Genomic DNA, 57,671 nt, shown 5'->3' on the forward strand with positions numbered 1-57,671 from the left:
ATGAGCTGGGTTTTTTGGTTTATATCTGTACTGATTTGTTTTCTTCAGTATCCATTTTATCGAGCTTTCTGCTTTACAGGTTTTCTAATACTTTTAATACCAATACAATCCCCAGCATGATCAACATGAGAGTTGTAAATAACCAAAATGCAGTATGTATGAGAATTCATCTAGACGCCATCCAACTGCGATTGGCGGGATAGAACCGCCTAATCCGTTGGCAGCTAGCAGTATGCTTGTCGTTTGTTCTGTTTTTCCAAGGTAGAATTGATTGGTGATAATTAAAGCAATGGTAAACATGCCAGCCATAAATAAGCCTAAAAAGAAACAAAGAACAAACCCTGCAAAAACGGTTTTACTGATTGCTAAAATACAAAGTGAAATGAGGCCGCCGATATCAATCAGCCTGAGATAACGATGATAGGTTAGTTTTTCGGAAACCGGTCCGGTCAGTAAACGGCCTATGATCATACCGATCCAGTATATTGTTACCGTTATGGTTGCTAAGGGGTTAGAAATCTCCCATTTCTCAGCGAAGATAGAAGGGATAAAGTGAACAATCGATACTTCACTGGCTCCATAAAAAAGAAGTACGCAGCTGCTAAAGAAATAAACAGTAAGCCAAGTCTTCGAAAAACTTATAGGTGTTTGTTTTCCATTGCCCGAAGTGTCTGTTTGACGAATGAGCAAATCGTCTAAACTGCCAAAGCTCATTCGGCTCCAAACAAGCATCAGAAGAAATGAAATTAGCCCCAATACCAGAAATGCCAATGCCCATACCTTATTGCTAATTAAAAAACCAGACAGCAACGGCATGAAAAGGGCTCCTAAACCGTACGCTACTTCCATCTTACTCATGACGATTGCTTGTTTTTCTATAATTGCTGTTAAGATAATTGTTCCTACACAAGATTCTACCAGTCCGGGTATCATTTGCCGTGGATATGCCTCAGCTTGCTGAACTGATGATGTAGAAAACGCCGCTTGATAACTATGGGATGCCATTCAGGAATTGATGGGAATAGCTCCGTTGTCAAATGAGAGAAAAGATATTGCTGTTGTTAAAACGATTCTTGTTTCTCATCCGGATATGATATAATTCAAAGATGGCTTAAACCTAGTTTTAGCCATTTTTTTCTTCAGTATTCATCTTGCATATTTGATTAAAATTTAATATGATACTCTTTGTATAATAACTCCTTGCCTCTATACAACATACTCAACGTTTCCCCTTTTTCTTCGTTCGTTTGGCCTTTCCTTTTCTCCCGTAAAATAAAGAAAGCTCCCAGCACAATAGATACGGTGCGGATTTATTTTTTAAAAAAGGAGTCGTTATATTTGAATAATAGTTTTACATTAAAACAGCAATGGTTCGGTAATATCCGAAAAGACATTCTTGCTGGCATTTTAGTTGCATTAGCATTAATACCTGAAGCGATTGGCTTCTCGATTATAGCGGGTGTTGACCCGATGGTCGGTCTTTATGCGTCATTTTGTATAGCCATTATCATTTCTATTTTTGGCGGCAGACCTGGCATGATTTCAGCAGCTACCGGCTCAATGGCGGTCGTTATGGTGTCGCTGGTTGCTGATCATGGGCTTCAGTATTTATTTGCGGCTACGATTTTGACAGGAATCATTCAGATGATTTTAGGTATCAGTAAAATTGCGAGATTAATGAAATTTATCCCGCGTTCTGTGATGATTGGGTTTGTGAATGCGCTGGCGATCCTTATTTTTTCCGCGCAGCTTCCTCAGTTTGAAGGTGCTTCTTGGAGCATGTATGCGATGCTTGCCGGGTCGTTGGTTATTATTTATGTATTGCCGAGGTTTACAACTGCGATTCCGTCTCCGCTTGTGGCGATTATTGTGATGACGATTATTGCGGTCATTTTCCATGTAGATGTGCGGACGGTAGGAGATATGGGGAATATATCTAGTTCGTTGCCTCACTTCTTAATCCCTGATGTTCCGTTTACCTTTGAAACACTGCAAATCATTTTTCCTTATTCGATTGCTTTAGCATTTGTCGGATTACTTGAGTCTTTGCTGACTGCACAAATTATTGATGAAATGACGGATACGGACAGTGATAAAAATAAAGAGAGCCGCGGACAGGGAATTGCGAATATCGTGACTGGTTTCTTTGGCGGTATGGCAGGCTGCGCTATGATTGGACAATCTGTCATTAATACAAAAGCGGGCGGACGCGGACGCTTATCTGCATTTGTTGCTGGTGCTTTTCTGATGTTTTTAATTGCAGTCTTGAGTACTGTCGTCGTGAAAATTCCAATGGCTGCGTTAGTGGCTGTTATGGTTATGGTTTCTGTCGGCACATTTGATTGGTCTTCTTTAAAAGGCCTCAAAAAAGCGCCGCTCACAGACTCTATTGTCATGGTTGTGACTGTGATTACGGTTGTTGTGACGGATGACTTGTCTAAAGGCGTATTCGTCGGCGTTCTCTTAAGTGCGGTATTCTTTGTGGCAAAAATTTCGAAGCTGAAAATTGTTTCGCATGCAGGGGATCAAAAGCTGAGAACGTATCAAGTAAAGGGACAGATCTTTTTTGCGTCAGTGACTGATCTTACGAATGCGTTTATTTATCAAGAGGATATTGAGCGAGTCGTGATTGACTTAACTGAGGCCCATGTTTGGGATGATTCAGGAGCGGCTGCGCTTGATAAGATTGTTGCGAAGTTTAAGGAACAAGAAATTGAAGTTGAAGTAAAGGGTTTGAACAATGCTAGTAAAGCTCTTATGAAGCAAATGACATAAAGTGTGAAAGCCCAGATTGATGAGATCTGGGCTTTTTTATATCACATATGGCTGAACGGCATTGATATAATAGAGTGAGAAAGAAATATTTAATAGGAGACTTGTATATGACGCTTCAGAAGCTGAACCATGTATTGGGGAAAGTCATGCCGCTTTTAACGCCTGCTAGTGTTGTGCTGGGCGTGCTGCTGTCTCAATTTTTAAATGGGTATGAAAGTGCTGTGCCTTGGATCTTTGCTTTTATTACGTTTGCAGGCAGTTTGAGCGCTAACTTTCAATCTTTGAGACATGCGTTGTCTCATCCTCTTCCCATGATTCTTGCACTATTTGTTCTTCATATTTTCATGCCGCTTTTTGCTTGGGGCAGCGGCCATCTTATATTTAAAGGCGATCCTTTGACAATCACAGGTTTAACATTGGCTGTTGTGATTCCTACCGGGATTACAAGCTTGATTTGGGCAGCGATGTATAAAGGGAATGTCGGTTTGACGCTTTCGATTATCTTGGTTGATACGGTGCTGTCACCATTGATCGTACCGCTGAGCCTTTCATTGCTGGCCGGCGCTCAGGTTCATATGGATGTGTGGGGAATGATGAGAGGGCTGATTGTGATGGTTGTGATTCCTTCTTTTCTGGGCATGCTGTTTAATCAGATGTCATCTCCAGATAGAACCGCATCTGTTAGCAGTGCGCTGTCACCTTTTTCAAAGCTTTGTCTGATGGCTGTGATTGCGATTAACAGTTCAGCGATTGCCCCTTATTTCAAAGCAGTTGATTTGAGATTTGTAGGAATAGCTGTGACGGTCTTCTTTATTGCGTTAACAGGCTATGCCGCTGCTTGGCTGATCGGGAAAATAATGAAAAGACGCCAAGAGGAAATTGTATCTCTTATTTTTACGGGAGGCATGAGAAATATCAGTGCCGGCGCAGTTCTTGCCGTTACATTTTTCCCGTCTCAGGTTGCTGTTCCGGTGGTGATCGGCATGCTGTTTCAGCAGATACTTGCCGCGTTGTTTGGCTATATGGTGAATCGTTTTGAATTAAAACCTGTATTGCAGAAAGCATGAAAAAACCGCTCAATCTTATGAGCGGTTTTTTCCGTATAGCCACTCGAGCGCAGTGATGAACTGTTGGCAGAAGTACTTACGGTGGTGCACCGCCCCTTGTTCAATTGAAAGACATAGCTGATTTTCAGTGAAGCCTTTTTCTTTTAAACTTTGATGCACTTGCTTTGTATTCTGCAGCATATTTCGCTGTATAGATTGTTTTTCACAGCCTTCTTCACTGCCGACAGACATAAAGACACGTGCAGTGCCGGGCTTTAAAGAAGATAAATGAATGGCTTCGGCTGCGTTCTCGTACCAGTAGGAGCCTGAGATAGAGCCTATGTTTGCGAACACTGATGGATACTTTATTAAGGCGAACATTGAGATGAGTCCGCCTAATGAGGCACCGATCATTCCTCTTGACTGCGGTTCCCTGGTGACGTTCCAATTTTCTTCGATAAACGGAATGAATCGGTTTGTTATGTTAGACAGATAGTGATATCCCATGCCTCCGAAGTCCGGGAACCGATCACTGAGTGATGCAGCCGGCCAAGGGGTGTATTCATCCAGCCGACTTGCGGGTTCGATACCGATCAACACGAGCTCAGGCAGCCTTTGCTGCTGAAATGTACTTTCTAATAATTTGATTTGGTCTTGAAACAACGAACTTCCATCCTGCACGTAAACAGCAGGAAATCTCCTGCTGTCTGGGCTGTAGGAAGGAGGGAGGTACAGCGTAAATCTCCTTTCGCCGGCTTTGTGCTCTGAAAGAGATCCGTTCAAGCATTTTCCCCCTTTTTTTGCTTGAAAAGCAGGTATAAGAAATAAGGAACACCGAGGATCGCCAAAATGATGCCTGCGGGCACTTCCGCTGGCTGGAAAAACAGTTTTCCGGCAAAGTCTGCGCTTATTACAAGCAACATGCCGATTAAACCGCTCAGCGGCAGGATATTGCGGTGTTCGACACCAGCCAGTCTCCGTGAAATGTGGGGAGCGATTAAGCCGACAAACGCCATGCTGCCCGCTACGGAGACACAGGCGCTGATGATTGCTACGCAGGCGACGAGCAGGATGGTTTTTTCTTTATTTGATGAAATACCGAGGCTTCTGACTGTGTCTTCATCAAAACGAATGGTGTCCAGCAAGCGGGACTTGGCGATAAGAATAGGTATAAACAGCAGCATCCATGGGAGAACGGCTGTGATGTAAGTCCAATTGGCAGACCAGATGCTTCCGTTTTTCCACACCATGGCCATTTGATAGTCTTGCGGGTCCATTTTTAATGATAAAAACAAAGACAGGGCGCTGAATCCAGAATTGATCGCGATGCCTACTAGAATAATTCTTCCTGAATCTAAATTGCCTCTGTGCCATGCAAATATGTAAATCAGGAGCGCCGCAATCAGTCCGCCTATCAACCCGAAAAATGGCATTCCTATCGCCGCAACTATAGATGTCACTTCCTTCTGGCCTTGAAACAAGAGCATAAACGCCACAATCCCGGCTCCCGCCCCCGCGTTAATTCCGAGTATTCCTGGGTCTGCAAGGCCGTTTCTTGTGATGGCTTGGATGACGGCGCCCGCAATGCCAAGACCGAGTCCGATAATGGCCGCCATGACAATTCGCGGCAGTCTTAAATCGAACAGCAAAATTTTATACTGCGGATTCGGATCGATCTGAAAAAGAGTGGAGAGCAGCTCAGCCGGCTGAACGGAAAATGATCCGCTCGTTAAGCTGAAATAGCTGACAACGAGAATCAAAGCGATGAACACTGCATATTTTTTAGCCATTTTGCTCCCCTCCTTTTCGTTTAATCAAATAAAGGAAGAAAGGCACACCGATTATGGATGTCACGACTTCAATCGGTGTTTCAAACGGATAATTGATAAATCTGCTTGCGAGATCACACAAGGTTAAAAAGACTCCGCCCAAAATGCATGAACACGGAATCAGCCTGTTATAATCTGAGCCGACAAGAAATCTTGTGATATGCGGAACAACCAATCCGACAAACGCAATTTTGCCGGCGAGCGCTACGGCACTGCCGGTTAAAATGATGACTGAAAGCATCGCCATGATTTTAATGGTTTTTTTCTTTTGTCCCAGACTTTTAGAAATGTCGTCGCCTAATGATACAGCAGTCACCTTTTTGCTGAGGGAAACAGCTATCACGATGCCGACCAGAAAAAACGGTGCGGCAAGCTTCAGAAAATCAGGACTCATTTGATGAAGTCTGGCGCTGTACCAAAAACTGAGATCCTGCGATATTTGAAAATAAATCGACATGGCTGCTGATAAACTGCTAAGCAGCATGCTTGTAACTGTGCCGATAATGGCAAGCTGCACGGGGGAAAACCCGTTAGGCATCATGGCGGCAAGGCTGAATACTAGAACGGCTCCTAATGTCGAGCCGATAAAAGAGTAAATGATCATCTCAATGGAAGACGATTGCGGGAGCAGAACCATACAAAGCGTGATAATAAACGCGGAACCATCTGAAACGCCCATAATCGATGGCGAAGCTAAATAATTGCGCGTAATGCCTTGCATAAGCGCTCCAGAAACAGCAAGGGCTGCCCCTATGAGCAGAGCGCCGGCAGCCCTTGGAATCCGGGAATGCCATATAATTTGATGGTCTGTGTTTCCCGGATCGAAATGAATAAGAGATGTAAAAACAATATCTGTGCTTAGATGCTTTGCGCCATATAGGATCGAAAGCAGCAGCGACAGTGCAATAGCAAATGGAGAAGTAATCAATATGATACGTGTCCACTGTTTTGAATACATACAAAAACCTACTCTGAATTAGTTTTGTGTCAATTTTTCAGCAGCCGCTTTCAGGAAGCGGACTTTGCTCCAAGCTGTGCCGCCTTGTGCGAGAGGATCGACTGAGTTAACGTACACATGATCTTCTTTGACTGCTTTAAGGCTTTTCCAGATTGGATTTTTCTCTAAATCTTTTAATGCATCAGGTTTATCTGCATTTTCATCATCAGAAAATTGAACGAAGATATGGTCTGGATTCATTTCGCTTAATTTTTCTAATGAAATCAGTTCTTGCGCTTTTGCAGCTTTTACTTCGTCCGGCGCTTTAAGACCTAAATCACCATAAAGTGTGGAGTTGAAGTACACCTGTTCAGGGTAAATGTAAATGTTGCCTTGTCTGATTCTAATGACAAGCGCTTTTGAATCTTTTGCTTTTTCGTTGATTTTTGTTTTTGTTTCTTTTAAATCCTGTTCATAGTCTGCAATGATTTTTTTCGCCTTTTTCTCTTTACCAGTCAGCTGGGCAAGGAGCATCATATTTTCCTTCCAGTTTGAAGAGATGTGAGAAACCGGGATTGTTGTGCCGGCTGTACTTATTTTTTGCAGTGTTTTTTCTGGGAACTTTGTTGAAGCAAGGATGACATCTGGCTTCATCTCAAGAATCTTTTCAATGTTTGGCTCCATTTTTTCTCCGGTTGGTTGGGCTTTGTCTGTGATGTCTTTGAACATTTCAGGGAATTTGCCGGAGAATGAAATCGCGCCTTGCGGATGAACGTCAAGCAGTTTCGCGTCTTCCATCGACTCAACACTTCCCGTTATGGCAATTTTGTCTGTTGGTACAGTTACTTCATATGTGTTATCCAGGTATTCAATTTTCTTCTTCTCGGATGCTGTGCTGCTTGCCTTGCTGGCAGTTGATTCATTTTTGTTGCCGCAAGCTGCCGCTGTCAGCGCGAGAAGCAAGATTAATAAGGTAAGAGATATTTTTTTCATTTATAGAGCCTCCTGTTCAATTGATAACTATTATCAATTGGAATTATAGAGAATGAACGGATATAACACCATGGACAAATTCCATATTTATCATGGACAATCACCGGATAGTAAAGAAATGGTTTGCTGAACAATCCGTTCATGGCCGCAAGCCGAGTATTCATTCCAAGGGTCAAAGGATAGAAGGTATACACGGTTATTCCGCACTGCGCTTAGGTTTTGCCATGCTTCTGTCTGCTGCAATTGCTGGTAATAAGCAATGGTTTCAGGCTCTTTAAATAGAAAAAGCATTAAGCAGTCAGCTTGGTAATTTGCGATATTTTCTACCGAAATCGTTTGCTCTGAAGGCGTGTCTTCCGTTTTTGCGGAGCAGAATTCTAAATCTCCAAAAAAGACTTCGCGGACGCTTCGATGATGTGCCAGATAAAAATTTTGCTTATGCAGCCTCAGAAAGAGAAAACGCTGCCCTTGGGTGTGCTGAAGTGTTTTTTTGGCGACCGCCGTCTGCTGGTCATAGGCCGCGAGCCACTTTTCTGCTTCGGACTCTTCCTTTAAGAATGAGGCGGTTTGCAGAAAGTGAGTTCTCCAGCTTTCTTCTGAAGCAAAATAAATGACTTCTGCGATGCGATTCAGATGATTTTTTTCTTCTTGAGAAATAGAATCCATGCTGAAAATCACATCTGGTTCGGCTTGAGATAACGTATTCAGGTTTTCTTCCCATTTTTCATTAAACCGGTATGCGCTGAGCTGGACGGGTATATCTGTCGAATAATGCTGATAGTAGTAAGACGTCCATTTTGGATGGAGCGCGGCCGCAAACGGTATGTGATGAAGAGGGATGAGGTGGCCCATTGTGCCCCTTCCGTACGCGGCAATTTTTTTTCGTCGTTTTTTCATATAGCTTGTAGGTGAGCAGCCTGTATGCTTTTTAAAGATTCTGCTGAAATAAAATTCATCTTGATAGCCGGTTTGATGAGCGATTTCTTTCAATTTGCAGTTTGATCTTGCCATGAGCCGTTTTGCTCTGGTGATTCGCGTTTTTGTGATAAATTCTGTTACGCTTTGACCTGTCCATTTTTTAAAGGTTTCGCTGTAGTGTTTGGCGCTGATCCCTGCCATTTGCGACAACTGGGCAAGTGTCATTTTTGTTTCTGCATGAGTTTCGATGTATTGTTTTGTTTTCTCGATTGCTGAGTGTGTATCCGTTTGATCAGATACACTGGCAGTCATGAGGTCATAAATCAGGCTTTGTACTTCAATCATACATTTTAGGTGAGAAAGCTGAGACGATTCATTCCATAGCGCAGCAAGCTCTTGAAGCCGGGCTGCAAGGTTTTCGATATGTGATATATTCACAAGCTTCAGTTTGGCTAATTCCGTTTCTGTACATGGCGTTAAGATATCTCGTCCAGATTCCTTGATATAGCTTTGAATCCTGATCAGACAGGTATCTATATGTCCTTCGGCTGCAGGCGTAAAGCCGAAGGTTTCGTTAGGCGGACAAACATAAAGCGTCTTTTTTTGCAGAGGACTGATGCTTGTTCCGATCGAAATATGGCCGTTTCCTTTGACATGAAAGATCAGTACGAATGAATCGGCTAATTGCTGTTCTGAGAAGAGATCACTTGTATTTTTAAGATATTCAATTTGTATGGGATAATAAATCACTGTATTTTGCAAGAGTAGACCACCTTTTCAGAAACGTTCAATTGATAATCATTTTCAATAAGATTGTACCAAATAAATGAAAGTTTTCCTATATAAAGTGGGTGGGTTTTTGTCATAAAAAAACCCTTACTCCCGTTTGAAAGTAAGGGTCTTTTGTTCGGTAAGAACATGTTACACGTGTAACATACGAAACTTACGTCTAATAGATGAGATGCTTTTTTCTTGTTTTACTGAATTGTTTGAGTGGTTTTTCATAGCGATCTATGATGTCTTCTATAGAAGTGCCATTTTTAATTTCTGTTTTGATCCAACCGTTGCCTGCCAGTTTATCAAATGAACCTGTTGCCAGGAACTCAAAATCCTCAGGATAGAGGTCGTGTATTGTTTTAATGAGTGAAAGGCCTGTTCTAACCGCTTCAAACTTTTTTCGGTCTGTCACATAGAGCTGAACACCATGGCAAAGCATTCCCTGATGTTTAGAAAATGTCGGCGTAAAGGAAGCTGCCCTGAATGTGACGCCTGGCAGATGGAGTCTGTTTAATGTTTCTGCAAGTTCTGTGCTTTTGATAAAGGGAGCCCCAATCAATTCGAATGGCTTTGTTGTCCCCCGCCCTTCGGATATATTTGTTCCTTCAATCAGTCCGGTTGCAGAATATACAAATGTGCTCTCTATCGTCGGCATGTTAGGTGATGGGAGGACGAAAGGCAGTCTGGTGTCGTCAAAATCCATTTTCCGTTTCCAGTGTTTCATTTTTACCACTGTCAGTTCGGCATCAATGTCAAATTCCTTGTTGAACAGCAAAGCCAATTCGCCTATTGTCATTCCGTGCTTTAGCGGAATGGGATACAGTCCGACAAATGAGGCGTACTCAGGCTCTAAGACTGGTCCTTCAGTATGATCCCCGCCTTGAGGATTCGGTCGGTCCAGCACCATAAAAGGAATGCCGTTTTCTTTAGCGGCTTCCATAGCGTATGCCATTGTATAAATGTACGTGTAGTAACGGGTCCCGACATCCTGAATGTCAAACATAAGAACATCGACATTTTTCAGCATCTCTGGAGTCGGTTTCCTCGTTTTTCCGTAGAGGCTGTATACGGGAATCCCGGTTTTTTCGTCAATGTAAGAGCCGACTTTGTCTCCCGCCTGAGCATCGCCGCGGACGCCGTGCTCAGGGCCGAATAAAGCTGTCAGTTTAATATCAGGGTTTTCGTGAAGAATATCGACACTGCTTTTCAGAGATGCGTTTACGCCGGTTGGATTGGTGATTAATCCGATTCGTTTTCCTTTGAGATGTTTTTTATAAACTGGCAAAAGCGTGTCTATGCCGGTCTGGACTTTAGGTTTTTTAGCCGTTTGATTCTTGGAATCGGGTGATGCCGAGGCGGCTGTTATCGTTCCAAACATGATGAGCCCTGTGAGAAAAGCAAATATTGTTTTTCTCATGAGTCCCTCCTTATGAAAACGGTTTTCCCGTTTTGATATTTAATCCGTAGCCATATGGATAAAGGATGTCTCCCGGTTTCGTGACTGACGGAATGTCAACTGGGAGTGTGCCTTTAGGTTTTGCCTGACCGAATATCGCCATAACTCCAGCCGGAATATTGGGTTGAAGATAACGGCCATTCGCGTGTCCTTTAAAGCCATAGACAGCAATGAGTGCCTTAGCTTCCTCAAAATTGGCGGCATCATATGGATTGCGTATGCTCATTAAGACAAATGGCTTGTTGTGCTGCAGTGCGGCTTTCATGACAACCCTCGGAAATACAGTGGCCCATTTGCTTGAATCTGATATGGTGTCGTCGATGACACCGTCGTTGACGACAGGGTCATTTTTCACGACGTAGGAGCCGGTAATGATATAATCAGCCTCTTTTACTTGTTTTTCATGCTTGGCACTAAATACTTGGTTGGCAAAATTGATTTTGCTGAGGGACACGGGTTTGATTTTCTTTCGCTTGATGAGATCACGAATGGTTTGTTCAATTGAAGCGGTTTGTTCTTCGTAAGGCGCGATAATTAAGATTCGGCTGTCTTTTTTAGGTTTGAACGGCAAGGTGCGCTGTTCATTTTTTAAAACGGTCACTGCTTTTTCGGCTATATTTTTCTCTACTTTCAAGTGACGCTTGCTTCCTACGATTTTCTGGGCTTTGGCTATTTTTTCTTTTATGCTGTCGTCATGTCGAGCTGGATACATACCGCGTTTTATTTTCAGGGAAATGATTCTTTCAACCGATTTGTTGATTTGTTGTACAGGAATGTCACCGTTGTTCACGGCTGATTTTAAAGCTTGAATAACACGGGCGAATTTCTGTTCTTCTTTCAGAGAAGTAACTGAGGCAGGCATTAATGCAATATCGACGCCGGCTTTTACAGCCATCACCACAGCCTCTTCCTGACCGAAATGATCTGCGATTGCTTTCATATTGAGAGCATCGGTAACGATGACGCTGTCAAAGCCCATTTCCTGACGAAGAAGACCGGTCATCACCTTTTTCGAGAGTGTAGCCGGAACCAGAATGTCCGATCCATCGAGTTTGCTTTTGTATGTGGTGCCATCAAAGGCAGGAAATTGAACGTGAGCTGTCATCACCATATCAGCACCGGCATCAATGGCTCTTTGAAAAGGATAGAGCTCGATCTCACGAAGGCGTTCTTGGCTATGGGGTACGAGAGGCAGTCCGTAATGGCTGTCAACGTCCGTGTCTCCATGTCCCGGGAAATGTTTGAGGGCAGAGGCTATATCTTGCCGCTGCAAACCTTTCATCGTGTATAAACCGAGTCGTGCTGTCAGTTCTCGATTGGAGCTGAATGACCGTACGCCGATGACCGGATTATCAGGATTATTATTAATGTCCATGACAGGGCTGAAATCCGTATTAATGCCTAAGGCTGAAAGCTCTTTTCCAATGATACTGCCAGTCTGATAGGCATTGATTCTGCTTCTGGCTGCACCTAGTGCCATATTCCCCGGGAAATTAGTCCCCTCTCCTAATCTCGTTACGATGCCCCCTTCCTGATCAATACTTAGCATGAGAGGGATTTTGGGGCTGGCTTTTTGGTAAGTGTCTGTCAATTGAACAGTTTGTTTTGTTGTTTTTACATTTTCCGCAAAAAGGATGACGCCGCCGAATTGATATTTCTTGATGAGGCTAGCGACTTCCTTATTCATTTCTGTAAAGGCTTGCGGAGAAGGCTCGCCCTCCTTTTGCCAATTTCTGAAATCAGGCATCAGCATCTGGCCGAGTTTTTCATCTAACGTCATGCGATTGACAAGCTGCTTGGCGTTGGGTGAGCTGTTGGATGAAGCAGCTTTTGCTTGGCTGGCGCCGAGAAAACATGAAAGAAAGAGAACGGCTGAAAGGATAAGCGGAAAGACAGGTTTCATAGAAACTTCCTCCTATCGTTGAATCATTTATTCCATCGCTTCATAAATCGCGGTAATGACGCTCCCGTAACTGCCTGTTGGAAATTGATCACCCTCAAACACGTTAGGATTTTCCTCTGGATCAGCAACTGGTGAATGCTTTTTGTTTGTTAACAATGCAATGCCTAAATTGTAAGTTGGATCAATGATCGTAACTGTCCCTGTCCAGCCGGTATGCCCGTAAGCACTTTCGCTGGCATAGGAGCCAAACATCCATTTCATGCTTTTACTGCCGTTTCGCCGCCAGCCAAGAGCGTATGTTGGGTCTGTTGCTGAAGGTGCCGTGAACAGGTCGGCTGTTTTCTGATCAAATAAAGAAACGCTTCGGTATGATCCTTTGTTTAGCATGACTTGCAGCAGAATGGCCATATCATCTGCATTTGAGAACAATCCGGCATGTCCGGACACGCCTCCCATTGAGTAAAATGCTTTTTCGTCATGCACTTCTCCTTGCAGCGTATCTGTACGGATGTTAGGGAAATGAATAAAGCCGTCCCGCGTATTGCCCATACGTTCAGTCGCTGCGAATTGCTTCGGTTTAAATCCTTTTTGCAACGGATTGTATAAGGTATGCTTCAGCCCCAACGGCTTGTAAAGTTCTTGCTCCGCATATACATCAAGCGGTTTACCGGTGAGATTTTCGACAATACTGCCGAGGAGCATATATCCTATGTCGCTGTATACGTGTTTTGTCCCTGTTTCATAATCGAGCGGAATTTTCGTTAAATATTCCATCGTTTTATCCCGATCCTGAGAATAGTACATTCCGGCTTTTTCCGGTGAGTAAAAGTAAAAGCTTGCGGGAAGTCCTGATTGGTGCTGCAGGACATCGATGACACGAATATTGTTTTTTCCTTTTATGAGGTCTCCCGGCTTCTCCTTGAAATCAGGCAAATAAGCAGAAACCTTCTCGTAGACGTCGAGTTTTCCTTGGCTGACTAAGCGCTGCAATGCAAAATTCGTTGCATACATTTTTGTATTTGAGGCCAAGTCAAACATCGTGTGGTTTTTCATTTTAACTGGACGGCGCAGCAGCTCTGATCCTTCGTACTTTTTACTGTAGCCGTACGCTTCTTTTTTAATGATGCGGCCGTCCTTCACGATGACAAGAACGGCGCCTGGAAATCCTGCTTCAACATCCCGTTCTATCATCCGATCAACCTTCCTTAGTTTCTTCGATGAGAATTGTACAGTTTCTGAATTTATGGTTTTCGGCTCAATTTGGTTGTCTGCTGTTTGCGCGAAGGTTTCGTTCGACACCAATATAGAAAAGGTTAAAATGGCACTGAATAAGGAAAGTGTCTTTGTTTTCATAGGCTTGCTCCTTTCCATGCTTCTATCCCGTTACTATCCCAAAAACAGAAACCATTTAATCGAACTGAGAAGCCATTTCATCTTTATATCCGAACGCGTAGGTCAATAAAAAGCCGGCCGCATAGGAAATAAAGAGTCCGATGATATATAGGATAATTTGCGAAGACAGGACGAGAAAGGAAAGCGGCAGCCCGGAGACACCAATGGCAATGGTGGCTACCTGAAAATATGCTTGAAAAGCGCCACCGATTCCAGCACCTAAGCATGCTGTTAAAAACGGACGTCCAAGTGGCAACGTAACTCCGAAGATTAGCGGTTCACCAATGCCGAGAAACCCTGGGGGGAGCCCGCCGGCGATCGCTTTTCTTAATGTTGTTTTTTTCGTTTTGACAAAGATGGCAAAGGCCGCGCCTACCTGTCCCGCGCCTCCCATCGCCAGAATCGGGAGCAGAGGGTCATTTCCAATTGAATTGATCAGTTCCATGTGCACAGGCGTCAAGCCTTGATGCAGTCCGGTCACGACGAGAGGAAGGAAGGTCGCGCCCAAAATAAAGCCTGCAGCGATGCCGCCGATGTCCAGGATGGACAGAAGGCCGGATGTAATAGCATCAGAAATGAAGCCGCCTAAAGGCATAAATACGACATACGTTACGATTCCGGTGATTAACAGTGAAACGGTTGGAGTGACAATGATATCAAGTGATTGAGGAATAAAACGGCGGATAAATTGTTCGGTGTAAGCGATGAATATGGCTGCGAAAAGAACTCCGATCAGCCCTCCCCTGCCCGGAAGAAGCTGTTCTCCGAATAAAACGATCTTTGCGATCTCCGGATTCAAAATCAAGATCCCCGCCAGAGCACCAAGAGCGGGTGTTCCGCCAAATTCTTTCGATGCGTTAATACCGACGAGAATGCCGAGATAAGTGAACAGCCCGGAGCCGATGACTGTCAAGATAATAGCGACTTGTGATTCTGCAGAGAGCCATTCGGCTTGAATGATTGCTTTGGTAATCCCAGTAATTAAACCGGAAGCGACGAGTGCGGGAATTAGCGGGATAAAGACGCTGGCAATTTTACGTAAGAAAAGCTTAAATGGAGTGGCGTTTTTTCGGTTTATATCGGCTTTCTTTTTGGCAGCTGCATCTTTGACATCGATATCTTCTTCTGCTGAGACAAGCTTTGAGAAAGCGGCTGTGACATGATTGACGATTCCTGCTCCGAGGATGATTTGGATGGTTTCAGCTTCGACGACCCCCAATACGCCGTCAAGCTCTCTTAAAGCGTGAGCATCTGTTTTGCTTTCATCGTAAGGCGTAATACGCAGGCGCGTCATGCAATGCGTATACGATGAAATATTGGATTTTCCTCCGCATAGCTCAAGGATTTTCTTTGCGAGATGATGGTAGTTATTTTCTTTGCTCATCAAAACCCCTCCTCATCAAGATGCCTTATTTTTTTCTCATAGATTTTATGGCTGCTCTTGTTTTATCGATATATCCGGTTGTTTCTTCGTACTGCTCAGCCGCCATGCCTAAAAACAAAACATCAATCATAAAAAGCTGGGCGAGGCGGGAGGAAGTGGCTGCACTTCGAATCAGGGCTTCATTGGAGTGTGCTGTGTGCAACGGGACATCAGCCAGCGCGGAGACGGATGTCTGACTGAATTGTGTGAGGCTGATCGTTTTGATGCTTTTATCCTTAGCCATCGTGAGCAGCTCAATGATTTCCTGCGTCTCTCCTGAAAACGAAATAGCGAATACGATGTCATCCTTATCTGCATTTGCGATTAATGATGCCACAAGATGAGTGTCTGTGAACGCGGTTGCTAGTTTATGAATGCGAAGCCACTTTTGCTGGGCGTCCTTGGCGACAATGCCGGAAGCCCCGACGCCGATAAAATGCACAGTATGAGCTTGGAGAAGCAGAGAAACCGCTCGTTCAAGCTCTTTGTAGTCCATCAGGTCTGAGGTGTCCTGAATGGCTTGAATGGCATTGCCGGCTGCTTTTTCAGAAATGGAGGACAGCGGTTCGTGGGGCGCAATGTCCCGGTAGCCTTGAACAGCAGGCTTTGCCAGATCGCCTGCTACTCTCATTTTTAAATCTTGAAAACCCTTTAGTCCGAGTGATTTGCAGAGCCTGATGACGGCAGCGTCACTTGAATTGGCTAAGGCGCTGATTTCGCTGACAGTGTTTTCTATTGCCTTGTGGGGATGAGTTAGGATGTAATCCGCAAGTTTACGCTCGGATGGAGGGAGCTTGTGCTTCATTGATTGGATGATCGCTAAACCGCCTGTTACCATGCTCGGTCTCTCCTTATCATGAATGGTAGTTTTCGATTGCTTTGTCTATAAAACCGTTTGCTTCATCAAGCAATGATTTAGCTTTTTCTTGATCTGTGCTTGTTTTGAGCATGAGGATTGCTGTTTTGACGTGATGATTGGCTTGTTCCAGTGTATGTCTGGCTGTGTCGTATGAAGCGTTAGTGAGGCTTTGGATGATGCTGATGGCGCGTTCTTTTAGTTTCTTATTGCTGACGTTGACGTCTACCATCAAGTTTTCGTAAACCTTGCCGATTTTGACCATTACTGCGGTGGATATCATGTTTAGAATCATTTTATGAGCGGTTGCGGCTTTCATACGTGTTGATCCTGTAATGGCCTCAGGCCCAACAACAACCTCAATGCTGTGATCCGCTTCCTTGCTGATGACGGAATTTTCATTGCAGGTAAGGGCGATGGCGTGTGCTCCTACTTTACGGGCGTATGTGAGGGCGCCTGCGGCATAAGGTGTGCGGCCGCTTGCTGCAATGGCAATGACGGTGTCGTTTGACGTAAGCTGTATGTTTTTTAAATCTTCGGCTCCTGCTTCTTCACTGTCTTCAATGCCCTCTGCTGCCTGCAAAAATGCTTTGGGGCCTCCAGCCATAATTCCGATGACCTGATCTGGGCTTACGCTGTAGGTGGGAGGACATTCAACAGCATCCATGACACCGAGTCTGCCGCTTGTGCCGGCGCCTGTGTATATGAGCCGGCCACCATTTTGAAAAGAGTTGTATGCGCAGTCTACAGCTGTTTTAATATCAGGGAGAACCTGCTGAACGGCGGCAGCGACTTTCAAATCTTCGTTGTTGATCATCTTGAGGATGCCGAGAGTGTTTGTTTTGTGGATTTCCGCTGTTTGGCTATTGCGTGATTCTGTTGTAAGCCGGTGAAGGTTTAATGGTTCTGACATGAGGATGCCCCCTGTTTTAAAATGATCTATCTTACTATTCAGTATATTCACTTTCGTTATGATATTTCAACTGGGTTTTATATTTTTGAAATATTATTTCACCCGAGACTATAGGAAATAATGAAGAATCAGCTGTTCTCCGAGCGGCCCGATTTTTCGCCGTCCTTTATCTAGGAACCCGCTTTTCATATAAAGGTGTTTTGCGCGTGTGTTTAGGTGATTGACGGCCAAAATGATTTCATCGCACCATGGAAAATAACTGCTCACAAACGAGGGAAGCTGAAGCATTGCTTTTCTTGCATAGCCTTTTCCATGATGTACAGCGTTTAAAGACAGGGAGCTGAGCAGTAAAGCAAATGGATTGCTAGTATAGGGAGCAAGCGTTTCTTTTGATGTATGTAAAATGAAAAAGCCGACTGGCAGATTGTCATTTAAGATGACAGCCGGATACCGGTCCTGTATGCCTAAGGCCTGAGTCAGCACCTCTTTGGGGAGAGAGGTAAAGCGCTCGTCATCGTTGTTTAGGGTGAATGATTGAAGTTCCGGCCAATGTTCAGGTTTATAGAAGGATAAAGAAATGTCTTGAGTCATGGGGTGCCCTCCTTACAATATGTCGTCTAACTGGTTTTCTGAAATGACACGGCAGCCCGCTTGTTTTAGCAGTGCGGCGGTCACTCCGCTGCCGGCGATTTTTTTGCCAGTGAATGTGCCGTTATAAATGAAATTGCTTCCGCACGATGGACTGTTTTCTTTTAATATGACAGCGGATGCATTGATTTCTTTTGCGTAAGCTAATGTTTTAGCGGCGCCTTTCATATATAACTCTGTTACATCTTCTCCTGAAGCTGTCACGATTTTAGCGGTTCCATTGAGAACATCCTCGCCGGTGCCTCCGATGATTTCTGCAGGCTCACGGGGAGTGAAAAAGCCGCCGAGAAGCTCGGGACAAGCCATGACTGCTTTATTTTCATCGACGAGTTTTCTGATTTTCTCTGATGCGGCGTGAGAGCCGTTGTATCTGCATTCAATGCCTCCAAGGCAAGAACTGACTAGAATCATATTTGTTTCTCCTCTCTTGCTTCGCTTGTCTCTATCATAAAATAAATGACTAATGTTGGGAGGCTTTTTCAGTTAAAAAAGGAGTTAAAAAGTTTGAAAATAAAAAATTTAATTTTTCTCTTTACAAACAGGGGGTAACCTGTATATAATAACTTTTGTCAGCTCGACGAGAACACAAACGGCCCGTTGGTCAAGCGGTTAAGACACCGCCCTTTCACGGCGGTAACACGGGTTCGAATCCCGTACGGGTCACCATCTGGAGGATTAGCTCAGCTGGGAGAGCATCTGCCTTACAAGCAGAGGGTCGGCGGTTCGAGCCCGTCATCCTCCACCATCTTGCCGGTGTAGCTCAATTGGTAGAGCAACTGACTTGTAATCAGTAGGTTGGGGGTTCAAGTCCTCTTGCCGGCACTGTCTTTTCAAAATACGGAGGGGTAGCGAAGTGGCTAAACGCGGCGGACTGTAAATCCGCTCCCTCAGGGTTCGGCAGTTCGAATCTGCCCCCCTCCACCATTATTGGGCTATAGCCAAGCGGTAAGGCAACGGACTTTGACTCCGTCATGCGTTGGTTCGAATCCAGCTAGCCCAGTCACAGACACCTTTGACCAAAAGGTGTCTTTTTTTATTTTGTGAAAATCATTCCAAATTCTAACTATTCAGTCTGTATAATAATTTTAAAAATATGTTAAGGTAGTTTATTCACGAATTACCATCTACACCCTGCCAAAAATTTGTTAAACTTATTTTATAAAAAATTGAAACCTTTTAAAACGAAGCTCGTATACATACAGACCGGTGAAGGCAGAGGTTAGATAAATATGGAAATGATGATTAAAAAGAGAATTAAGCAAGTCAAAAAAGGCGACCAAAATGCATTTGCGGACATCGTAGATATTTACAAGGATAAAATTTATCAGCTTTGCTACCGTATGCTTGGCAATGTGCATGAGGCGGAGGATATTGCACAGGAGGCTTTCATCAGGGCGTACGTTAATATCGACAGTTTTGATATTAACCGGAAATTTTCAACTTGGCTTTATCGAATTGCGACCAATTTGACTATTGACCGCATTCGCAAAAAGAAGCCGGATTATTACCTCGATGCAGAGGTAGCTGGTACGGAAGGCTTGACCATGTATTCGCAAATCGCCGCAGACGGAGTTTTGCCAGAAGATGAAGTAGTGTCGCTGGAGCTCTCAAACACGATTCAGCAGAAAATTTTAAAGCTTCCTGACAAATACAGAACAGTTATCGTATTAAAGTATATTGACGAACTCTCATTAATTGAAATCGGCGAGATTCTAAACATTCCTGTGGGGACTGTGAAAACGCGGATTCACAGAGGCAGAGAGGCTCTTCGAAAACAATTAAGGGATCTTTAAGTGGGGTGATGAAATGAGCTGTCCTGAACAAATTGTGCAGCTTATGCATATGCATCTTGATGGAGATATCCTTCCAAAAGATGAACACGTATTAAATGAACATCTTGAGACATGCGAGAAATGCAGAAAGCATTTTTATGAGATGGAAAAATCTATAGCGCTCGTCCGGAGCACATCACATGTCGAAGCCCCCGCGGATTTTACCGCTAATGTCATGGCGAAATTGCCTAAGGAGAAGAAAAGAGCTTCTGTGAAAAGGTGGTTCAGAACCCATCCTGTTATCGCAGCTGCTGCGGTATTCATCATTTTGATGGGCGGAGGTTTTTTAAACAGCTGGCATAATGACCACAACTTCAGCGTGTCCAAGCAGCCGAATCTTGTGGTGCAGAACCATACTGTGATCGTGCCTGAAGGTGAGACAGTCAAAGGTGATGTCACTGTCAAAAACGGCAAGTTGATTATTAAAGGCAAAATAAACGGGGATGTAACCGTCGTAAATGGCGAAAAGTATATGGCCTCTGCTGGACAAGTAACTGGTCAGATTGAAGAAATCAATCAATTATTTGACTGGACATGGTATAAATTGAAGTCTGCGGGGAAAAGTGTACTCAATGCATTAAAACCGAACGAAAAAGAGTAAAGCGTGTCAGCCGCTTTGCTCTTTTTTTACGGGCTGAAAGGGCTGGCACATTTCACTTGCCAAATTGAAATGTGGTATAATGAGCTCGCTATGTTAAGTACATATGCGTAACACGTAAAACACAAAAATACGAAATGACTGAAATCTTGGAGGACGAGGAAATGGCTTTTGAGGATATCCCTTTTTTGCAGTACCTCGGCAATGCCGTTGATATTCTCCTTGTTTGGTATGTGATATATAAACTGATTATGGTCATACGCGGCACGAAAGCGGTTCAGCTGTTAAAAGGAATTGTCGTGATCGTGCTTGTCCGTATGGCCAGCCAATATTTGGGCCTCGGCACGCTTCAATGGCTGATGGACCAAGCGATAACATGGGGATTTTTAGCAATTATTATTATTTTTCAGCCTGAGCTGAGAAGAGCGCTTGAACAGCTTGGCCGGGGCCGCTTTTTCTCAAGGAGCGGCACGCCTGTGGAGGAAGCGCAGCAGAAAACGATTGAGGCAATCACAAAAGCGATCAATTATATGGCGAAACGCCGTATAGGTGCCCTGCTGACCATTGAGCGGGATACTGGAATGGGCGATTATATTGAGACCGGCATACCATTGAATGCCAAAGTCAGCTCTGAGCTGCTGATCAATATTTTTATACCGAACACCCCGCTTCATGACGGTGCTGTGATTATGAAGAATAATGAAATTGCCGCTGCCGCCTGTTATCTGCCGCTTTCGGAAAGCCCGTTTATTTCAAAAGAACTGGGTACGCGGCACAGAGCGGCTGTCGGTATCAGTGAAGTGACAGACAGTTTGACGATTATTGTGTCTGAAGAGACCGGCGGCGTCAGTGTGGCAAAGAACGGCGACCTTCACAGAGAGCTGACCGAAGAAGCGCTGAAAGAAATGCTTGAAGCCGAGTTTAAGAAAAACACCAGAGACACTTCTTCTAACCGCTGGTATTGGAGGGGCAAGAAAAATGGATAAATTCTTAAACAATCGCTGGGCTGTGAAAATTATTGCTCTGCTTTTCGCGCTCTTGCTTTATGTGGCGGTCAACAGCAATCAAGCACCGACTCCGAAAAAACCGGGTGAATCTTTCTTTCCGACATCAACAATTGATGAGGCAACACTGACCGACATTCCGGTCAAAGCGTATTATGATGATGAAAACTACGTCGTGACGGGTGTTCCGCAAACGGTTAATGTCACGATAAAAGGCTCGACAAGTGCTGTGAAAAAGGCTAGACAGACCAAGAATTTTGAAATATATGCCGACATGGAAAATTTAAAAACCGGCACACATAAGGTTGAGCTAAAGGCCAAAAACGTGTCGGATGGGCTGACAATCTCAATCAATCCGTCTGTTACGACAGTTACGATTCAAGAACGGATGACCAAAAGCTTTCCTGTAGAAGTGGAGTACTACAATAAAAGCAAGATGAAAAAAGGCTATTCTCCGGAGCAGCCGATTGTCAGTCCGAAAAATGTGCAGATTACCGGATCTAAAGATGTGATTGATCATATTTCTCTTGTGAAAGCTTCAGTGAACCTGGAAAACGCAGATGAAACGATTGAAAAGGAGGCAAAAGTGACTGTCTATGATAAGGACGGAAACGCGCTTCCTGTGGACGTGGAGCCTTCGGTCATCAAGATTACCGTTCCGGTGACAAGCCCAAGTAAAAAAGTACCCTTTAAAATTGAACGGACAGGAAGCCTTCCTGACGGTGTCAGTATAGCGAATATTGAATCCAGCCCCAGTGAGGTAACGGTTTACGGCTCGCAGGATGTGTTGGATTCTCTTGAATTTATAGACGGCGTCAGCTTAGATTTAAGCAAAATTAACAAGGATTCCGATATCGAGGCAGATATTCCGCTTCCCGACGGTGTCAAAAAAATCTCGCCGTCAAAGGTGACTTTGCATATAGAAGTAGATAGTGAAGCGGATCAGAAGTTTGAGAATGTCTCTATTAAGACTGTAGGGCTGAGCAACTCGCAAAACATTCAATTTCTAGATCCTGATTCGCAAGCAATAGACGTGACGGCTAAAGGCTCTCCCAGCAATATAAAAAAACTGGAAAAATCAGATATTGAATTGTATGTGAATGTTTCAGATTTAGATGACGGGGAGCATAGCGTGAAGCTTGAAGTAAACGGGCCTCAAAATGTAACCTGGTCCTTGGGACAGAAAAACGCCAAAATCAAGCTGACGTCTAAAAAAAGCAATACATCAACTAATGACAACAGCAGCAATACATCAGGGAACCAGGATGACACAGGTCAACAAACGAATGATCAAAAGAACAACCAGCAAGAAGATACAACGAAAAACAGCAATGATCAAAAACAAGACGAACATAAAGATCAAAACCAAGATCAGGATGAGGACGAATCTACTGCGGGTTCACAATCATCATCAGAATAAAAAAGGAGCGATTATAAAATGGGCAAGTATTTTGGAACAGATGGTGTAAGAGGTGTCGCCAATAGTGAGCTTACACCTGAGCTGGCCTTTAAAGTCGGACGTTTCGGCGGATATGTGCTGACAAAAGACAAACAACGTCCAAAAGTGCTGATAGGCCGCGATACACGCATCTCCGGCCATATGCTGGAGGGAGCCCTTGTCGCCGGACTTTTATCCATTGGCGCAGAAGTCATGCGTCTGGGTGTCATTTCTACACCTGGTGTATCTTATTTAACAAAAGCGATGGATGCAGAGGCAGGCGTCATGATTTCTGCCTCTCACAACCCAGTGCAGGATAACGGCATCAAGTTTTTCGGGGGAGACGGATTTAAGCTTTCCGACGAACAGGAGGCTGAAATTGAACGGCTGATGGACGAACCGGAGGATAAGCTGCCAAGACCGGTCGGAGCCGATCTCGGGCTTGTAAATGATTATTTTGAAGGCGGCCAAAAATATCTGCAATTTTTAAAACAGACAGCTGATGAAGATTTCACAGGCATTCATGTGGCGCTCGACTGTGCTCATGGCGCAACATCGTCCTTGGCGACACACCTGTTTGCTGATTTAGATGCAGATGTTTCAACAATGGGCACTTCCCCGAACGGGTTAAACATTAATGACGGCGTCGGATCGACACATCCAGAAGCGCTCAGCGCGTTTGTCAAAGAGAAAAACGCTGATCTCGGCCTTGCGTTCGACGGTGACGGCGACCGCCTGATTGCGGTCGATGAAAAAGGAAATATCGTTGACGGCGACCAAATCATGTACATATGCTCAAAATACCTGAAATCAGAGGGCCGCTTAAAGGATGATACAGTCGTTTCAACCGTGATGAGCAACCTCGGCTTCTATAAGGCGCTCGAAAAAGAAGGCATCAAAAGCGTTCAGACAGCTGTCGGCGACCGCTACGTAGTAGAAGCGATGAAACATGACGGCTACAATGTCGGCGGTGAGCAGTCAGGACATCTTATTTTCCTTGATTACAACACGACAGGGGACGGATTATTGTCTGCAATTATGCTGATGAACACATTGAAAGCGACAGGGAAGCCGCTGTCAGAGCTTGCAGCTGAAATGCAGAAGTTCCCGCAGCTGTTAGTCAATGTGAGAGTAACTGATAAATATAAAGTCGAAGAAAATGAAAAAGTAAAAGCTGTTATTTCTGAAGTTGAAAAAGAAATGAACGGTGACGGCCGGATTTTGGTGCGCCCTTCAGGCACTGAACCGCTCGTCCGTGTTATGGCTGAAGCGAAAACGAAAGAGCTGTGCGATGAATACGTAAATCGCATTGCTGAAGTTGTGCGGTCAGAAATGGGATTGGAGTAACGAAGCCTATCATCAGAGAGCGAACAAGACAAGCGAGGTTTACATATGATAATGGTGAGACATGCGGCAAAGTTGTTTGAAAAACAATTGACCGTGCATGGCACATGCTGTAAAATCAAGCTTGTCTTGTTCTTATTTTCTCTGAGGAAGAAAAGACGGGATTATTGCTTCACCTATAATTATAGCGCCCGGACTAAGCGCCCGAAAAAAGGCTTAGTTGACGAGGATGGAGGTTATCGAATTTTCGGCGGATGCCTCCCGGCTGATTATGCAGATCACAGCCGTAAGGATTTCTTCAAACCAAGGAGGCGACTCCTTGCACAAAGAGAAATCACATGATCTTCCAAAAACATGTAGGAGGGGACGATTGAAAGTCCCCTTGAAATTCGACTTTCTTCGTCTCCTTTTACCATCTTAGGAGGAAGAAATTATGTGTGGAATCGTAGGTTATATCGGTCAGCTTGATGCGAAGGAAATTTTACTGAAAGGGTTAGAAAAGCTTGAGTACCGCGGATATGACTCTGCGGGTATCGCTGTTGCCAACGAACAGGGGATTCATGTGTTCAAAGAAAAAGGACGCATTGCTGATCTTCGTGAAGTTGTGGATGCCAATGCAGAGGCGAAAGCCGGAATAGGCCATACTCGCTGGGCAACACACGGCGAACCAAGCTATCTGAACGCTCACCCGCATCAAAGCGCACTGGGCCGCTTTACACTTGTTCATAACGGCGTGATCGAGAACTATGTTCAGCTGAAACAAGAGTATTTGCAAGATGTAGAGCTCAAAAGTGACACCGATACAGAGGTAGTTGTTCAAGTAATCGAGCAATTTGTCAACGGAGGACTTGAAACAGAAGAAGCGTTCCGCAAAACACTTACACTGTTAAAAGGCTCTTATGCAATTGCTTTATTCGACAACGAAAACAGAGAAACGATTTTTGTAGCGAAAAACAAAAGCCCTCTATTAGTCGGTCTTGGAGATACATTCAACGTCGTAGCATCTGATGCGATGGCAATGCTTCAAGTGACCAATGAATACGTAGAGCTGATGGATAAAGAAATGGTCATCGTCACTGATGATCAAGTTGTCATCAAAAACCTTGATGGTGACGTGATTTCCCGTGCTTCTTATATCGCTGAGCTGGATGCCAGTGATATCGAAAAAGGCACATACCCTCACTACATGTTGAAAGAAACGGATGAGCAGCCTGTTGTCATGCGCAAAATCATCCAAACATATCAAGATGAAAACGGCAAGCTGTCTGTGCCTGGCGATATCGCTGCCGCTGTAGCGGAAGCGGACCGCATCTATATCATTGGCTGCGGAACAAGCTACCATGCAGGACTTGTCGGTAAACAATATATTGAAATGTGGGCAGGTGTGCCGGTTGAAGTGCATGTAGCGAGTGAATTCTCTTACAACATGCCGCTTCTGTCTAAGAAACCGCTCTTCATTTTCCTTTCTCAAAGCGGAGAAACAGCAGACAGCCGCGCGGTACTTGTTCAAGTCAAAGCGCTCGGACATAAAGCCCTGACAATCACAAACGTACCGGGATCAACGCTTTCTCGTGAAGCTGATTACACATTGCTGCTTCATGCAGGCCCTGAAATTGCTGTTGCGTCAACGAAAGCCTACACTGCACAAATCGCAGTTCTTGCGGTTCTTGCGTCTGTAGCTGCAGACAAAAACAGCATTGATATCGGATTTGACCTCGTCAAAGAACTTGGTATCGCTGCAAACGCAATGGAAGCCCTTTGCGACCAGAAAGACGAAATGGAAATGATCGCACGTGAATACTTGACTGTATCCAGAAACGCTTTCTTCATCGGACGCGGCCTTGACTACTTCGTATGTGTCGAAGGCGCACTGAAGCTGAAAGAGATTTCTTACATCCAGGCAGAAGGCTTTGCCGGCGGAGAGCTGAAGCATGGCACGATTGCCTTGATCGAACAAGGTACACCAGTATTCGCACTGGCGACACAAGAGCACGTAAACCTAAGCATCCGCGGAAACGTCAAAGAAGTTGCTGCTCGCGGAGCAAACACATGCATCATCTCACTGAAAGGCCTAGACGATGCGGATGACAGATTCGTACTGCCGGAAGTAAACCCAGCGCTTGCTCCATTGGTTTCTGTTGTCCCATTGCAGCTGATCGCTTACTATGCTGCACTGCATCGCGGCTGTGATGTTGATAAGCCTCGTAACCTTGCGAAGAGTGTTACTGTGGAGTAAAATGTTTAACCCCTTTGGTTGTTTTTGTGGCTTTAAAATTTGTAAAAAAGATGAGATGTTTAAAATAAAGTTACGACGTTTATAAAAATGTTGCGATGCTTTTTCCCTTAGATAATTTTTGTCTAAGGGTATTTTTCTATTTTAACTAAAGAGGCAGGTAACTAAAAATTATAAGGGGATTCCAATTGATTGAGTCCTCTTTTTACATAAATGATGTGACACCAATCTTACAAAAATGTAACTTTAATCTCAAATAATGTAATTTGATTCGATGGCAGGTCATCTAATTTTCTTTTACTATGTTTAAAAAGAGATTGGATGGTGTTGGGTTTGGATATTTCAGAAGTTAATATATCACTGTTTAGACTAGTTAATGACTTAGGAAAAGAATATCCCTTTTTGAATCCTGTATTTAGTTTTATTGCTGAATATATGGTTTTTTTACTTGCAATAAGTGTTCTTTTTATTTGGTTTACAAGAGATACGGATAATAGAATTATGATTCTTTGTGCATCTATCGCTTTCATTTGTGCCTTTACGATAGGGAAGGTTTCAGGGGTATTTTACTCGAATTATCAACCTTTTGTTGAATTGGGAGAGGTTAATAAACTGATACATAAAGAAAAAGACAATTCTTTTCCAAGTGACCATACAATTTTATTCTTCTCATATTGTATTTCATTCTGGCTCTTTAAGAGAGGCTGGTCAATTTTATGGGTATTGTTAGCTGTTCTTGTGGGAGTCTCCCGTATATGGGTTGGGGTTCATTATCCTTTTGATGTTTTAGCAGGAGTATTAATAAGCCTAGCAGTTTCAACTTTTATATATTTAACATTCCCTAAACTAAAAGTTACTCAAACTACCATAAAAATTTATGAAAGATGTGAAAACATACTTCTTTATCGCTTCAAAAGAAAGGAAAACAAGTCAAAAAACTTTTAGATTTATTCAACAATCGGGTGCTAATGTTCAAAAAAACGTAACCTAAAATGATCAAACTCTTTTATAAAGATTCCATCTGTATTCAAAACTATTCAAAACTGTAGAATCCATTTTGATCTATCTTTTTTTCTAAATGGATTCTTTAAATTTGCCGTAAACTGAAGGTTCATGTGTTATTTTTGATCATCCTTTATTTCAAAGCTACAGTTTTAGCCAAAGGGGTTTTTTGTTTTAAAGATGGCTATGTTTAGTTTGACAGATATTTAGGATTGCCATAAGAATATGAAAATATAAAGAAGGTATTTTCAAGGAAAGTGACATCTACGGAGAAATTGGGGAATTCTAGCTATAAATATATCCACAACAGCTAGTTCAATTTCTTGGTCGTTAAGGTTGTTGAAAATAAAGTAGGAACCAGTATTCATTTATAGTTGCTAATTGAACTCAGTTATTTACTAAACAAGAAAATAGAAAATGATTATAAAATTTTTCTTGTATTTTAAAAAATTAAAGTGATAGATATTATAAGCCTTGGATAAAGATTCAGGATGTATATTTAAAGGGAAAGAAGGATTTGATACTTCATTCTCTGTATTCCAACAGCTTGACAATGTTTAAAATTTAGCATATCTTATACGTAACTTAATAATCGGTGCAGATGTTTATTTTCGCCATTCTAAATCATTAGGCCTTTAGCATTCTTTTGATATTTAATTTTAAATCTTGACTGGATGAAAAAGTATTCTAATATTAAAAAGGAAAAGTAACATAAATCGATTTATTTTATAATCAAGGACTAAATGAAAGTTTTAACGATGATTCCTTTAGAAGGAAGTTAAAATATAGCTTAAAGCTAAATGACCAATAATAAGGTAGCTCTTCAAAAAACTTCACTGAAGTTAGTTGAAGTGAAGCCGACAATTTTCAAGATTCAATGATCTAAAATCATCATTGAAATTTTGAAGTTGTCGGTTTTTTTATTGGAAAAAAATAGAGATGAATAAAAATTGTAATAAATGATAGAAAAATATGATCTGACTTAAAGGTCTTTTGAACAATAATGACATTTAAAAAGGGAGAAGTTAGAATGTTAGTTTCGTCATCATTATTAACATTATTTTTTATTATGCTTATTGCATCTGGGATAAGCGGACTATTGTTTTTACATCCACGCGTACCCTTGAGCTTTGTTCGCATTCATATTGGTATTTTGGCTTTACCACCGTTGGTATCATTAGTAATTATTTCCAATAGAGGTATGAATGGAAATGTGGGCCCTTGGTACTTAGATTCCTTAGCTTGGTTAATGGCTTTCTTTGTTTTAGCGATTGGTCTCATCATTCAGCGGTTTTCTGTACGTTACTTAATGGGGGATCGATCCTATCGAAAATATTTTGCGCTTTTTACTTTCACTACAGGTGCTGCTTCAATTGCATGGTTAAGTGGTGATCTCCGCCTGATGGTTGTTTTTTGGGGAGCAACTCTTGTCGGTTTAACCTTACTTATCAGGTTAAACAGTGCTTGGCAAGTGGCTAGTGAAGCAGCCAAGGTTTCTGGCCGCTTATTTTTATTAAGTTGGTTTTCTTTGTTTTTCGCGATGATTTGGCTTTTTCAAGTCACAGGCCAATGGCAGTTATCATTGGTTTTAACAAATGAAAGTTTAGCTCAACTGGGGGGATGGGAGAGAACAGGGATTAATCTATTGATTGTATTAGCAGTGATCATTCCCGCAGCTCAATGGCCATTCCAAAGATGGTTAATTGAGTCTATTGTTGCTCCAACTCCCGTTTCTGCGATTATGCACGCAGGTTTAGTCAATGCAGGCGGGATTATACTAGCCCGGTTTTCACCTCTATTTAATGGTGGTATAGCTTCGATTATTTTACTTATGCTTGCTGGGATCTCTGTATTGATTGGAACTGGCATTAGTTTAGTCCAGGTTGACTATAAACGCCAGTTAGTAGGCTCCACGATTGGACAAATGGGGTTTATGCTCATTCAGTGTGCATTAGGTGCGTATGTAGCAGCCATTATTCATCTTATTTTACATGGTTTATTCAAAGCTACGTTGTTTTTACAAGCTGGTTCAGCAGTACGGTCTCATGAAGTATCGGCTGGAGCTAATAAAGGAACATCCTATTTATGGATCATGGCTGGTCGGATTTTATCCTTAGTTATTGGGGTTTCTTTTTGGCTCACGGCTCCTGGTGAGGGGTATCAATTCATTAGTGCGCTAATCTTAGGGTGGTCATTGTCCGTTTCTTGGACTCAGCTCGTAGCTTTTGGAGAGGGGAGACTTGGTCGAATTGTTGGCTTAACATTTTTAGGAGGAGCAGCTCTCGTATATTTTATCATTCATAGCCTCTTCTATGAGTGGTTGCATACAATCGCTTTTCAAAGTGTTCAGCCTCCAATGTCAGCTGTGATCATTGTCGTATGTCTCTTACTATTTGGCAGTGCTTTAGGTACGTGGGTTGCTCGTCATCGTTCTTCAGTTTTCTTCGCACTACTCTATCTTTGGTTAGTGCGATTAGGTGAAGCAAAACCAAAGACAGTAGAGAGACATCCAGACTACCTTAAACAATATTTATCATAAGGAGGTCATCAATGATGGGCATTACATCCGTATTAACGAAAGAAAATGTAAAAAACAAAGATATAAATCTTGATGTTCAAGAAAGTGATATTCACGTTTTAATTGAATCTGCCAGCCGAGTGATTGCGCCGCTTTGGCCTATTTCTACCTTTGCTGCACGCAATCCGTGGATGGGACTTGAAAACCAACCTTTTGATCAGGTTGCAAGCTGGTTGAAAAATACCCGTGATGTTGATATATACCCTAGTGCGTCTTTGATCCATTCAGCAAAGAATAAAGGTGAGATTGATGAAGATTTTGTGGAAATGGGACTGCAGAGTTGGTTGGATTCACATTCCTTTACTATCCCGCGGGACGCGGCAGAACGATTTTGTCGTGCTGGATTAAAATTAGATCCACTGCCTTCCGACCTTTTATCATCGCATAAGCTGGAGAAATTGGTGAATGAATGTAGTGGATTGGATCGTATCGAGACTATTTTTATGCAGCCAATAAGTTCATATATAGAGAATCAAGATGGTGAAAGGTTAATCAATATACTAGATCATCATGTCATTAAGTGGTGTAAATTATATCTTGATGACTCTCAAGCAGGTTGGACAATGCCCAATCGTGATGAAGGTTTTTATCGTGCTTGGCAGCATCTGATTCAATATGATCCAGCACTTAGTAAAAAGCAGCGTGAAAGGTTAAAAGGCTGGCCGCAAGAGGCACATTTGGCTTTACAAGAAGCATTATTCGCACTAGAAATCCCCGAATCAGAAATCCAGAGTTATCTTGAAGGTCATTTACTTTCCTTACCTGGATGGGCAGGGATGATGCTTTGGCGCTCCCAACAATCGAGCCATGAACATGCACTTCTAACAGAATATTTAGCAGTTCGAATATTGATGGAGCGTGCCCTTGTAAAGCCTTATTTACCTTTGGCTAATCAACGACCTGAGAAAAAAATGTCGATTACCCCCCTTTTAGCAGCTTGGATCCATTGGGGGGGCCTTACATTAGAGGAATGGTCACAGATGCCGGCCAATGAACAAAACGAATATTTATCATTTGCCTACAGCTTTGATGAGAACCTTCGCAGGAAACTTTGGCTAGAAGCGTGGGAACAAACACACACTGATCGATTAAGTCAGAAGATCATCTCGAAACAACATGAAACCAACGGTAAAACATCTGCGTTAGCTCAATTCGCATTCTGTATTGATGTACGATCAGAGCCTTTTCGTCGTCAACTAGAAAAAGAAGGTCCGTTTGAAACGATTGGTATTGCTGGTTTCTTCGGGGTGCCGATTGCAACTTGTGAACTTGGCAGTAAACACAGTCATGCCTCCTTGCCGGTCATACTAAAACCGCAACATAAAATAAAAGAGTTCGTAGAAGATGATGTACTCGAAAAATACAACCAACGCAAGCAGGCAGTTTATTCCGTAAGCCATACATTTAAAACGATGAAACAGAATGTGCTTACGAGCTTACTTCTGCCTGAGCTAAGTGGACCTTGGCTAAGTCTGCAAATGGTAGCGCGTAGCTTTGTACCAAGAAAAGCAGATCGTTTCATTCGTCATCTCCGTGAGACTTGGTTACGCAAACCTGATACAAAACTCTCGCTTCATCATGTTTATGACACAGAGGCAGAGATACCAGTTGGTTTTTCTGAAGAAGAAAGAGTGAACTTTGCTCGCCAAGCTCTAAAAATGATGGGGTTAACTGAGAATTTCGCACCATTAGTCGTGATTTGCGGGCATGGCAGTCAAAGCACCAATAATCCTTATGCAGCAGCTCTTGACTGTGGTGCCTGCGGTGGAGCTGCCGGCGGATTCAATGCAAGAGTTTTAGCTGCTTTATGCAATCTTTCAGAGGTAAGAGAAGTTCTTTTAACTGAAGGAATTAAAATCCCTGAGGATACCGTTTTCGTAGCCGCTGAGCATAAAACAACAGTGGATGAATTACATTGGATTTATGTTCCTGAACTTTCCGAAGCTGCACAAGAAGCATTTGATCGTATCGAAGCTGTTATGCCGAAAGTGAGCCATAATGCAAATGCAGAACGTCTAGCCCAATTACCGAATTTCCAAAAGGAACTTAAAAATCCGAAGGCTGAGGCACACCGATTTGCGGAAGATTGGAGTGAGATACGTCCGGAATGGGGACTAGCTCGTAATGCCGCTTTTATCATCGGCCAACGTGAACTAACTAAGGATTGTGATTTGGAAGGAAGAGCCTTCCTTCATAATTATGATTGGAATCAGGATGAAAGCGGTGAACTCCTAGCAAATATTATTGCAGGGCCTGGAACTGTGGCCCAATGGATTAATTTACAATATTACGCATCAACGGTCGCACCTCATTATTATGGCAGCGGAAATAAAGCAACTCAAACCGTTACTGCAGGTCTCGGAGTTATGCAGGGGAATGCAAGTGACTTGTTAGCCGGACTGCCTTGGCAATCCGTCATGCAATCAGATCAAGAGGTTTATCATTCTCCTCTTCGTTTGCTGGTTGTCATCCAAGCTCCTAGAGAATATGTAGAACGGTTATTAAATAATGATTCAGTATTTCGAGAAAAAGTTCAAAATGGATGGATTCGACTGGCTAGTGTTGATCCAGATGGACGCTGGGAAAACTGGTAACTATTCATATGGATTCGTTACTCAATATAAAAATGATAAACATAAAGAAGAGGTGTGCTGTATGAATGTAAATAAAAAAGTATTATTTTTGACGGACATTGAAAACGGCTTGGAGCCTATTTTACAAGAAGTGACTAACACTCCAGCAGAAAAAATGCTGACGATACAAAGCTATGGTGCTGCTATCTCGCATCCCTATGGAGAAATCATGAGGTCTGTTATCATTGCAATTTATCAGGAAGATGTTGAGGAGGTTTTTGTTGTAGGAACAAAAGATAAGAGGACTTCCACAGGCAATGTACGAACTCAACTTGAAACAATGAAAGATAAAATACAAACATTGGATTATCTTTTTCAAAATTGCAAGCCTGAATTTTTTGGTGGTACGGTCGATGAATGGCTAAGTGAAAATAGTAGTAGCTGTATTGAAAAAAGTGTTGAAATCATTCGTCAACATCCACTAGTGCCGTCCTATGTTAAAGTTAAAGGTTTAATCGTTAATCCAAAGGATGGAACATCTTCAGTTGTGGATGTTCCTGCTACTAAAACAGGTCAAGCCACACCTGATCATTGCTTGTCATGATGAAACGGAAGGAGTTAACCTCTAAGCACTCATATATGAAAAAAGCAGTTTTAAGGAGAAAGTATGGCCGCGAATTTAACTGATTTTGTAACGGAAACAATAGAGGAAATGAGTCCGTTTGATCATGAAAATATAGAATGTGTGAAAAAAGTAATGAGAAAAGCAATTGATTTTTATCATTTGAAATCTTATGAAGAAGTTGAGGAAACCCACTTAGGAAGCGTTCGATTTTTGCATATACACTCTATTATTGAAGAAAATATGTTATCCAAAATGATAGTCGTCACAAGAAACGGTAAAACTGATTTGGATATTGAAGATGTATATGCAGGACATGTTGTAAGAGAATATTAATCAGACGAAATAACGAATATGCCAATTTTTTTGCTCAGGAGATGTTTTATAAATGAAAAAATCGAAAGGTTCTTTTGAATCAGAGATCAGTAAGTCAATTACGCAATGGGAAAAGGATTATCTTGGGCGTGGGTCTGTATCTGTTAAGACCGATATCTTGCGGGACATGATCATTGTTAATTTGAAAGGAATTTTAACACCAGCTGAATATGCAGTTTGTGGATCAAAAGAGGGTATGTTATCTATCAAACAAACTCGTTCGGAGTTAGTTGAATCAGGTATAGAAGAACTTAAGGATATTATCCTGACGATAACCGGAGAAGAAGTGACAAGTTTTCATACTGATTTAAGCTCTCGGACAGGTGAACGAGTGATGGTGTTTAAATTATTTAATGATCTTGAGAAGAATCTTTAATGTAAAGAATTAAAATGTTTTATTAAACAATCTATTCAAGCCCAAGTGGAGGGCTGAAGCATTCAAGGTTGTAATATTTTACTTTTTTAAACACGATGGAAGTTATGATAAATTGAACATAATCAGCTGCCGCTTCTTTTGACTTACAGTTATGCCATCATTAATGATTTTTCATTCATAATCTAAGCGGATGCAAAGAGATATCAATTTATAGCACACTGTCTTGTTATTCCTGAAGACTCAATGGTTTCATTCCGAAAGATCTAACATCCGCTTTTGTTACGAGCGGATGTTTTTTTACATCAATTTAAATAATGAATTTGATGCTAGTGGATTGATCACTTGATCGATATTAAACTCATTTTAACTGGAAGTCATGAAAACATCCTTCGGAACTGAAATAAGTCTTCAGATTTTTAATGTCTAAAAAGAAGTCAGTCACCAAAAAAAACGAATTGACATATCGGAATATAACGATATAATAATAGGTATGGAACCAATTGAAGTATTCAAAGCCTTATCAAATGAATCAAGGCTGCAAATTTTACAATGGCTGAAGGAGCCTGACCGTCATTTTGTACCCCATGAAGGGATTGATATGAACACAATCGGGGTATGTGTCAGTCAAATAACAGACAAATTGAAAATGACGCAATCGACGGCTTCTCAATATCTTACCATCCTTTTAAGGGCCGGCTTGATTAAGGCGGAACGAATCGGAAAGTACACGTATTACAAAAGAGATGAAGAAGCCATTGGGAAACTTGCTGACTTTCTTAAAACAGAGATATAAAAATAAACATCAAAGGATGTTTATTTTTACACTATACATATCGACATATTACGATTTGTTTATTTTTTAATTAACGAATCGACATTTCGTGATATGTTGTTTTATTAATGATTAAGGAGTGAATGTTTTATGTCTAACACTTGGAAAATTTACATTTTAGCCATTGTCAGCTTTTTAGTTGGAACCTCAGAGTATATTATTTCCGGTATTTTGGATCACATTGCTCATACACTAGGGATAACCTTGGCTGCCGCGGGCCAGCTTATTACGATCTTTTCACTTGTATATGCTCTTTCCACACCCGTACTTATGGCATTGACAGCAAGTATGGATAGACGCAGATTGATGATGTATGCCCTCGGTTTGTTTGTGTTTGGCAATGTCCTGGCTTTTGTACTGCCTGGTTATGGATGGTTTATTGCTGCTCGGATCATTATGGCGATGGGAGCAGGTGTGGTTGTTGTCACCGCATTAACGATTGCCGCTAAGATTGCACCGGAAGGGAAGCAAGGTAGTGCCATCGCTACTGTTGTTATGGGATTTACCGCTTCTTTAATCATTGGTGTTCCGCTTGGAAGAATGATAGCAGTAGCATTAGGCTGGAAGTCTGTATTTGGTGCAATTGCTTTGTTGGGATTGATCGCAATGGCCGTTATATTCTTTACTCTTCCGCATACTGAAGGGGATAAGCCTGTACCTTTGCTTCAACAGCTTGCTCTTTTCAAAAAACGGAAAGTGGCTATGGGATTATCAATCACTTTCTTCTGGCTCGGGGGATATTCTGTTGCTTATACCTATCTGTCACCATATCTCTTGAACATTTCAGGTATAAACGGCAAGCTGCTTAGCGGTGTTTTGCTTATGTTTGGAATTGCCAGTTTAGTTGGATCGAAGTTTGGGGGATTTAGCACCGACAAATGGGGAGTGTCTTTTACACTTGTTGGCGGAATGACATTGCATATCGTCGCACTGATTCTGCTGTCATTTGTCACTCATTCCTATATCGGTGTGTTGGTGATTCTGATATTATGGTCGTTTGCCGCATGGTCTACCGGTCCGACACAGCAATTTCATCTAGCTACAATAGAACCGGAAATCTCAGGTGTTTTGCTCAGCATGAATCAGTCCATGATGCAACTCGCCATGGCAGTCGGCGCAGGGATAGGGGGCGTTTTTGTAGAAAACGTATCATTGGCTTCGATTACCTGGATTGGTGCATCAGGGGTTATGATTGCAATTATGGCATCATTGCTGATTTTTAAGTCACAACCGAAACAGGCGCTAAAAGATATCAATCAATAAAACATTGCTTTGTGTTATTTCATGGAACGAACTCTGCGGAATAATGTTTTGTGAGAGTTTAATTGACTTTAATATATATAATCTATGTGAAGCGGTTATTTTTAGATCATTAGAAACTTTTTAAGATTCTATAAGATGAATTTGATGAATAGACCTCTTTGGTTAACTGACCAAAGAGGTCTTTTGTGTCAGCGCTTAGCAGGTGTGAGATAACCTTTAAAAGGGCGACAGAGTTTCTTATAGTGGGACTGATACCAACTGATAAACAAGTTAAGACTAGTATACGATGTTAAAACGGCCAACTTGTTGGCTCCTCACAGGATTATTTACAGTGTTTGTAGTATTTAAATGTTGATTGGAAGATAATTCAATTTCTGATATATCTTTATGGAATATGCTGAGTGTCTGTTATCAAACGAGAGAGGGGCTCTATTATGAAATCAAATGGTGATGAATTGTCGCTGTCTGTTCAGAATTTAGCGAAAACAAATGAGATCACAATTGTTCAAGCGATAGGGGAGCTAAAGAAATCAGGAAAAGATGCGATACCTGTTTTGGTTGAGGCCTTAAAAGAGGAAGGATCTTTACGTAATATTGCTGCGGCTGTTTTAGGTGAGTTTGGGGAAGACGCGAGTGAAGCAGCGGAGGAGCTATCATGTTTATTAAAAAGTCATGCCGAAGATACAAGAATGGCAGCGGCCATTTCACTCATGAGAATCGGGAAGCCCAGTCTGCCCTTTGTCATCAAAATTGCTCAAGAAAGTGAAGGACAATCGTGCTTTTGGGCATCTTGGTGTATCGCATGGATCGATCCTTCTTACATTGAACCGAAGATGTATGAATGTCTAAAACGCGAGCATGAACACCCTTCAGGAATGGTTGCTCCGTTTGCAGCTGAAGAGGCATTAGGAAAGCTGATTGCTTTTCAGCTGAAAGACAAGGGGGACTGAAAGGATGAAAGCCGAACAAATAATGAAAGAATGGCCAATTCATTTACCCTGGTTGAATCAATCACAGATTGATTTGACATGTCCAAGTGGCACATATCATCTTCTTTATTTTTGGTCAATGAGCTGTTCAAACTGTACCAATTAACAGACAAAGTCCTTCAAGATATAAAGGATATGAATGTGAAAGTAATCGGAGTACATGTCCCTTACATAGAAGAAGAGAAATCTATGGAGGTTGTCTCGACGTATGCTCTTGATAGGGGAATAGATATTCCAATTGTATTAGACCAAAACTATGAGATTGTCACAAGTTGTCACGTACAAGGTATTCCTAGCTTTTGTCTATTAAGTCAATACGGGCAGATCGTAGCTAAAACAATGGGGGATGTTGGTTGGAGTAAGATGGTAAAAAAGATTAATGGCTTGTGAGGTTTTCCGTCTTGTAAGTATGACGACAAACAGTTGAATATTAAGATCAAACGATCCTTCCTATAAGCGGGAATGTTTTTTATGATGAACTATTTGCTATTAGTGGGTAAATTCATGTTCTGCCATGCTCCCAATGTACACCTTTCCGTAAGGGCAAAGTCAAATGTCAAAATAAAATCTTTTCAATATTAATCAGAAATTTATTTTCATATCGTATCCTTTCCGTATCACGTGAAAGGAGCATCATATGAAAACGTTATGGAAAGTACTAAAAATCTTTTTTGGCGGCTTGGCTGCTTTGGTTTTCCTAGTATCCGTCTTTGTTTTTATTTACCACCATTATCAATTGAATAGGGAAGCAGCATTGTTAAAAGGCATAGGAACAGTAGTCGATGTTGATGGTAAAAAGATGAATGTGTATGAAGAGGGGAGCGGGAAGGATACGTTTGTGTTTATGTCCGGTTCGGGGATTGCTGCGCCTGTTTATGAGATGAAGGGGCTGTACAGCAAATTTTCAAAAGAAAATAAGATTGCTGTTGTTGATCGGGCTGGTTATGGATACAGTGATGTGTCTCACGATGACAGAGATATTGATACGATACTGGAACAGACGAGGAAAGCGCTTATGAAAAGCGGAAATAAGCCTCCTTATATTTTAATGCCTCATTCCATATCCGGGATTGAAGCGATGTATTGGGCGCAGAAATATCCTAAGGAAATTAAGGCGATTATTGCGATGGATATTGGATTGCCTCAGCAGTATGTCACGTATAAATTGAGCGGGATTGACAGACTGAAAGTGAGAGGGTTCCATCTGTTAACGTCGATTGGTTTTCATCGGTTTATGCCTTCCGCTGTATATAATCCTGAGGTGATTCGGCAGTCGTTTTTAACTGATGAAGAAAAAGAAATCTATAAAGCCATTAATTTTAAGCGATTTTTTAATGCAGATATGGAGCATGAGCTTTTACAGTCTTACCAAAACGGCAGGAAATCTGTGAATCTGCCGGCGCCAAAAGAAACTTCCGTCTTGATTTTAGATGCGGTCTCTGACCAAAATAGACATTCAAAGTATGCCATACAAAACCGAAAAGATTATGAAGCGTTTGCGGCTCAATTTAATACAGCCGATATAAAGGAACTGAGGGGAACACACAGTATTTATTTATATCAGCCTGATCAAATATATAAACTTTCCATGGAGTTTATGAGAAAGGTTCGCTAGGATGAAGGGTTATCATATTTTAATCGTTGAAGACGATGTGATGATTGGTGATTTGCTGCAAAAGATTTTGCAGCGTGAGGGCTATCGTGTGATATGGAAAACAGATGGAGCGGATGTGCTTTCGGTGATTCAGAAGGTAGATTTGGTCATTATGGATGTGATGCTGCCGGGAGAGGACGGATATCAAATGTCTGCCAAAATCAAAAAGCTGGGGCTGCGCATTCCGGTCATTTTTCTCTCGGCCCGCAATGATATGGACAGCAAGCTTCAAGGTTTGCAGGTCGGCGAGGATTATATGGTGAAGCCTTTTGATCCGAGGGAGCTGCTGTTAAGAATGCAGAATATGCTTGAGCATCATTATGGCACTTTTACGCAAATCAAACATTTGTATATTGATGCAGAAACGAAAAAAGTGTTCAATGAAACCTTGCATGATGAGGTGCTGTTTACTGCAATTGAGCGGAAAATATTCTTTTATTTATATGAAAATAGGGACAGCACCCTGACAAAGGAACATTTCTTTGAATATCTGTGGCAGCTCGAAGACAGAAACCCGAATATCGTCAATGTGCACATTAAAAAAATCAGAGCCAAAATCAATGATCAAGCCGGTGAGATGATTGAAAATATATATGGAGAGGGGTATCGGCTGAATACCGTTGTGAAGAAATGAAGTTAAAGACTAAATATCAGTTGTTATTATGTACGGCTGTCATTAGTGTACCGGTGCTATTGCTGGCTGTTAGCATTTTGATGTCGGTCATTTATGACAGCATGTTTAAACCGATGAATCATGGTATGCCTTTTCACAGGTCTTTTGCGTATCCGGCAATGCTCATTGTATTTTTGTTATCACTCTTATTGTTAGCTTTTTTATTTTCAAAGTCGATTCATTCTCTGCTGCATAAAATCAATCTATTGAATCAAACCATTCGGCACCTGGCGAGTGATCAAAAGGTGCCTGATAAAATAGAAGTGAAACGCGCTGATGAAATCGCGGAACTGATTAAGTCGGTCAATTTGTTAATTGAACGGACGACATACCGTGAACTGGAACTGAGGCAGCAGGAGGAAATCAAAAAGGAACTTTTGCAAAAACTGCGTCATGACATGAATACACCTTTAACCGCTCTCAGGCTGCAGTTATTTTATTTGGAGGGCCAATGTGATAATCAGGCCGTATTCGAATCATTGTATCAGCAAATCGAATATATAGCGGATTTATCAAATGAATTCAATTTATATTCCGCTGAGACGTTAGAAAGTTCTTATATCGTAAATGAAGAAGTGCGCCTAAACGAGCTATTAGAAACAGCGGTGAAAAAGTGGGATTATTTATACAGTATGAATGGGATTGAATTGCACTATATGCCAGCAGATCAAGAAGTGATATGGATGAGCAACGGGTTATGGTTGCAAAGGCTTTTTGATAATATTTTTCAAAACACGTTAAAGCATTCAAAAGCTGAAAAAATGGAAGTCACGATTGAACATGGGACTGTTTCTATTTGTGATGCCGGCATTGGATTTGATCGTAATCAGAACAGTGAAGGGCTTGGGTTAAAGATTATTGATGATATATGCAGGCTGCTGTCGATTACTTATGAGCTGCAGACAAATGAGAATGGAACGGGGTTCTTGTTTTCGAAAGAGTGACCCCGCTGATGTTTTCTTTCTCCTATAAACTCTATATAATAGGCAGAAGAAATGAGGTGATCAGCATATGTTTAAAAAAATCATTAAAACAATCAAGCACCTCTCAAGCAGCTCTAGCGGCCGATATCGTAGACACCGGCATTACAGCAGCAGCCGGCGCAGGCACTACAGCAGTAGCTCAGGTAAAAGAAGACACTACGACCGTTATGGCGGCAGTCATCGTTACAAACGCCGGAGCTACAGCAGCAGTTAATCTAAAAAAAGTTCTTGTTCCGCTTTTGGGACAAGGGTTTTTTTATGTGACCGATTGAATGGCCCGGTTTAGGTCTTCGCGAATCAAAGCGGTGTGCTGATACTCTTCATCAATGCCCAATAATTTTTTCAGCAGTACGGTGACTTCTTTGGTCAGCGTTAATTCCTCCAGCCAGATGCCATTTTTCTTCTTTTTTCCTTTATATTGAGAGTACAGCAGGAACAACAGCGTTTCTCCGAGATCGAAGAAGTCATCCTGTTTCCTTATCTTTACTTCCTCAGTTTCTTTAGGAGTCAGTTGCTTTGCAAGGCCGAAATCGATAAGGCAGAGCCTGCCGTCATTGATGATGATATTAGGCGTTCTGATGTCGCTGTGAAAAATCAGGCGTTCATGCAGGTATTCTACAATCTCAAGCAACTGCGAAATCAGCAGTAATGCCATAAGCTCTGTAAATGGCTGTTTTCGAAAAAATAATAATTCTTCTATATTATCTCCATCAATGAACTGCATGACATAATAAGCCTGTCCGCCTATGGTGAAATCTTCTATGAAGGCCGGAATTTGCGGGTGGTGAATGCTTTTGAGCAGTTTCATTTCCTGCTGGAACCGGACTCTTTCTTTTTCCTTTTTTACTTTTGTCGGCCGGAGCTGCTTTAAGACATAGGGTGTTTGAGTATGGACATCGGTGCACAAATAAACCAAGCCATAGCCGCCCATTCCGAGGCATTCTTCGATTCTGTAATGATGATTTAGGATAATGCCGTCCTTTAAAGGGCGGTCAAAAAGTAGCTTTTTTATCTTTTTTAATGCCATGTCTGCACTTCCCTTGGTTGTACTGATTTTAGTTTATCAAAACAATGGCATTTTGGGCTAAGTAATGGGGAGCTTAGCATAAAAAAGAGCCGGCCCATGGAACTTGAACCAGCTCTGTATGAATTAAAACTGTTTTGTGACATCGTATTCATAATCTATTTTTGCTTTGACATTACTCATCGTCGATCTAGCAGTCGCTAATGTATTGTATTTAAAACTCCATACTTTTGCGACACTGAGTTGATCTGACAAAGAGATATCATAAGACCCTGATGTTGAGCTATTGACAAGGGAACGGCGCCATTCGTTGTTTTCGCTCGTCATGATCATATGGCGTGTATTTCCCTGGCTTGGTGTTTGAGTGGCGGTTGTTTGTACTCTAGTTACAATGGCATCGCGCGGTATTCCAGTTTGGTTTGTTAAATCAACCTTGATCACGCTGGAGTCAGAACCTGAGGGGCTAAGGGCTGTATTTCCTTTATTATCGGCAACACCGCTGAATGGGAACGTTCCGCTGCCGGATTTGATCCGATCATCAATTGAAAGTGTAAAATACATGTTCCCGGTATAAGTGCCGCGTGACACTTTGACATAGAAGGTATCCGTGGTGTTTTGGGCGTCAGCATTGGCATAAATAAAAGAAGAGAAAGTATTGGGGTTAATGACTTCTGTGCCTTGCGAAACAGGAACTCTGTTCTTATCGTAAATTTCGATTTTCATCCCTGTGTACGCGCTCTGGTATGTACTTCTTACGTATACTTTTTCTCCCTTATAAGCTGTAAAGGTGAAATAGGCTTCATCTTGTCCGGCTTCCAGTATCGTTGTATCGATATTCTTATATTTCCAATAACCGATTGGCGCTGCGGTATCAAATGAATTGTTTCCTGTAATAGCAGTGACTCCGGCAGCTGATGCTGAATGCGTAAAGGTGAAGAAGACAGACAGCATAATAGCGAATGGAATGAGCCATTTTTTCGTCATGTAAAAAACCTCCTTTTATTTCCATCATACATAATAACGCTTCGGGTGTAAATAAATGTTTTTTGAGGTTAATATATACATTGGTATTGCCGATAAAAAAGAGTAAGAGAGAATTGTTCAGGGGGGGAATCCAATGCGTCTGAATCGGCAATTTATCCGCACACAGCTGATGGCACAGAACATATTGAAACAGAATCCGGCTGCCAAGCGCGAGAATACGTCTGAAAATACAGCGGCGGTGCTGGAAAAGGCATACAGCAGGCTTGAGTCACGATCTGCCAATAAGGGAATCAATCAGTTCAATTATTCTAAAACCAGTGTGGCGGGAAACAGCGGAACGTTCAGCAAAGTGTATCAATCAGCAAATGATCGAACAGTGATGGACACAGGGGAAGAAACAGTGATTCAATCCAATAACCCCTATGAATCTGAGAGTGATATCAGAATCAAAATACTGGATGAAAAATACAGCAGGATAAATGCGATTAACAAAACAAAGTCTGATCCATTAGGCTATATTAAGGATAAATATCAAAATTCAAAGTCGCCTTATTTCAGAAGTGATCTGTCAGCTGCGGAAAGACAGGCTGCTTACGATAATGAAACAGAGTGGCTATTCAAAGGGAAGGCGCAAAACTATAACCTGCAGGATGCTGTGTTTGGCAATGTCACGTTTCATGGGGAAGTGGAAGCTGAGAATGAAAAGGTGTATCAGCGGAGCCAGGTCAACCAGCAGCTGCAAGTGCTGTTGAATCGAAACGATATTCACATTCCGGAGGGGACAGAGCTGACGTTTACGATTACGCCGATTGATTATAAGGTACAGGTGAGCGGGACGAAAGATGAGGCACTCATAAAGCAAATTGAGCAAGCGCTGCAATTTGGAGACAACAGCAAAGAGCTATTTTTACATATCATGAAAAGCCAAAGTATTGACTCGACACAATATTCCGAAGAGGCATATCAAAAGTATCAAGCTGCTCGTGAGATGTACGACGTCACAGGCTATCAGTTGAAGGATTTAGAAGTGATCGACGGGCGGTACGTAACACCTGATGGACGTGACTTATTAGACGTATATAAAGAAGAGCTTGAAAAAGATCCTGTTCAAAAACAAACGGCTTCCTATGCTATATCTCACTATCGTTCGGAGCTCAGTAAAATGGCGGAAGCCGGGTATGATGCCATTCCGGATTTCATCCTATCAATTGATTACAGCAATGGATCTCTTAGAGATGTGGGGCAAAGCAAGAGCTACGGCACCGGAGATACCGAGTGGCTTGAAACATTAAAGCGTCAAACTGGCGCGACTTATTAGAAAGCTGTTCATTGTGAACAGCTTTTTTTTATGAGAATTTTAGGGATAATAAAATTCAAACAATTTAATTATATTTATATAAAAGATTTTAAATGAAGTGTAGATGAAAAACTCTGACTAAAGGTGTTTGCCTGAAAAAAACAATTGTATTTTCCAGAGAAATTTATTATGATGAAATAAGTAATTTTGGAGATTATATAACAATATTAAGTTTGAATTTTCAGATTGTTATAATTGATTGTTGAGAAAGATGTCGAGTATTTTGTTAAGAGGAGGAAGAGGAGTGGCAAATCAAGAATTAAAGAGGGGCTTGGGCGCGCGTCATATTCAGATGATCGCCTTGGGAGGTACGATTGGTGTTGGCTTGTTTATGGGTTCTGCCAGCACGATTTCATGGACTGGTCCGTCTGTCCTTTTGGCTTATGCAATATGCGGAATTTTTATCTTTTTTATCATGCGTGCGATGGGTGAAATGCTGTATGTCGAGCCGAGCACGGGTTCTTTCGCGACATTTGGCCATAACTATATTCATCCGCTGGCAGGTTATATGACAGCCTGGAGCAACTGGTTCCAGTGGGTTATCGTCGGCATGTCAGAAATTATCGCTGTCGGTTCGTATATGAAATATTGGTTCCCGGATTTGCCTGCTTGGATACCTGGTATCGTGGCAATGGTGATTCTCGGGGCGGCGAACTTAATTTCTGTTAAGTCGTTTGGTGAGTTTGAGTTTTGGTTTGCGATGATTAAAATCGTGACGATTATCTTGATGATTATTGCCGGAATCGGGATTATTTTCTTCGGATTTGGCAACGGCGGAGATGCGATCGGATTGTCGAACCTGTGGTCTCACGGAGGATTCTTTACTAACGGCTTCTCTGGCTTCTTCTTTGCGCTGTCTCTCGTTATTGCGGCCTATCAAGGGGTTGAGCTGATCGGGATTACAGCCGGTGAAGCGAAAGACCCGAAAAACACGCTAAGAAGTGCGATTCAAAGTATTATCTGGCGTATTTTGATTTTCTATATTGGCGCTATCTTTGTGATCGTGACAGTGTATCCTTGGGATGAGCTCAATTCACTTGGAAGTCCGTTTGTGTCTACGTTCGCGAAAATCGGAGTTACGGCAGCGGCCGGTATCATTAACTTTGTCGTGATTACAGCGGCAATGTCCGGCTGTAACAGCGGTATTTTCAGTGCAGGACGCATGCTCTATACGCTTGGGGTAAATGGACAAGCACCGAAATTCTTTACGAAGATTTCACGCAATGGGGTGCCTCTCTACGGCACAATTGCTGTAATGATCGGTTTGGCTGTCGGTGTTGTGCTGAACTATATCGCGCCGCCGAAGGTTTTTGTGTATGTGTACAGCGCAAGCGTGCTGCCTGGTATGATTCCTTGGTTTGTCATCTTGATCAGCCACATCGGATTCAGAAAAGCGAAGGGCGCTGCATTAGATAAACATCCATTCAAAATGCCGTTTGCACCTTTCACAAACTATGTGACGATTGCTTTCTTGCTGATGGTTCTGGTCGGCATGTGGTTCAACGATGATACTCGTATCTCTCTGATTGTAGGCGTGATTTTCTTAGCGCTTGTGGTCATTAGTTATTATGGGTTTGGGATTGGCAAACGTACGCAGGCGAATGTGACAAAAAGCGATCAAGCGGTTGAATAACATGGAAAAGAGACATTCACGGATGTCTCTTTTTTTATTTTTGGTGTATGGATTTTTCCTATTTTAGCAAGCTATAGGATAAAGATAGCGGAAGGAAAGGTGTTCATAAAATGGATGTTACACTCGGTTATTTGCGTGAATCACTTTCGAACCATCTTGAAAATGAAGTCTGCCAGCGGATTTGCAAGAAGATGCTGGCGAAGCGGTATGCGAATGAAGAGGAATTTGTAAAAGACTTAGATGACAATGAAATGTCTTTTTTGAATCATGTGTTAGAAAAAGAAATTAAGTATGCCCAGAATGAACAGGATCAAAAACGGGCCAAGGAATTAAACGAGGTATATGAATTACTGCTTTGAAAGGCGGGGTAAGAAATGGGAGCAATTGAACGAAGCGGATATACATTTCAGCCGGAGTTTAGCGTCGTCCGTCAAAACGGAGCCATCCATGTGTATCATCACGGCGAATTTGTGGAAGAAATTGAATTTGAATTTAACGGGGAATTTCCCGATCATGATTTGATTGAAGAGCTTGTGAATCATTATTGTTTTGAGCATGAGATTTAGAGCCTTGCCTATTTGCAGGGCTCCTTCATTTATGATGTGATCAGGCCATGCTTTTTCAGGATATTCACTGTGATGTTTTTAGCTTTTGTGCCGGAATCAAAGTCATTGGTGCAAAAATATATGAGCCATGCTCTGTGTTGATGAATCCGATAAACCAGCCTAACCCCATATCTGTCAGGCGGGTTCCGGTTTTCCCGTAGAACGTGTAATGACGCCTTTTTCTTGAATCATCATGCGCATAACTGTTTTCATCACTGATTGATTAAATGGAAACGCCACTTTTTAAAAGCTTCTTCAAAAAGGCTTCTTGTTCCAGCGGAGAAATTGTCAGAGAGCTTTGCAGCCAAAATTGCGTTGCCGTAAGACAATGTATGAAGCCATGTTTTCATTCTTTCCTCGCCGATGTCTCTCGCTAATCCTGGTAATACCAGACTGCGGATTCGCGCATGGCCAAGCCAAGCGTATGGTCTCGGTTCCATGATTCAAATTCACGATTGACCCCGTCCCATCGTATTCATCCCGAACAGTTTTTACCTGCAAATTGATTAAGGGTTCACGACTTTAAAGGTGGACTGCGGAGTTTTTGTCTTTTGTTTGACCGTTCTCTGTTGCAGACAAATGTCTGATCCTTTTGCATATCGTGCAGGATGAAGGATCCATCCGTATTATTAAATTCGTCATCGACATTCAGAGAAAGCTGTGTGGATGGAAAAGCTGCCGATCCCTGCAATGCGCAGAGCAAGTACAACTTTTTGCTTTTCTTCGTTATAAATAATGAAAAAATGCTTAGAAGCAAATACTGTCATTGGGTTTATCATCGTGAGATAACGTGAAAAAAGAGGGTAAAAAGGAAGGTAGGGTTGCGGGATGAATGAGCAGATTCCACATGACAAAAGCCTCGATAACAGTCTGGCTTTGGTGCGGGAAGGATATTTGTTTGTAAAGAATAGAAAAGAGCATTACCAATCGGATTTGTTTCAGGCGCGTTTGCTTGGAAAAACATTTATTTGTATGAGCGGCGCGGAGGCCGCGAAGGTATTTTACGATACGGAGCGATTTCAGCGGCAGGGTGCTCTTCCGAAACGTGTGCAGAAATCCCTGTTTGGCGTTAATGCAATCCAGACAATGGATGGTGAAGCTCATCTTCATCGGAAGCTGCTTTTTCTATCATTAATGACACCGCCGCATCAAAAGCGTTTGGCTGAGCTGATGACAGAGGAATGGGAAGCGGCAGTCACGAGATGGGAGAAAGCAGATCAGGTTGTGTTATTTGAAGAAGCAAAAGAAATCTTATGCCGGGTAGCGTGCTATTGGGCAGGTGTTCCGCTGACAGAAACAGAAGTCAAAGAGAGAGCTGATGATTTCATTGATATGGTCGACGCGTTCGGTGCGGTGGGGCCGCGTCATTGGAAGGGACGAAGGGCGAGGCCGCGTGCTGAAGAGTGGATTGAAAGAATGATTGAAGATGTTCGTGCCGGCTTGCTGGAAACATCTGCCGGAACAACGCTGCATGAAATGGCGTTTCACACACAAGAAGATGGAAGCCAGCTGGATTCCCGGAAGGCAGCCATTGAGCTGATGAATGTACTGCGGCCTATCATCGCTATTTCCTATTTTCTTGTGTTTTCAGCTTTGGCGCTTCACGAGCATTCTGAGTATAAGAAATGGCTGGGTTCTGGAAGCAGCCGGGAAAGAGAAATGTTTGTGCAGGAGGTCCGCAGATATTATCCGTTCGCACCGTTTTTAGGAGCGCTTGTTAAAAAGGATTTTGTATGGAATAACTGTGAGTTTAAGAAGGGTACATCTGTATTGCTTGATGTATATGGAACGAATCACGATCCCCGCTTATGGGATCATCCTGATGAATTTCGGCCTGAACGATTTGAGGATCGGGAGGAAAATCTGTTTGATTTGATTCCTCAAGGCGGAGGTGACGCGGAGAAAGGGCATCGCTGTCCGGGGGAAGGGATAACAATTGAAGTCATGAAAGCAAGCTTGGATTTTCTCGTGAATAAGGTAGAATACGACGTTCCGGAACAATCGCTGCATTACAGTCTTGCCAGGATGCCGTCATTGCCTGAAAGTGGATTTGTGATGAGCGGGGTCAGACGAAAAGGGTAAATTTAAAAGCTCTCTTCCTTTATCGAAGAGAGCTTTTAGATTACTTCTTTTTTTCATCGTAATATTGGACGGGATACATGGAGCCTTCGGATACCATTTTGTTATCCTCGATATCTTGCGGGTGCGGGTGGCCGGCTTTATCGACTGGGAACTTCTCCATTTCAGGCTGTTTTGTCATTTTCATTTTCATGCTGTGAATGAATTCTCTTGCTTTTTGGCGATTCGACGGGTCTTTTAATAGATAAGAAGTGATGCCGACAGTTGAAACAGCGAGACCTGAAAGTAACAGCTTTTGTTTCATGGTGATACTCCTTTCTATTTGAAGAGTAGTGTTTCCTGTATCATTCCCGTTCTCATTATTGCTAAACCTTGCCGGTTGTCTTACTCAGGAGAACTGTAAAGCGGATGTTGTTTCTGTATACAGAAAGCTGGAAAGGGAAAGAATAATTGCCATGATAAAACCTTGTGATGATGTAAGAATTTTGTAGTCGATTGGTCATGTTCATCGCGAAATATTACACGAATGTAAACGTTAAATAGGACCATAAGGCTGATTGTTAAGTTATTGTAAATTCAGCGGTTGTTTTATTTACAACCAATTGAACTTGAAACATAATCGAAGTGAGTTTGCTGAATAATGTCTAAACAGAGGTGAACATGTTGGCGATTGATTTACAAACATTACTGTTCGAATTTCTCGGAGGTCTCGGTATTTTCCTGATTGGGATTAAGTTCATGGGAGAGGGACTTCAGAAATCGGCTGGAGATAGATTAAGAAATATTTTAGACCGTTTTACAAGCAATCCGTTGATGGGCGTATTGGCGGGGATCATTGTGACGGTTTTGATTCAGAGCAGTTCCGGAACCACGGTTATTACCGTAGGGCTCGTCAGTGCGGGCTTTATGACGCTTCGCCAGGCCATTGGGGTCATTATGGGGGCCAATATTGGAACGACGGTTACCGCGTTTATTATCGGAATCGACATAGGGGCCTATGCCTTGCCGATTATTGCTCTCGGCGGATTTTTACTGTTTTTCACTAAACATAAAAGCGCACAAAATGCTGGCCAGATTGTGTTTGGGTTTGGGGCTCTGTTTTATGGGCTGGAATTGATGAGCGCGGGGATGAAACCGCTCCGTTCACTTGAAGCCTTTCATGATTTAACGGTTAGTATGAGCACCAATCCGGTCCTAGGCGTTGTCATAGGGACTTTGTTTACGGTACTCGTGCAAAGCTCCAGCGCCACGATCGGAATCTTGCAAGGTTTATTTTCAGATGGTCTGATTGATATTAACGGCGCACTTCCGGTGTTATTCGGGGACAATATCGGAACAACGATCACAGCGATTCTCGCGTCTCTAGGTGCATCTGTTGCCGCGAGACGTGCTGCGGCTACTCATGTGTTGTTTAACCTTATCGGGACAACGATTTTCCTGATTTTGCTCAAGCCGTTTACTTCTTTGATCTTATGGTTGCAGGCATCTATGGGGCTTGATCCAAAAATGACGATCGCCTTTGCGCACGGAATCTTTAATACATCCAATACACTCATTCAGCTTCCTTTTGTCGGAATATTGGCTTTGATCGTAACAAAACTGATTCCAGGCAAGGATTCAATAGTGGACTACAAATCGCATCTTGATCCGATTTTTATTGAGCAATCTCCATCTATTGCTCTCGGGCAAGCAAAAGAAGAAGTTCTGCAAATGGGGAACTTTGCGGTGCAGGGGCTGGAGGTTACAAAACAGTTCTTGGTCACAAAACAGCCGAAATACGCGGCGAATGCATACCAGTTAGAGGATGCAGTGAACAATCTTGACCGAAAAATCACTGATTATTTGATTGATCTTTCTGCAAGCTCTCTCTCAGAGCACGAGTCTGAGGAGCATCATATGCTGATGGATACAGTCAGAGACATTGAAAGAATCGGGGATCACTTCGAAAATGTGATTGAACTGACTGAATATCAGCAGGCGCATCGTGTGGTTCTTACTGAATCTGCCATGGCCGATTTAACGGAAATGATGGATTTGACGATTTCAACTGTGAAGGCGTCCATGGATGCCCTGCACCAGAATGATGTGAAGATCGCTGAACAGGTCATTGACAAAGAAGATGAAATTGACAAAATGGAACGGAAGCTTCGCAAAAAGCATATTATTCGTCTGAATGAAGGGCTGTGCACTGGACAAGCGGGCATTGTCTTTGTCGATATGATCAGCAACCTGGAGCGTATCGGCGATCATGCGGTCAATGTTGCAGAAGCTGTTATTGGTGAAAATCAATGAGAAAAAGCTTAGAATCCTAGGATTCTAAGCTTTTTTTGTAGTCTTTTTTCACATGCTGAAAGACATCAGGGTAATTTGTGAACACTCCTGTCACTCCCCAGTCAAGCAGGCGGAGCATATCTGCTTCCGTATTGACTGTGTAAGGATGAAGCAGGAGGCCGTGGCTGCGGATCATGCGGACGTTTTCTTGATTCAAGGCTTTATAATCCGGACCTGCACCGACAGCGTATGTTTTGATTTCTTCTAGGTCAGCATCTGTCATTGACGCCATTTGTTTGGCTTCCAGCAATTGAACAGTTGGCAGGTTTGGCTGTAATTGCTTGACTTTTACCAGGCTTTCTTTGCTGAACGATTGAATGATCACTTGGCCGGGCTTAGAACGTTTGCCCAGTAATTTATGCTTCTGCAAAGAAGCGATCAGTTTTTCTTCCATACCTGGGTAGGTGTCAGGCGATTTTGTTTCGATGTAGTAGTTCGCGTGTTTTCCGAAACGGTCTAATACTTCGTCTAATGTAGGAACTTTAAGGCCGGCATACTGCGGCTTTGCTTTTTTCGGATAGGCTTCATTAAACCAAGAACCGGCGTCAAGTTTCTTAATGTCTGCGAGTGTATGGTCTTTCACCCAGCCTGTTCCGTTTGTGGTGCGGTCCAGTTTTTCATCGTGCATGACAATCAATTTTCCGTCTTTTGTCATTTGCAGATCCAGTTCAATATAATCTGCTTTCATTTTCTGAGCGGTTTCGTAAGACAGGATCGTGTGTTCAGGCACATATCCGGAAGCCCCTCTGTGCGCGACCGTCAGGATACGGTCAGGTGACAGCAGGTTCCCTTTTGACGCTGCCGACACTGGTGTTACCATTAATGAGAGTAAGCCCAGCGACAGAAGCACCAAGGCTAGTATTCTATTTTTCTGCATGATTTCTCCTCCTTATAGATAAGCCGTACCTCTGCCTTTCATATTAAAAAACTGATGTAAACGGCGTGTTGGAAAACGATTAATCTTTTGTTTTTCTTTCTTAAACGTGCTCCGCCCGTTTTCCTGTATTCCACGTCAAAGCTAAGAAGACGATGGCAAGAATGCAGGAAGAGACCAGCATGATAAAGCCGCCGTTCCAATCATATCGATCAACGACAAAGCCCATAATGGCGTTGGCGAAAGCGGATCCGCCGATGTATCCGAAAAATCCGGTCAAACCAGCCGCAGTTCCGGCTGCTTTTTTCGGCGCGAGATCAATCGCTTGCAGGCCGATCAGCATAACAGGTCCGTAGATTAAGAAGCCAATGCTGATCAGGGCGATGTTGTCTACGAGCGGGTGACCGGCGGGATTCAGCCAGTACACCAATACGGCAATGAAAACGCCCGCCATAAACAAAACGCCTGCCGGTGCCCGTCGGCTTCTGAAAAATCGGTCGCTGATCCAGCCGCACAGGATCGTTCCCGGTATGCCGGCGTATTCGTAAAGAAAATACGACCAGCGCGAGTCCTCAGGAGAAAAGCCTTTGGCTTCTGTTAGGTAAGTAGGTGCCCAGTCAACAACGCCGTACCGTACAAAATAGACAAATACATTCGCAAAAGCGATGTACCAAAGAAATTTGTTGTTCAGCACGTATTGAAAAAGGATTTCTTTTGTTGTTAATTCTTTTTCCTGATTTTTAAAAGCGTGTTTGGGATAGTCATTACGATACTCTTCAATTGGCGGGAGTCCGCAAGATTGAGGCGTATCGCGAACCAATAAAACAATCAAAAATGAAATGATAATGGCGATGATGGCTGGGAAGAAAAACACGCTTTTCCAAGTCGCGAACATCGCAATGCCAAGTGTGACAAGCGGAGCAAGAATACCGCCGCCTATGTTATGGGCGACATTCCAGATCGACATTTTTGTCCCGCGTTCACTAATGGAAAACCAGTGGGCCATTGTCCTGCCGCATGGCGGCCAGCCCATTCCCTGAAACCATCCGTTGATAAACATAAAAATGAACATGATGGTGACGCTCGAAGTCACCCAAGGCATTGAAACGAAAAGAATATTAACGATTGCTGATAAAAATAGGCCTGTCGCGAGAAAATATCTCGGATTGCAGCGGTCAGACACCATGCCCATGATGAATTTACTGAAGCCGTACGCAATGGATACAGCGGCCAGCACCAATCCCAGTTCCGTTTTTGAAAAACCCTGTTCCTGCAGATAAGGAATGGCAAAGGCAAAGTTTTTCCGCAGCAGGTAGTAGCCTGCGTATCCGATAAAAATACCAATGAATACTTGGAGCCTAAGCCTTTTATAAGCCGCATCCGTCTTTGAATCATCCAGTCTCTCAATGTGAGGAGCCGGTTTAAACATGTGAAACATCAAAATCATCCCCTTTGCTGTTTGTGCTGGATGTGTGGCGTGCCTCCTTTCCGAAAAACAAAAAGAGCCAGAAAACACCCCTTGTTTAAAAGGGGTTGGATTCCTGGCTCTCCTCATCTCCATCCAAGCTATTAACTTATCATGATAGCGCTTTCTTAAATTATCATAGTCCGGAGTGAATGTAAACGGGTAATTTTCAAATGTGGACCTAGGGAGTGAAAATTATCCTTTTACTAATTGCGGGTATGTTTTTTTACAAGCAGCATAAAAATCTGGAGGGAGGCTGTTGCAGGTGGATGAATTAGATATCGCATTCGGTATTTTGCCGTTAGGGATTATCGTGTTATCGGTTGTCGGGACTTGTGTTTGTCAAAACGCGTATCTGATGCCGATGTTTAGTTTGATGATTTCGCTAGTGCTCACCTTTACCGTTTTTAATCTATCATTTTTGGGATGGGTTGTTGTCTATACCTTGGTTTCACTGGCTATATCCTATATCACAATGATTGTGATCAGGAAAAGGAAGGCATCAGGAAAATGAAAATACTCCACTTTTCAATATATCGTTGACTATGGCAACTAAATATGATTATAATTGCCTTAATCAACGATATAAGAAAGTGGGGATAGATTTGAAAACCAGTGGATCATCTGTCGGTTTAAAATTCAGAAAGTTCAATCGATTTTATACAAATGTTCTTGGCTTCCTTAATGAGCACATTTACGACAGCCCGTTTTCCTTAACAGAAACACGGATTTTATTTGAAATTTATAATACGCCTAATTGTACGGCAAAAGCCCTTCAGGATAAGCTTGGGCTTGACCGGGGATATGTCAGCAGGATGTTGAAACTGTTTGAAAAAGAAGATTTGATCTATAAACAGAAGAGCAAAGCTGATGCGCGCCACCATTATATTTATGTCACGGAATCAGGAAAAACGATTTATAAAAAGCTGGAGGAGAAAGCGAACGAACAAGTAGAACTGATGCTGAAGGAAATTGACCAAAAGGACCAGCACAAGCTTGCGGAGGCGATGGCAGAAATTGAAGCGATCCTTTCACAGTCACTAACTACCAGAACGTCAGACATATCGATTAGGGATTATTTTCTTTCGGATGATCTTCAAATCCTCATTGAAAAACATAGACAATTTTATGCGGATGCGCATGGCTGGGACGACACGTTTTTAGCTTATCTTCATGTGACATTTGATGCGGAAATCGAAAACATATGGATTGCGGAAAGCGGCGGGAAATTTGCCGGCTGTGTGGGCTTGGTCAAACATGATGAAAAGACTGTGCAGCTCAGATGGTTCCTGGTTGATGACGATTTTCGGGGCAGACGGCTCGGCACTCAATTGCTTGAGCATCTGGTTGCATACTGCAGGGAAATGAAGTTTGAACGCATTTTCCTTTGGACGGTGAGCACCATGGCTGAGGCCCGTCCGCTCTACGAAAAATTTGGATTCAGGATAAGTGAAGTGAAAGAAGAAGCGCCATTATGGGGGCAGCGTCTGACAGAAGAACGGTGGGATTTGGAGCTATCATGAAAAGGCTGCATTATGCTTGGATCATCGTTTCCGTCACCTTTTTGATCTTATTGGCCGTTCAGGGGGTGCGCTTGTCGTTTGGTGCGTTTGTGGAGCCGTGGGAACGGCAATTTTCAATGGATAGAGGCACCATCTCGCTGATTTCTACGATAAGCTTTATTGTCTATGGCATATCTCAGCCTGTGATCGGGCGGCTTGTGGATAAATGGGGTGCTCGGGCTGTTTTGTCATGGAGTGCGCTGCTGACAGGAGTCAGTATTTTCTTAACATACTTTGTCACTTTGCCTTGGCAGCTGTTTCTGCTTTATGGATTAGGTGTATCGCTTGGAGTTGGGGGAGCATCGAATGTGGCAGCAAGTGTGTTGGTCGTCAATTGGTTCAGCAAAAAGCGGGGACTAGCTTTTGGGATCATGGAAGCAGGCTTTGGCGCTGGGCAAATGCTTCTCGTTCCCGGCTCACTCATGCTAATCCATTGGTTTAGCTGGAAGTTGACGGTTGTGGTGTTAGGGCTGCTGTTAATCGTGATTGTCTTTCCGGCTGCAATGCTGATGCTGCGAAACAATCCTTCAGAAAAGAATGCAGAGCCGATAGGCGGGCTTGCGGCTGCGGAAAAAGAAACAGCGCCCGAAACAACTGCTCTTTCAGTGACCGGGATGTTTCGGATGAGGCAATTCTGGTTTTTGATATTGCCGTTTTTGATCTGCGGATTTACGACCGTGGGGCTGATGGATACTCATTTGATTCCCTTTTCTCACGATCACGGCTTTTCAACGACAGTCACAAGTGCCGCTGTCAGTCTGCTGGCAGGCTTTAATATCGCTGGCATCTTACTGTCCGGGATTGTAGCGGACCGGTGGAGCAGCCGGAAAATCCTGTGCTTTCTATATGTGGTGCGCGCGCTGTCGATTGTGATTCTGATTTACAGCCACGAGCCTTACTTGCTTTTAGGCTTTGCGATTCTGTTTGGATTAGTGGACTTCGCCACGGTAGCGCCGACTCAAATGCTCGCCACCCAGTACTTTCAAAACTACTCGATCGGCCTCATGATCGGCTGGCTGTCGCTCGCTCATCAAATCGGCTCGGCACTCGGCGCGTATATACCTGGCGTCATCTATACGGTAACGGGTGAATATACACTGGCTTTTTATTTGTCGATCGGGATGCTTGTGCTGGCGAGTGTGATGAACGTGTTGCTGAGGGAGCCCGCGGCGGTCACGCGTGACAGTGCGGCTGTGGTGGAGAAGCTGTAAGAGAAAAGCATCTCTTCTTTTATTCAGAGATGCTTTTTTTGTATTTCTGTTCTAATACGAAGTCAATCATTCCGACAATGCGGGTGTTTTCGGATTTTTGTTTGAAGCGGTCAGAGATTTGAACTTTTCTTGAAAATGGGAAAACAACAAAAACCCAAAAAAGGCCGATTAACACAAAAAACATTTGTACACCCATTTCTATTAAATCATTATAATGAGAACTAAAAAAATAAATATATAACGTTATTAATGTCACTGTAAATACGATTTTGACAGTGTGTTTGAATGTGAGTTGTGGTTCAATTAAACACACTTTCATTTGGTTGAGTGTGAAAGTGTCTTGTTTCATTAAGTAAGAAAGTAAATCATTATCATTTTGGCTGATTGGCTGCAATTCTGTTTCTATTTTCTTCGTGATTTCCTGATACTTATGTATATTATTTTTCATCAAAATCCTCCTTGAGAATAACTCCATGAATCCTCTTTAAGGAAGGATCCATGGAGAATTAAGACTATCTAAAAGCTGCTAATAATGTACGGAATAGTACTGCAGCTGCCCCCAACTCAGGTGCTATTGTTACAGCTAGAGCGCCAATACCAACAACTATAATGATACCTGTACTTACCATCATTATGTTGTCTACTATTTTACCCCAATCTGGTGAGTACACTTCTTCAGTATCTGGTAAAGTAAAGTGCTTCTGTTTTATTTTAAACGTAATCGTTGTCGTAAGTCCAGTTGTGGCATTGTCACCTACTGGAATATCAGGGGTATAGATTTTAACTTGTATATTTAATGATTGAGCGGTTGGATTTACATAAACCTCCAAATAACCATTACGGACTGATAAGCTGAGACTGTTTAAAAGGTTTTGGTAAGAGTCGATTTGTGACGCAGTGAGAGACGTTTGAGTGTCGCCCAATAAACCTGTGATATAGGCACCTGGTTTACCGTTTGTAATGGTAATCGTATTTGGTGATCCTTCACTTGGGATGGTTGCCAGAAGTGAAGTTGATAGAATAATATCCAACTCAGGTGATGTAAATATGGTTTCTGTCGTATCAAATTCAAACATCGCATTTGCGAGGTTTGTTAGATTTTCTAAAGCCGGAATGGTAGTTAAAATGTCTGTCAGTGTACGCAGTCTTGCATCATATTTCGGATCAGACGGCGGATTTACATGGCTTACGCCTGAGTCTCTTCCTGAAAAGCCGTCTTTATCAATTCCGATGCTTCCAGATCCGCTTCCGATTGTTCCCTCATAGAATTGATCAAAGGCCCAGTTGTTTGGCATCGGATAGCCGAGATTGCCGCTAAATCCTGTTGACATATTTGCCACAAAGCTATACTTTGTCAGTCCTGCTTCTGATGTACGGATACAAATGTTTCTCGGTCCGTAAACCCCAATTTTATATTTAGGTGCGGTTGAAAATGTCTGCATTTTAGCAAAAGCTGACTTGACTTCTTGGAAATATGGGATGATTTTATCGGTTACTTCATAATCGTATGCATCAAAATCGACGGCAAAATAAATGGTCGTACCTGACGGGAAACCTAATCTTCGAGCCGCAGAAGCAGCGCTGTATGCATCTCTTGTGCCTTGGTCTTTGACAAAATAAGAAGATTCATAGCCGCCGTCTTGATAAATGGGAAAAACCTTTAATCCCGCATCAGAAATAACTGAAAGTTCTTCTGACGTCAGAGCTTTCGATGTGAGGCCGATGCTTGTCCGCACATTCCCGGTTAAATATCTTCCAACCGTTTTATAACCGTTATTCCGCAGTGTTTGAGCTTTTTCTGCCGTTATAATTGTGGCGGTGTCACAAGCAGAAGCTGTCCGTGTTGTGTCTCCAGAGCTTGATAATAAAGCTTTAATGGTCGGCATGTCGGCATAACCTGTTTGAGGCAGGCACATGAACTCTTGAAATGCTTTAACGGCTGAAACGACACCAACGCCATATTTGCCGTCAAATTCACCGGGATCGAACGATTTTCCGTTGCAATAAAGAGCGTACTGAACAATCAAGACAAAGCCTGTTCTTGAATCGCCGGGAGTTAAAGTAGGGCATAAACTTGTTGTGCCGTTTCCGAAAAATCCATTGGCGACACTTGTGCTCATGCCTTCTTCTTTTTGCAGGGCATAAATAAGGGCTTTGTTTGTATCGCGGGCATACAGTCCGTCACAAGGCATCAACCCGATGTAGTCATTGTAGTCCCGGTTTAAATTTTGCTGAATCTGGCGTATTCTTGAATCGCCCCCAGATACCAGTTTAAAAGCGCTCATGTCCAATAAAGCTTTCATAATCAACG

Annotated in this window: 50 protein-coding genes, 5 tRNA genes and 3 pseudogenes (1 of these 58 running past the window's edge); 36 read left to right on the plus strand and 22 right to left on the minus strand. The window is 42.6% G+C overall.

The window, feature by feature from the left end:
- Positions 1-73: 73 nt before the first annotated feature.
- A pseudogene (locus tag V6D41_RS17235) lies at positions 74-924 on the minus strand (MFS transporter); the annotation flags it as partial.
- Between the two features lie 414 nt (positions 925-1,338).
- On the opposite strand from V6D41_RS17235, the gene V6D41_RS17240 reads away from it, so the two are divergent.
- On the plus strand, positions 1,339-2,775 hold the full coding sequence (locus tag V6D41_RS17240) for a SulP family inorganic anion transporter (RefSeq protein ID WP_333519059.1): 1,437 nt from the start codon (positions 1,339-1,341) through the stop codon (positions 2,773-2,775).
- Positions 2,776-2,921: 146 nt separating this feature from the next.
- Positions 2,922-3,842 carry a bile acid:sodium symporter family protein gene (locus tag V6D41_RS17245; RefSeq protein WP_333519236.1) on the plus strand — a complete coding sequence of 307 codons (921 nt, stop codon included), beginning with the start codon at positions 2,922-2,924 and terminating at the stop codon, positions 3,840-3,842.
- Between the two features lie 15 nt (positions 3,843-3,857).
- Here the strand turns inward: V6D41_RS17245 and V6D41_RS17250 are convergent, their stop codons facing one another.
- From V6D41_RS17250 to V6D41_RS17310, 13 genes are all read right to left on the minus strand, one after another.
- Entirely contained in the window at positions 3,858-4,604 is a 747-nt protein-coding gene (locus V6D41_RS17250; RefSeq protein ID WP_333519060.1) for an alpha/beta hydrolase, read from the minus strand.
- Positions 4,601-5,611, minus strand: a complete 1,011-nt coding sequence (gene feuC / locus V6D41_RS17255) for an iron ABC transporter permease FeuC (protein WP_333519061.1) — start codon at positions 5,609-5,611, stop codon at positions 4,601-4,603. Before feuC ends, V6D41_RS17250 begins: the two co-directional genes overlap by 4 nt.
- The gene (locus V6D41_RS17260; protein ID WP_148962805.1) at positions 5,604-6,608 is read right to left on the minus strand and encodes a FecCD family ABC transporter permease; all 1,005 of its coding nucleotides are present in this window, start codon (positions 6,606-6,608) and stop codon (positions 5,604-5,606) included. The genes feuC and V6D41_RS17260 overlap by 8 nt, the downstream gene beginning before the upstream one ends.
- Before the next feature lie 18 nt (positions 6,609-6,626).
- Positions 6,627-7,580 (minus strand): iron ABC transporter substrate-binding protein FeuA, encoded by a 954-nt coding sequence (feuA, locus tag V6D41_RS17265; RefSeq protein WP_333519062.1) that lies wholly within the window; start codon positions 7,578-7,580, stop codon positions 6,627-6,629.
- Positions 7,581-7,670: 90 nt separating this feature from the next.
- On the minus strand, positions 7,671-9,260 hold the full coding sequence (gene btr / locus V6D41_RS17270) for a bacillibactin transport transcriptional regulator Btr (protein ID WP_333519063.1): 1,590 nt from the start codon (positions 9,258-9,260) through the stop codon (positions 7,671-7,673).
- Between the two features lie 187 nt (positions 9,261-9,447).
- Entirely contained in the window at positions 9,448-10,692 is a 1,245-nt protein-coding gene (locus V6D41_RS17275) for an exo-beta-N-acetylmuramidase NamZ family protein (protein ID WP_333519064.1), read from the minus strand.
- 10 nt (positions 10,693-10,702) lie between these two features.
- On the minus strand, positions 10,703-12,634 hold the full coding sequence (locus V6D41_RS17280) for a glycoside hydrolase family 3 protein (protein ID WP_333519065.1): 1,932 nt from the start codon (positions 12,632-12,634) through the stop codon (positions 10,703-10,705).
- A 27-nt stretch (positions 12,635-12,661) separates the two neighbouring features.
- Positions 12,662-13,987, minus strand: coding sequence for a penicillin binding protein PBP4B (gene pbp4b, locus V6D41_RS17285; protein ID WP_333519066.1), 1,326 nt, complete (start codon positions 13,985-13,987; stop codon positions 12,662-12,664).
- A 55-nt stretch (positions 13,988-14,042) separates the two neighbouring features.
- Positions 14,043-15,410, minus strand: a complete 1,368-nt coding sequence (locus tag V6D41_RS17290) for a PTS transporter subunit EIIC (protein WP_148962811.1) — start codon at positions 15,408-15,410, stop codon at positions 14,043-14,045.
- A 25-nt stretch (positions 15,411-15,435) separates the two neighbouring features.
- A complete protein-coding gene (locus V6D41_RS17295) occupies positions 15,436-16,287 on the minus strand; it encodes a MurR/RpiR family transcriptional regulator (RefSeq protein WP_333519067.1) in 852 nt (283 codons plus the stop codon).
- 16 nt (positions 16,288-16,303) lie between these two features.
- The gene (gene murQ, locus V6D41_RS17300) at positions 16,304-17,218 is read right to left on the minus strand and encodes an N-acetylmuramic acid 6-phosphate etherase (protein WP_333519068.1); all 915 of its coding nucleotides are present in this window, start codon (positions 17,216-17,218) and stop codon (positions 16,304-16,306) included.
- 108 nt (positions 17,219-17,326) lie between these two features.
- A complete protein-coding gene (locus V6D41_RS17305) occupies positions 17,327-17,809 on the minus strand; it encodes a GNAT family N-acetyltransferase (RefSeq protein ID WP_333519069.1) in 483 nt (160 codons plus the stop codon).
- A gap of 12 nt (positions 17,810-17,821) precedes the next feature.
- The gene (locus tag V6D41_RS17310; RefSeq protein WP_148962815.1) at positions 17,822-18,277 is read right to left on the minus strand and encodes a DUF523 domain-containing protein; all 456 of its coding nucleotides are present in this window, start codon (positions 18,275-18,277) and stop codon (positions 17,822-17,824) included.
- A 180-nt stretch (positions 18,278-18,457) separates the two neighbouring features.
- Here V6D41_RS17310 and V6D41_RS17315 point away from each other — a divergent pair.
- From V6D41_RS17315 to V6D41_RS17435, 25 genes and pseudogenes are all read left to right on the plus strand, one after another.
- Positions 18,458-18,532: transfer RNA gene (locus V6D41_RS17315), tRNA-Glu, on the plus strand.
- Positions 18,533-18,535: 3 nt separating this feature from the next.
- Positions 18,536-18,611: transfer RNA gene (locus tag V6D41_RS17320), tRNA-Val, on the plus strand.
- Between the two features lie 4 nt (positions 18,612-18,615).
- Positions 18,616-18,688 (plus strand) — tRNA-Thr (locus tag V6D41_RS17325).
- A 17-nt stretch (positions 18,689-18,705) separates the two neighbouring features.
- Positions 18,706-18,790: transfer RNA gene (locus V6D41_RS17330), tRNA-Tyr, on the plus strand.
- Positions 18,791-18,794: 4 nt separating this feature from the next.
- A tRNA-Gln gene (locus tag V6D41_RS17335) sits at positions 18,795-18,866 on the plus strand.
- Between the two features lie 229 nt (positions 18,867-19,095).
- Positions 19,096-19,659 (plus strand): RNA polymerase sigma factor SigW, encoded by a 564-nt coding sequence (sigW, locus tag V6D41_RS17340; RefSeq protein WP_087992004.1) that lies wholly within the window; start codon positions 19,096-19,098, stop codon positions 19,657-19,659.
- 13 nt (positions 19,660-19,672) lie between these two features.
- Positions 19,673-20,299, plus strand: coding sequence for an anti-sigma-W factor RsiW (gene rsiW, locus V6D41_RS17345; protein WP_148962816.1), 627 nt, complete (start codon positions 19,673-19,675; stop codon positions 20,297-20,299).
- A 161-nt stretch (positions 20,300-20,460) separates the two neighbouring features.
- On the plus strand, positions 20,461-21,282 hold the full coding sequence (gene cdaA, locus V6D41_RS17350) for a diadenylate cyclase CdaA (RefSeq protein WP_010331474.1): 822 nt from the start codon (positions 20,461-20,463) through the stop codon (positions 21,280-21,282).
- The gene (gene cdaR, locus V6D41_RS17355) at positions 21,275-22,720 is read left to right on the plus strand and encodes a CdaA regulatory protein CdaR (RefSeq protein WP_333519070.1); all 1,446 of its coding nucleotides are present in this window, start codon (positions 21,275-21,277) and stop codon (positions 22,718-22,720) included. The genes cdaA and cdaR overlap by 8 nt, the downstream gene beginning before the upstream one ends.
- Positions 22,721-22,738: 18 nt before the next feature.
- The gene (glmM, locus tag V6D41_RS17360) at positions 22,739-24,085 is read left to right on the plus strand and encodes a phosphoglucosamine mutase (protein ID WP_333519071.1); all 1,347 of its coding nucleotides are present in this window, start codon (positions 22,739-22,741) and stop codon (positions 24,083-24,085) included.
- Between the two features lie 430 nt (positions 24,086-24,515).
- Complete coding sequence (glmS, locus tag V6D41_RS17365) at positions 24,516-26,318, plus strand: glutamine--fructose-6-phosphate transaminase (isomerizing) (protein WP_333519072.1); 1,803 nt, start codon at positions 24,516-24,518, stop codon at positions 26,316-26,318.
- Between the two features lie 318 nt (positions 26,319-26,636).
- The gene (locus tag V6D41_RS17370; protein WP_333519073.1) at positions 26,637-27,260 is read left to right on the plus strand and encodes an undecaprenyl-diphosphatase; all 624 of its coding nucleotides are present in this window, start codon (positions 26,637-26,639) and stop codon (positions 27,258-27,260) included.
- A gap of 1,087 nt (positions 27,261-28,347) precedes the next feature.
- Positions 28,348-29,856, plus strand: coding sequence for an NADH dehydrogenase subunit 5 (locus V6D41_RS17375; protein ID WP_333519074.1), 1,509 nt, complete (start codon positions 28,348-28,350; stop codon positions 29,854-29,856).
- A gap of 14 nt (positions 29,857-29,870) precedes the next feature.
- Positions 29,871-32,489, plus strand: coding sequence for a DUF2309 domain-containing protein (locus V6D41_RS17380; protein ID WP_333519237.1), 2,619 nt, complete (start codon positions 29,871-29,873; stop codon positions 32,487-32,489).
- A gap of 61 nt (positions 32,490-32,550) precedes the next feature.
- A complete protein-coding gene (locus tag V6D41_RS17385; protein WP_333519075.1) occupies positions 32,551-33,072 on the plus strand; it encodes a carbonic anhydrase in 522 nt (173 codons plus the stop codon).
- 63 nt (positions 33,073-33,135) lie between these two features.
- The gene (locus V6D41_RS17390; protein ID WP_333519076.1) at positions 33,136-33,426 is read left to right on the plus strand and encodes a DUF6407 family protein; all 291 of its coding nucleotides are present in this window, start codon (positions 33,136-33,138) and stop codon (positions 33,424-33,426) included.
- Positions 33,427-33,478: 52 nt separating this feature from the next.
- Positions 33,479-33,841 carry a DUF2294 domain-containing protein gene (locus V6D41_RS17395; RefSeq protein ID WP_202329087.1) on the plus strand — a complete coding sequence of 121 codons (363 nt, stop codon included), beginning with the start codon at positions 33,479-33,481 and terminating at the stop codon, positions 33,839-33,841.
- A 490-nt stretch (positions 33,842-34,331) separates the two neighbouring features.
- Entirely contained in the window at positions 34,332-34,634 is a 303-nt protein-coding gene (locus tag V6D41_RS17400; RefSeq protein ID WP_167559199.1) for an ArsR/SmtB family transcription factor, read from the plus strand.
- A gap of 129 nt (positions 34,635-34,763) precedes the next feature.
- On the plus strand, positions 34,764-35,936 hold the full coding sequence (locus V6D41_RS17405) for an MFS transporter (RefSeq protein WP_333519077.1): 1,173 nt from the start codon (positions 34,764-34,766) through the stop codon (positions 35,934-35,936).
- 434 nt (positions 35,937-36,370) lie between these two features.
- Positions 36,371-36,886, plus strand: a complete 516-nt coding sequence (skfG, locus tag V6D41_RS17410; protein WP_333519078.1) for a sporulation killing factor biosynthesis/export protein SkfG — start codon at positions 36,371-36,373, stop codon at positions 36,884-36,886.
- Positions 36,887-36,890: 4 nt separating this feature from the next.
- Positions 36,891-37,315: pseudogene (locus tag V6D41_RS17415) on the plus strand (TlpA family protein disulfide reductase).
- A 247-nt stretch (positions 37,316-37,562) separates the two neighbouring features.
- Entirely contained in the window at positions 37,563-38,540 is a 978-nt protein-coding gene (locus tag V6D41_RS17420; RefSeq protein ID WP_333519079.1) for an alpha/beta fold hydrolase, read from the plus strand.
- A gap of 1 nt (position 38,541) precedes the next feature.
- A complete protein-coding gene (gene ybdJ / locus V6D41_RS17425; RefSeq protein ID WP_333519080.1) occupies positions 38,542-39,213 on the plus strand; it encodes a two-component system response regulator YbdJ in 672 nt (223 codons plus the stop codon).
- Positions 39,210-40,196, plus strand: coding sequence for a sensor histidine kinase (locus V6D41_RS17430; protein ID WP_333519081.1), 987 nt, complete (start codon positions 39,210-39,212; stop codon positions 40,194-40,196). Before ybdJ ends, V6D41_RS17430 begins: the two co-directional genes overlap by 4 nt.
- Before the next feature lie 56 nt (positions 40,197-40,252).
- Entirely contained in the window at positions 40,253-40,507 is a 255-nt protein-coding gene (locus V6D41_RS17435) for a hypothetical protein (RefSeq protein WP_333519082.1), read from the plus strand.
- On the opposite strand, the gene V6D41_RS17440 is transcribed toward V6D41_RS17435, so the two are convergent.
- Both V6D41_RS17440 and V6D41_RS17445 read right to left on the minus strand, forming a co-directional pair.
- Positions 40,492-41,262 carry a serine/threonine-protein kinase gene (locus V6D41_RS17440; RefSeq protein WP_333519083.1) on the minus strand — a complete coding sequence of 257 codons (771 nt, stop codon included), beginning with the start codon at positions 41,260-41,262 and terminating at the stop codon, positions 40,492-40,494. The genes V6D41_RS17435 and V6D41_RS17440 overlap by 16 nt on opposite strands.
- 123 nt (positions 41,263-41,385) lie before the next feature.
- A complete protein-coding gene (locus V6D41_RS17445; RefSeq protein WP_333519084.1) occupies positions 41,386-42,243 on the minus strand; it encodes a hypothetical protein in 858 nt (285 codons plus the stop codon).
- 133 nt (positions 42,244-42,376) lie between these two features.
- On the opposite strand from V6D41_RS17445, the gene V6D41_RS17450 reads away from it, so the two are divergent.
- From V6D41_RS17450 to V6D41_RS17465, 4 genes are all read left to right on the plus strand, one after another.
- Positions 42,377-43,561, plus strand: coding sequence for a DUF4885 domain-containing protein (locus tag V6D41_RS17450; protein ID WP_333519085.1), 1,185 nt, complete (start codon positions 42,377-42,379; stop codon positions 43,559-43,561).
- 283 nt (positions 43,562-43,844) lie between these two features.
- Positions 43,845-45,233, plus strand: coding sequence for an amino acid permease (locus tag V6D41_RS17455; RefSeq protein WP_148962841.1), 1,389 nt, complete (start codon positions 43,845-43,847; stop codon positions 45,231-45,233).
- 110 nt (positions 45,234-45,343) lie between these two features.
- Positions 45,344-45,592, plus strand: coding sequence for a sigma-G-dependent sporulation-specific acid-soluble spore protein CsgA (gene csgA, locus V6D41_RS17460; protein ID WP_003234887.1), 249 nt, complete (start codon positions 45,344-45,346; stop codon positions 45,590-45,592).
- A gap of 15 nt (positions 45,593-45,607) precedes the next feature.
- Entirely contained in the window at positions 45,608-45,799 is a 192-nt protein-coding gene (locus V6D41_RS17465; RefSeq protein WP_202329073.1) for a DUF5370 family protein, read from the plus strand.
- 29 nt (positions 45,800-45,828) lie between these two features.
- Here the strand turns inward: V6D41_RS17465 and V6D41_RS17470 are convergent.
- Positions 45,829-46,605 (minus strand): annotated as a pseudogene (locus V6D41_RS17470) (penicillin-binding transpeptidase domain-containing protein).
- A 61-nt stretch (positions 46,606-46,666) separates the two neighbouring features.
- On the opposite strand from V6D41_RS17470, the gene V6D41_RS17475 reads away from it, so the two are divergent.
- A complete protein-coding gene (locus tag V6D41_RS17475) occupies positions 46,667-47,920 on the plus strand; it encodes a cytochrome P450 (protein ID WP_333519086.1) in 1,254 nt (417 codons plus the stop codon).
- Positions 47,921-47,960: 40 nt separating this feature from the next.
- Here the strand turns inward: V6D41_RS17475 and V6D41_RS17480 are convergent, their stop codons facing one another.
- Positions 47,961-48,221, minus strand: a complete 261-nt coding sequence (locus V6D41_RS17480) for a hypothetical protein (RefSeq protein ID WP_039075993.1) — start codon at positions 48,219-48,221, stop codon at positions 47,961-47,963.
- A gap of 359 nt (positions 48,222-48,580) precedes the next feature.
- On the opposite strand from V6D41_RS17480, the gene V6D41_RS17485 reads away from it, so the two are divergent.
- The gene (locus tag V6D41_RS17485) at positions 48,581-50,209 is read left to right on the plus strand and encodes a Na/Pi cotransporter family protein (RefSeq protein ID WP_442893080.1); all 1,629 of its coding nucleotides are present in this window, start codon (positions 48,581-48,583) and stop codon (positions 50,207-50,209) included.
- Positions 50,210-50,225: 16 nt separating this feature from the next.
- Here V6D41_RS17485 and V6D41_RS17490 read toward each other — a convergent pair whose 3' ends face one another.
- Together V6D41_RS17490 and glpT are read right to left on the minus strand one after the other, a co-directional pair.
- A complete protein-coding gene (locus V6D41_RS17490; protein ID WP_333519088.1) occupies positions 50,226-51,125 on the minus strand; it encodes a glycerophosphodiester phosphodiesterase in 900 nt (299 codons plus the stop codon).
- Positions 51,126-51,225: 100 nt separating this feature from the next.
- Positions 51,226-52,560 carry a glycerol-3-phosphate transporter gene (glpT, locus tag V6D41_RS17495; protein WP_087991785.1) on the minus strand — a complete coding sequence of 445 codons (1,335 nt, stop codon included), beginning with the start codon at positions 52,558-52,560 and terminating at the stop codon, positions 51,226-51,228.
- Between the two features lie 292 nt (positions 52,561-52,852).
- Here glpT and V6D41_RS17500 point away from each other — a divergent pair, with 292 nt between their 5' ends.
- The 3 genes from V6D41_RS17500 to V6D41_RS17510 all read left to right on the plus strand — a co-directional run bounded on the left by V6D41_RS17500 (position 52,853) and on the right by V6D41_RS17510 (position 55,360).
- Positions 52,853-53,101: a YbeF family protein gene (locus V6D41_RS17500; protein ID WP_148962847.1), complete on the plus strand. Its 249-nt coding sequence runs from the start codon at positions 52,853-52,855 to the stop codon at positions 53,099-53,101.
- Between the two features lie 91 nt (positions 53,102-53,192).
- The gene (locus V6D41_RS17505; RefSeq protein ID WP_333519089.1) at positions 53,193-54,110 is read left to right on the plus strand and encodes a bifunctional helix-turn-helix transcriptional regulator/GNAT family N-acetyltransferase; all 918 of its coding nucleotides are present in this window, start codon (positions 53,193-53,195) and stop codon (positions 54,108-54,110) included.
- Positions 54,107-55,360: an MFS transporter gene (locus V6D41_RS17510; RefSeq protein ID WP_333519238.1), complete on the plus strand. Its 1,254-nt coding sequence runs from the start codon at positions 54,107-54,109 to the stop codon at positions 55,358-55,360. The genes V6D41_RS17505 and V6D41_RS17510 overlap by 4 nt, the downstream gene beginning before the upstream one ends.
- Positions 55,361-55,379: 19 nt before the next feature.
- On the opposite strand, the gene V6D41_RS17515 is transcribed toward V6D41_RS17510, so the two are convergent.
- Positions 55,380-55,808 carry a hypothetical protein gene (locus V6D41_RS17515; protein WP_333519090.1) on the minus strand — a complete coding sequence of 143 codons (429 nt, stop codon included), beginning with the start codon at positions 55,806-55,808 and terminating at the stop codon, positions 55,380-55,382.
- A gap of 64 nt (positions 55,809-55,872) precedes the next feature.
- On the minus strand, positions 55,873-57,671 hold the 3' portion of the coding sequence (locus tag V6D41_RS17520) for a glycoside hydrolase domain-containing protein (RefSeq protein ID WP_333519091.1). Its footprint extends 379 nt past the window's final position; 1,799 of the gene's 2,178 nt are visible here — the last part of the coding sequence; its start codon lies off the right edge, out of view; the stop codon is at positions 55,873-55,875.

This window comes from Bacillus sp. 0102A, from assembly GCF_036765155.1.
Lineage (GTDB): Bacteria > Bacillota > Bacilli > Bacillales > Bacillaceae > Bacillus > Bacillus subtilis_G.

Bases quoted from the DNA above. Each gene is read 5' to 3' on its own strand.
- V6D41_RS17245 (WP_333519236.1), top strand. From the start codon at position 2,922: ATGCCGCTTTTAACGCCTGCTAGTGTTGTGCTGGGCGTGCTGCTGTCT.
- feuC (WP_333519061.1), bottom strand. From the start codon at position 5,611: ATGGCTAAAAAATATGCAGTGTTCATCGCTTTGATTCTCGTTGTCAGC.
- V6D41_RS17260 (WP_148962805.1), bottom strand. From the start codon at position 6,608: ATGTATTCAAAACAGTGGACACGTATCATATTGATTACTTCTCCATTT.
- feuA (WP_333519062.1), bottom strand. From the start codon at position 7,580: ATGAAAAAAATATCTCTTACCTTATTAATCTTGCTTCTCGCGCTGACA.
- V6D41_RS17275 (WP_333519064.1), bottom strand. From the start codon at position 10,692: ATGAGAAAAACAATATTTGCTTTTCTCACAGGGCTCATCATGTTTGGA.
- V6D41_RS17280 (WP_333519065.1), bottom strand. From the start codon at position 12,634: ATGAAACCTGTCTTTCCGCTTATCCTTTCAGCCGTTCTCTTTCTTTCA.
- pbp4b (WP_333519066.1), bottom strand. From the start codon at position 13,987: ATGAAAACAAAGACACTTTCCTTATTCAGTGCCATTTTAACCTTTTCT.
- V6D41_RS17290 (WP_148962811.1), bottom strand. From the start codon at position 15,410: ATGAGCAAAGAAAATAACTACCATCATCTCGCAAAGAAAATCCTTGAG.
- V6D41_RS17295 (WP_333519067.1), bottom strand. From the start codon at position 16,287: ATGGTAACAGGCGGTTTAGCGATCATCCAATCAATGAAGCACAAGCTC.
- murQ (WP_333519068.1), bottom strand. From the start codon at position 17,218: ATGTCAGAACCATTAAACCTTCACCGGCTTACAACAGAATCACGCAAT.
- V6D41_RS17305 (WP_333519069.1), bottom strand. From the start codon at position 17,809: ATGACTCAAGACATTTCTTTATCCTTCTATAAACCTGAACATTGGCCG.
- V6D41_RS17310 (WP_148962815.1), bottom strand. From the start codon at position 18,277: ATGATTCTAGTCAGTTCTTGCCTTGGAGGCATTGAATGCAGATACAAC.
- sigW (WP_087992004.1), top strand. From the start codon at position 19,096: ATGGAAATGATGATTAAAAAGAGAATTAAGCAAGTCAAAAAAGGCGAC.
- rsiW (WP_148962816.1), top strand. From the start codon at position 19,673: ATGAGCTGTCCTGAACAAATTGTGCAGCTTATGCATATGCATCTTGAT.
- cdaA (WP_010331474.1), top strand. From the start codon at position 20,461: ATGGCTTTTGAGGATATCCCTTTTTTGCAGTACCTCGGCAATGCCGTT.
- cdaR (WP_333519070.1), top strand. From the start codon at position 21,275: ATGGATAAATTCTTAAACAATCGCTGGGCTGTGAAAATTATTGCTCTG.
- glmM (WP_333519071.1), top strand. From the start codon at position 22,739: ATGGGCAAGTATTTTGGAACAGATGGTGTAAGAGGTGTCGCCAATAGT.
- glmS (WP_333519072.1), top strand. From the start codon at position 24,516: ATGTGTGGAATCGTAGGTTATATCGGTCAGCTTGATGCGAAGGAAATT.
- V6D41_RS17370 (WP_333519073.1), top strand. From the start codon at position 26,637: ATGGTGTTGGGTTTGGATATTTCAGAAGTTAATATATCACTGTTTAGA.
- V6D41_RS17375 (WP_333519074.1), top strand. From the start codon at position 28,348: ATGTTAGTTTCGTCATCATTATTAACATTATTTTTTATTATGCTTATT.
- V6D41_RS17380 (WP_333519237.1), top strand. From the start codon at position 29,871: ATGGGCATTACATCCGTATTAACGAAAGAAAATGTAAAAAACAAAGAT.
- V6D41_RS17385 (WP_333519075.1), top strand. From the start codon at position 32,551: ATGAATGTAAATAAAAAAGTATTATTTTTGACGGACATTGAAAACGGC.
- V6D41_RS17390 (WP_333519076.1), top strand. From the start codon at position 33,136: ATGGCCGCGAATTTAACTGATTTTGTAACGGAAACAATAGAGGAAATG.
- V6D41_RS17395 (WP_202329087.1), top strand. From the start codon at position 33,479: ATGAAAAAATCGAAAGGTTCTTTTGAATCAGAGATCAGTAAGTCAATT.
- V6D41_RS17400 (WP_167559199.1), top strand. From the start codon at position 34,332: ATGGAACCAATTGAAGTATTCAAAGCCTTATCAAATGAATCAAGGCTG.
- V6D41_RS17405 (WP_333519077.1), top strand. From the start codon at position 34,764: ATGTCTAACACTTGGAAAATTTACATTTTAGCCATTGTCAGCTTTTTA.
- skfG (WP_333519078.1), top strand. From the start codon at position 36,371: ATGAAATCAAATGGTGATGAATTGTCGCTGTCTGTTCAGAATTTAGCG.
- V6D41_RS17420 (WP_333519079.1), top strand. From the start codon at position 37,563: ATGAAAACGTTATGGAAAGTACTAAAAATCTTTTTTGGCGGCTTGGCT.
- ybdJ (WP_333519080.1), top strand. From the start codon at position 38,542: ATGAAGGGTTATCATATTTTAATCGTTGAAGACGATGTGATGATTGGT.
- V6D41_RS17430 (WP_333519081.1), top strand. From the start codon at position 39,210: ATGAAGTTAAAGACTAAATATCAGTTGTTATTATGTACGGCTGTCATT.
- V6D41_RS17440 (WP_333519083.1), bottom strand. From the start codon at position 41,262: ATGGCATTAAAAAAGATAAAAAAGCTACTTTTTGACCGCCCTTTAAAG.
- V6D41_RS17445 (WP_333519084.1), bottom strand. From the start codon at position 42,243: ATGACGAAAAAATGGCTCATTCCATTCGCTATTATGCTGTCTGTCTTC.
- V6D41_RS17450 (WP_333519085.1), top strand. From the start codon at position 42,377: ATGCGTCTGAATCGGCAATTTATCCGCACACAGCTGATGGCACAGAAC.
- csgA (WP_003234887.1), top strand. From the start codon at position 45,344: ATGGATGTTACACTCGGTTATTTGCGTGAATCACTTTCGAACCATCTT.
- V6D41_RS17465 (WP_202329073.1), top strand. From the start codon at position 45,608: ATGGGAGCAATTGAACGAAGCGGATATACATTTCAGCCGGAGTTTAGC.
- V6D41_RS17475 (WP_333519086.1), top strand. From the start codon at position 46,667: ATGAATGAGCAGATTCCACATGACAAAAGCCTCGATAACAGTCTGGCT.
- V6D41_RS17480 (WP_039075993.1), bottom strand. From the start codon at position 48,221: ATGAAACAAAAGCTGTTACTTTCAGGTCTCGCTGTTTCAACTGTCGGC.
- V6D41_RS17490 (WP_333519088.1), bottom strand. From the start codon at position 51,125: ATGCAGAAAAATAGAATACTAGCCTTGGTGCTTCTGTCGCTGGGCTTA.
- glpT (WP_087991785.1), bottom strand. From the start codon at position 52,560: ATGTTTCACATGTTTAAACCGGCTCCTCACATTGAGAGACTGGATGAT.
- V6D41_RS17510 (WP_333519238.1), top strand. From the start codon at position 54,107: ATGAAAAGGCTGCATTATGCTTGGATCATCGTTTCCGTCACCTTTTTG.
- V6D41_RS17515 (WP_333519090.1), bottom strand. From the start codon at position 55,808: ATGAAAAATAATATACATAAGTATCAGGAAATCACGAAGAAAATAGAA.